The sequence below is a fragment of the Paenibacillus sp. FSL L8-0470 genome (assembly GCF_038008625.1).
Lineage (GTDB): Bacteria > Bacillota > Bacilli > Paenibacillales > Paenibacillaceae > Paenibacillus_AQ.
This window is the reverse complement of sequence record NZ_JBBOZM010000001.1, coordinates 3,443,418-3,501,088: the sequence shown is the minus strand read 5'-3', so window position 1 is coordinate 3,501,088 and position 57,671 is coordinate 3,443,418. Positions and strand designations below refer to the sequence as shown.

At 48.8% G+C, this 57,671-nt stretch carries 55 protein-coding genes (2 of these 55 cut by a window edge); 8 read left to right on the top strand and 47 right to left on the bottom strand.

What is annotated here, in order from left to right; all coding sequences use genetic code 11:
• The 13 genes from NST99_RS15950 to NST99_RS15890 form a co-directional block, all read right to left on the bottom strand.
• A protein-coding gene (locus tag NST99_RS15950; protein WP_341092989.1) for a translation factor GTPase family protein crosses the window boundary here: on the bottom strand, nt 1-858 show its 5' end (the start). The gene continues 1,107 nt to the left of window position 1, outside the view; the window shows 858 of its 1,965 coding nt (coding positions 1-858); it begins with the start codon at nt 856-858; its stop codon lies beyond the left edge, outside the window.
• A 9-nt stretch (nt 859-867) separates the two neighbouring features.
• The gene (locus NST99_RS15945; RefSeq protein WP_341092988.1) at nt 868-1,851 is read right to left on the bottom strand and encodes an aldo/keto reductase; all 984 of its coding nucleotides are present in this window, start codon (nt 1,849-1,851) and stop codon (nt 868-870) included.
• Nucleotides 1,852-1,950: 99 nt separating this feature from the next.
• Nucleotides 1,951-2,769 (bottom strand): GNAT family N-acetyltransferase, encoded by an 819-nt coding sequence (locus NST99_RS15940; RefSeq protein WP_341092987.1) that lies wholly within the window; start codon nt 2,767-2,769, stop codon nt 1,951-1,953.
• A gap of 24 nt (nt 2,770-2,793) precedes the next feature.
• Nucleotides 2,794-4,083, bottom strand: a complete 1,290-nt coding sequence (locus NST99_RS15935) for a sensor histidine kinase (RefSeq protein WP_341092986.1) — start codon at nt 4,081-4,083, stop codon at nt 2,794-2,796.
• Complete coding sequence (locus NST99_RS15930) at nt 4,070-4,831, bottom strand: response regulator transcription factor (protein WP_341092984.1); 762 nt, start codon at nt 4,829-4,831, stop codon at nt 4,070-4,072. The genes NST99_RS15935 and NST99_RS15930 overlap by 14 nt, the downstream gene beginning before the upstream one ends.
• A complete protein-coding gene (locus NST99_RS15925; protein WP_341092983.1) occupies nt 4,803-5,579 on the bottom strand; it encodes an ABC transporter ATP-binding protein in 777 nt (258 codons plus the stop codon). Before NST99_RS15925 ends, NST99_RS15930 begins: the two co-directional genes overlap by 29 nt.
• A gap of 44 nt (nt 5,580-5,623) precedes the next feature.
• Nucleotides 5,624-7,975: an ABC transporter permease gene (locus tag NST99_RS15920; protein ID WP_341092981.1), complete on the bottom strand. Its 2,352-nt coding sequence runs from the start codon at nt 7,973-7,975 to the stop codon at nt 5,624-5,626.
• Between the two features lie 235 nt (nt 7,976-8,210).
• Nucleotides 8,211-9,386 carry an alanyl-tRNA editing protein gene (locus NST99_RS15915; RefSeq protein WP_341092980.1) on the bottom strand — a complete coding sequence of 392 codons (1,176 nt, stop codon included), beginning with the start codon at nt 9,384-9,386 and terminating at the stop codon, nt 8,211-8,213.
• Between the two features lie 128 nt (nt 9,387-9,514).
• Nucleotides 9,515-10,279 (bottom strand): TSUP family transporter, encoded by a 765-nt coding sequence (locus tag NST99_RS15910; protein ID WP_341092978.1) that lies wholly within the window; start codon nt 10,277-10,279, stop codon nt 9,515-9,517.
• Between the two features lie 163 nt (nt 10,280-10,442).
• The gene (locus tag NST99_RS15905) at nt 10,443-11,195 is read right to left on the bottom strand and encodes a metallophosphoesterase family protein (protein WP_341092976.1); all 753 of its coding nucleotides are present in this window, start codon (nt 11,193-11,195) and stop codon (nt 10,443-10,445) included.
• Nucleotides 11,196-11,246: 51 nt separating this feature from the next.
• Nucleotides 11,247-11,609 (bottom strand): fibronectin type III domain-containing protein, encoded by a 363-nt coding sequence (locus NST99_RS15900; RefSeq protein ID WP_341092975.1) that lies wholly within the window; start codon nt 11,607-11,609, stop codon nt 11,247-11,249.
• A 16-nt stretch (nt 11,610-11,625) separates the two neighbouring features.
• Nucleotides 11,626-12,066 (bottom strand): NUDIX hydrolase, encoded by a 441-nt coding sequence (locus NST99_RS15895; protein WP_341092972.1) that lies wholly within the window; start codon nt 12,064-12,066, stop codon nt 11,626-11,628.
• Between the two features lie 250 nt (nt 12,067-12,316).
• A complete protein-coding gene (locus tag NST99_RS15890) occupies nt 12,317-12,868 on the bottom strand; it encodes an FMN-binding protein (protein WP_341092971.1) in 552 nt (183 codons plus the stop codon).
• Between the two features lie 237 nt (nt 12,869-13,105).
• Here NST99_RS15890 and NST99_RS15885 point away from each other — a divergent pair, with 237 nt between their 5' ends.
• Nucleotides 13,106-13,345, top strand: a complete 240-nt coding sequence (locus tag NST99_RS15885) for a YdeI/OmpD-associated family protein (RefSeq protein WP_445745032.1) — start codon at nt 13,106-13,108, stop codon at nt 13,343-13,345.
• An 88-nt stretch (nt 13,346-13,433) separates the two neighbouring features.
• Here NST99_RS15885 and NST99_RS15880 read toward each other — a convergent pair whose 3' ends face one another.
• Both NST99_RS15880 and NST99_RS15875 read right to left on the bottom strand, forming a co-directional pair.
• The gene (locus NST99_RS15880) at nt 13,434-13,613 is read right to left on the bottom strand and encodes a hypothetical protein (RefSeq protein ID WP_038591548.1); all 180 of its coding nucleotides are present in this window, start codon (nt 13,611-13,613) and stop codon (nt 13,434-13,436) included.
• 174 nt (nt 13,614-13,787) lie between these two features.
• On the bottom strand, nt 13,788-14,507 hold the full coding sequence (locus NST99_RS15875) for a YebC/PmpR family DNA-binding transcriptional regulator (protein WP_038591545.1): 720 nt from the start codon (nt 14,505-14,507) through the stop codon (nt 13,788-13,790).
• 407 nt (nt 14,508-14,914) lie between these two features.
• On the opposite strand from NST99_RS15875, the gene NST99_RS15870 reads away from it, so the two are divergent.
• A complete protein-coding gene (locus NST99_RS15870) occupies nt 14,915-15,895 on the top strand; it encodes a phosphotransferase family protein (protein ID WP_341092969.1) in 981 nt (326 codons plus the stop codon).
• Nucleotides 15,896-16,175: 280 nt separating this feature from the next.
• On the opposite strand, the gene NST99_RS15865 is transcribed toward NST99_RS15870, so the two are convergent.
• The 3 genes from NST99_RS15865 to NST99_RS15855 all read right to left on the bottom strand — a co-directional run bounded on the left by NST99_RS15865 (nt 16,176) and on the right by NST99_RS15855 (nt 19,466).
• A complete protein-coding gene (locus tag NST99_RS15865) occupies nt 16,176-17,291 on the bottom strand; it encodes a 5-methyltetrahydropteroyltriglutamate--homocysteine S-methyltransferase (protein ID WP_341092968.1) in 1,116 nt (371 codons plus the stop codon).
• Between the two features lie 15 nt (nt 17,292-17,306).
• Nucleotides 17,307-18,239 (bottom strand): LysR family transcriptional regulator, encoded by a 933-nt coding sequence (locus NST99_RS15860; protein WP_341092967.1) that lies wholly within the window; start codon nt 18,237-18,239, stop codon nt 17,307-17,309.
• Nucleotides 18,240-18,344: 105 nt separating this feature from the next.
• Nucleotides 18,345-19,466, bottom strand: coding sequence for a phosphodiester glycosidase family protein (locus NST99_RS15855; RefSeq protein ID WP_341092965.1), 1,122 nt, complete (start codon nt 19,464-19,466; stop codon nt 18,345-18,347).
• Between the two features lie 172 nt (nt 19,467-19,638).
• On the opposite strand from NST99_RS15855, the gene NST99_RS15850 reads away from it, so the two are divergent.
• Nucleotides 19,639-20,127: a GNAT family N-acetyltransferase gene (locus NST99_RS15850; RefSeq protein ID WP_341092963.1), complete on the top strand. Its 489-nt coding sequence runs from the start codon at nt 19,639-19,641 to the stop codon at nt 20,125-20,127.
• A gap of 91 nt (nt 20,128-20,218) precedes the next feature.
• On the opposite strand, the gene NST99_RS15845 is transcribed toward NST99_RS15850, so the two are convergent.
• The 7 genes from NST99_RS15845 to NST99_RS15815 form a co-directional block, all read right to left on the bottom strand.
• Nucleotides 20,219-21,523 carry a TPM domain-containing protein gene (locus NST99_RS15845; RefSeq protein ID WP_341092962.1) on the bottom strand — a complete coding sequence of 435 codons (1,305 nt, stop codon included), beginning with the start codon at nt 21,521-21,523 and terminating at the stop codon, nt 20,219-20,221.
• A 119-nt stretch (nt 21,524-21,642) separates the two neighbouring features.
• Nucleotides 21,643-26,127, bottom strand: coding sequence for a hypothetical protein (locus NST99_RS15840; protein WP_341092960.1), 4,485 nt, complete (start codon nt 26,125-26,127; stop codon nt 21,643-21,645).
• Nucleotides 26,114-26,872, bottom strand: coding sequence for a DUF6063 family protein (locus NST99_RS15835; protein ID WP_341092958.1), 759 nt, complete (start codon nt 26,870-26,872; stop codon nt 26,114-26,116). The genes NST99_RS15840 and NST99_RS15835 overlap by 14 nt, the downstream gene beginning before the upstream one ends.
• Before the next feature lie 11 nt (nt 26,873-26,883).
• On the bottom strand, nt 26,884-28,392 hold the full coding sequence (locus NST99_RS15830; RefSeq protein ID WP_341092956.1) for a hypothetical protein: 1,509 nt from the start codon (nt 28,390-28,392) through the stop codon (nt 26,884-26,886).
• A 176-nt stretch (nt 28,393-28,568) separates the two neighbouring features.
• On the bottom strand, nt 28,569-29,165 hold the full coding sequence (locus NST99_RS15825) for a GNAT family N-acetyltransferase (RefSeq protein WP_341092954.1): 597 nt from the start codon (nt 29,163-29,165) through the stop codon (nt 28,569-28,571).
• Nucleotides 29,166-29,312: 147 nt separating this feature from the next.
• Nucleotides 29,313-31,226 (bottom strand): threonine--tRNA ligase, encoded by a 1,914-nt coding sequence (gene thrS, locus NST99_RS15820; RefSeq protein WP_341092952.1) that lies wholly within the window; start codon nt 31,224-31,226, stop codon nt 29,313-29,315.
• Between the two features lie 508 nt (nt 31,227-31,734).
• Nucleotides 31,735-32,433, bottom strand: coding sequence for an HAD family hydrolase (locus NST99_RS15815; protein WP_341092951.1), 699 nt, complete (start codon nt 32,431-32,433; stop codon nt 31,735-31,737).
• A 111-nt stretch (nt 32,434-32,544) separates the two neighbouring features.
• On the opposite strand from NST99_RS15815, the gene NST99_RS15810 reads away from it, so the two are divergent.
• Nucleotides 32,545-33,030 (top strand): DUF6803 family protein, encoded by a 486-nt coding sequence (locus tag NST99_RS15810; protein ID WP_341092949.1) that lies wholly within the window; start codon nt 32,545-32,547, stop codon nt 33,028-33,030.
• Between the two features lie 39 nt (nt 33,031-33,069).
• Here the strand turns inward: NST99_RS15810 and NST99_RS15805 are convergent, their stop codons facing one another.
• The gene (locus NST99_RS15805; protein ID WP_341092948.1) at nt 33,070-33,666 is read right to left on the bottom strand and encodes a TetR/AcrR family transcriptional regulator; all 597 of its coding nucleotides are present in this window, start codon (nt 33,664-33,666) and stop codon (nt 33,070-33,072) included.
• Nucleotides 33,667-33,767: 101 nt separating this feature from the next.
• Here NST99_RS15805 and NST99_RS15800 point away from each other — a divergent pair, with 101 nt between their 5' ends.
• Entirely contained in the window at nt 33,768-34,805 is a 1,038-nt protein-coding gene (locus tag NST99_RS15800) for an alpha/beta fold hydrolase (RefSeq protein WP_341092947.1), read from the top strand.
• A gap of 90 nt (nt 34,806-34,895) precedes the next feature.
• Here the strand turns inward: NST99_RS15800 and NST99_RS15795 are convergent, their stop codons facing one another.
• From NST99_RS15795 to NST99_RS15760, 8 genes are all read right to left on the bottom strand, one after another.
• Nucleotides 34,896-36,278, bottom strand: a complete 1,383-nt coding sequence (locus NST99_RS15795) for a sensor histidine kinase (protein ID WP_341092946.1) — start codon at nt 36,276-36,278, stop codon at nt 34,896-34,898.
• Nucleotides 36,275-36,982 carry a response regulator transcription factor gene (locus NST99_RS15790; protein ID WP_341092944.1) on the bottom strand — a complete coding sequence of 236 codons (708 nt, stop codon included), beginning with the start codon at nt 36,980-36,982 and terminating at the stop codon, nt 36,275-36,277. The genes NST99_RS15795 and NST99_RS15790 overlap by 4 nt, the downstream gene beginning before the upstream one ends.
• Before the next feature lie 104 nt (nt 36,983-37,086).
• Nucleotides 37,087-38,277 (bottom strand): cell wall-binding repeat-containing protein, encoded by a 1,191-nt coding sequence (locus tag NST99_RS15785; protein WP_341092942.1) that lies wholly within the window; start codon nt 38,275-38,277, stop codon nt 37,087-37,089.
• A 287-nt stretch (nt 38,278-38,564) separates the two neighbouring features.
• Nucleotides 38,565-39,077 carry a peptide-methionine (S)-S-oxide reductase MsrA gene (gene msrA / locus NST99_RS15780; RefSeq protein WP_341092940.1) on the bottom strand — a complete coding sequence of 171 codons (513 nt, stop codon included), beginning with the start codon at nt 39,075-39,077 and terminating at the stop codon, nt 38,565-38,567.
• An 80-nt stretch (nt 39,078-39,157) separates the two neighbouring features.
• Nucleotides 39,158-40,192: a Gfo/Idh/MocA family protein gene (locus NST99_RS15775; RefSeq protein ID WP_341092938.1), complete on the bottom strand. Its 1,035-nt coding sequence runs from the start codon at nt 40,190-40,192 to the stop codon at nt 39,158-39,160.
• A gap of 33 nt (nt 40,193-40,225) precedes the next feature.
• Nucleotides 40,226-41,320 (bottom strand): Gfo/Idh/MocA family protein, encoded by a 1,095-nt coding sequence (locus tag NST99_RS15770; RefSeq protein WP_341092937.1) that lies wholly within the window; start codon nt 41,318-41,320, stop codon nt 40,226-40,228.
• 15 nt (nt 41,321-41,335) lie between these two features.
• The gene (locus NST99_RS15765; protein WP_341092935.1) at nt 41,336-42,100 is read right to left on the bottom strand and encodes a sugar phosphate isomerase/epimerase family protein; all 765 of its coding nucleotides are present in this window, start codon (nt 42,098-42,100) and stop codon (nt 41,336-41,338) included.
• Between the two features lie 45 nt (nt 42,101-42,145).
• Entirely contained in the window at nt 42,146-43,309 is a 1,164-nt protein-coding gene (locus NST99_RS15760) for a Gfo/Idh/MocA family protein (RefSeq protein WP_341092933.1), read from the bottom strand.
• 156 nt (nt 43,310-43,465) lie between these two features.
• On the opposite strand from NST99_RS15760, the gene NST99_RS15755 reads away from it, so the two are divergent.
• Nucleotides 43,466-44,293: a helix-turn-helix domain-containing protein gene (locus NST99_RS15755; RefSeq protein WP_341092931.1), complete on the top strand. Its 828-nt coding sequence runs from the start codon at nt 43,466-43,468 to the stop codon at nt 44,291-44,293.
• Nucleotides 44,294-44,307: 14 nt separating this feature from the next.
• On the opposite strand, the gene NST99_RS15750 is transcribed toward NST99_RS15755, so the two are convergent.
• Nucleotides 44,308-45,381, bottom strand: a complete 1,074-nt coding sequence (locus NST99_RS15750; RefSeq protein WP_341092929.1) for a YeiH family protein — start codon at nt 45,379-45,381, stop codon at nt 44,308-44,310.
• A gap of 197 nt (nt 45,382-45,578) precedes the next feature.
• On the opposite strand from NST99_RS15750, the gene NST99_RS15745 reads away from it, so the two are divergent.
• Nucleotides 45,579-46,484 carry a LysR family transcriptional regulator gene (locus NST99_RS15745; RefSeq protein ID WP_341092927.1) on the top strand — a complete coding sequence of 302 codons (906 nt, stop codon included), beginning with the start codon at nt 45,579-45,581 and terminating at the stop codon, nt 46,482-46,484.
• 13 nt (nt 46,485-46,497) lie between these two features.
• Here the strand turns inward: NST99_RS15745 and NST99_RS15740 are convergent, their stop codons facing one another.
• From NST99_RS15740 to NST99_RS15725, 4 genes are all read right to left on the bottom strand, one after another.
• Nucleotides 46,498-47,175, bottom strand: a complete 678-nt coding sequence (locus tag NST99_RS15740; RefSeq protein ID WP_341092925.1) for an ABC transporter ATP-binding protein — start codon at nt 47,173-47,175, stop codon at nt 46,498-46,500.
• The gene (locus NST99_RS15735) at nt 47,172-48,269 is read right to left on the bottom strand and encodes an ABC transporter permease (RefSeq protein ID WP_341092924.1); all 1,098 of its coding nucleotides are present in this window, start codon (nt 48,267-48,269) and stop codon (nt 47,172-47,174) included. The genes NST99_RS15740 and NST99_RS15735 overlap by 4 nt, the downstream gene beginning before the upstream one ends.
• A gap of 90 nt (nt 48,270-48,359) precedes the next feature.
• Nucleotides 48,360-49,673: a sensor histidine kinase gene (locus tag NST99_RS15730; protein WP_341092922.1), complete on the bottom strand. Its 1,314-nt coding sequence runs from the start codon at nt 49,671-49,673 to the stop codon at nt 48,360-48,362.
• A 59-nt stretch (nt 49,674-49,732) separates the two neighbouring features.
• Complete coding sequence (locus NST99_RS15725) at nt 49,733-50,410, bottom strand: response regulator transcription factor (protein WP_341092920.1); 678 nt, start codon at nt 50,408-50,410, stop codon at nt 49,733-49,735.
• Between the two features lie 202 nt (nt 50,411-50,612).
• On the opposite strand from NST99_RS15725, the gene NST99_RS15720 reads away from it, so the two are divergent.
• Complete coding sequence (locus NST99_RS15720) at nt 50,613-51,044, top strand: hypothetical protein (RefSeq protein ID WP_341092919.1); 432 nt, start codon at nt 50,613-50,615, stop codon at nt 51,042-51,044.
• A gap of 6 nt (nt 51,045-51,050) precedes the next feature.
• On the opposite strand, the gene NST99_RS15715 is transcribed toward NST99_RS15720, so the two are convergent.
• The 8 genes from NST99_RS15715 to NST99_RS15680 all read right to left on the bottom strand — a co-directional run.
• A complete protein-coding gene (locus NST99_RS15715) occupies nt 51,051-51,860 on the bottom strand; it encodes an NAD(P)H-binding protein (protein ID WP_341092918.1) in 810 nt (269 codons plus the stop codon).
• Nucleotides 51,861-51,995: 135 nt separating this feature from the next.
• Nucleotides 51,996-52,445 carry a MarR family winged helix-turn-helix transcriptional regulator gene (locus NST99_RS15710; protein WP_341092916.1) on the bottom strand — a complete coding sequence of 150 codons (450 nt, stop codon included), beginning with the start codon at nt 52,443-52,445 and terminating at the stop codon, nt 51,996-51,998.
• 84 nt (nt 52,446-52,529) lie between these two features.
• Complete coding sequence (locus NST99_RS15705; RefSeq protein WP_341092915.1) at nt 52,530-52,766, bottom strand: DUF3977 family protein; 237 nt, start codon at nt 52,764-52,766, stop codon at nt 52,530-52,532.
• Between the two features lie 115 nt (nt 52,767-52,881).
• The gene (locus tag NST99_RS15700; RefSeq protein ID WP_341092913.1) at nt 52,882-54,075 is read right to left on the bottom strand and encodes a metallophosphoesterase; all 1,194 of its coding nucleotides are present in this window, start codon (nt 54,073-54,075) and stop codon (nt 52,882-52,884) included.
• A 316-nt stretch (nt 54,076-54,391) separates the two neighbouring features.
• On the bottom strand, nt 54,392-54,874 hold the full coding sequence (locus NST99_RS15695) for an NADAR family protein (RefSeq protein ID WP_341092911.1): 483 nt from the start codon (nt 54,872-54,874) through the stop codon (nt 54,392-54,394).
• 17 nt (nt 54,875-54,891) lie between these two features.
• Nucleotides 54,892-55,800 carry an NUDIX hydrolase gene (locus NST99_RS15690; protein WP_341092910.1) on the bottom strand — a complete coding sequence of 303 codons (909 nt, stop codon included), beginning with the start codon at nt 55,798-55,800 and terminating at the stop codon, nt 54,892-54,894.
• Nucleotides 55,801-56,021: 221 nt separating this feature from the next.
• A complete protein-coding gene (locus NST99_RS15685; RefSeq protein ID WP_038591441.1) occupies nt 56,022-56,885 on the bottom strand; it encodes a cation diffusion facilitator family transporter in 864 nt (287 codons plus the stop codon).
• Nucleotides 56,886-57,211: 326 nt separating this feature from the next.
• Nucleotides 57,212-57,671: the 3' portion of a ferritin gene (locus tag NST99_RS15680; protein WP_038591439.1), read on the bottom strand. The gene runs 44 nt beyond the window's last position; 460 of the gene's 504 nt are visible here — the last part of the coding sequence; the start codon falls outside the window, past its right edge; the stop codon is at nt 57,212-57,214.

Sequence of the window (57,671 nt, the reverse complement as noted above, 5' to 3'; positions counted from 1 at the left end):
AATCCGTTCCTCTATCCGTTCCTGGGCAGGACCGTAAGCCAGTTCCTCTCTTGATTTAAGCACGCCTTGCAGTGCTTTAATGTAGGTGATCCGTGTTCCCTTTTCATCATGGCGGATCTTATATACTCTTCCTGAAAAAGGCTGCTGGTAATCATATTCAGTATGTACCAAAGCATCCAGGTTGCGGAGAAAGCTGTCGATGCCCTCATCCAGCAAGGCAGAACCAGACATACACGGAAAGATATTGCCGCGCTTGACTAAAGCGATGAGCGCTTCGTGCCAGTCAGAATCGTTTAGACTTCCGTCCAGATAAGCCTCAAACAGCCGATCATCGCGTTCGGCCATAAATGACTTGAGTTCTTCGTCTACTCCGGTTTCCTGAAGTTCCGGCAGCATGAAAGCATCCCTGCTGAGCTGTAGGCGGATTTCTTTCAATACACGCTGCGGGTCAGCGCCCGCACGGTCGGTTTTATTGATGAAGAAAAAGGCCGGAATTCCATGCCGGCGCAGCAGCTGCCATACGGTCTCTGTGTGGCCTTCCACACCTTCAACAGCACTTACAATGACTACCGCGTAGTCGAGAATCTGCAGCGCTCGCTCCATCTCCGGCGAGAAATCGACATGCCCGGGCGTGTCCAGCAGAAAGTAGCACGAATCTCCGATGTTAAATTTAGCCTGGTCGGCAAACACCGTAATTCCACGCGCTTTTTCAATCTTATGCGTATCTAAAAACGTATCTTTATGATCCACTCTGCCCCGGCTGCGGATGGCCTCCGTATGATAAAGCAGCTGCTCGGCGAAGGTCGTTTTCCCGGCATCAACATGGGCAAGCAGACCGATGGTTGTGTTCCTTGTCATAGAGTCGGCTTATACACCCCCACGGATGTGCGGAACGACATCGTTGCTGTAAAACTGGCTTAACCGCTGCATCTCTTCTGCCGTAAAGGAAGGGACTTCGCGTGACGCGAGGTTATCGGCTACCTGCGCTTCATTTTTAAATCCTGGAATGATGCAGCTGACGGCAGGATGATCCAGAATCCAGCGCATCGCTGCTCTTGCCATGTTCCCCCGGCCTTCGCTAATCCAATCCAGCTTACGGGCCAGCTCTACACCTTTGACAAAAGGCAGACCGGCAAAGGTCTCCCCCACATTAAACTGCTCGCCGTTGGCATTGAAGCTGCGGTGATCGTCAGGCTGGAAGATGCTGTCCTCCTTGAACTTCCCTGTGAGCAGGCCGCTGGCAAGCGGCAGCCGCACCAGGATTCCCGCACCTTGCGCTTCGGCACGCGGCAGCAGTTCCAGTGCGGGCTGCTGGCGGAACAGATTGAAGATAACCTGAAGCGCTTGCACGCCAGGATACTCGAGACATAGAAGTCCCTCTTCAATCGTTTCCACGCTGACTCCGTAATGGCAGATTTTACCCTCGGCTTTTAATTGATCCAAAACAGCAAATACACTACCGTCACGCAAAATCTCAATTGGCGGACAATGAATCTGATACAGGTCAATGGCTTCACGCTGTAGGCGGCGCAGGCTTTGTTCCGCGTATTCGCTTACTCTCCGTGCTGAATAATTCTCAGGATCATGAATGTCACCGGCACGGCAAAATTTCGTGGCAATATGTATTTGATCTTCTTTGCCTTTGGTGGCTTTGGCAAGCAGCTCTTCGGCATGACCGGAACCGTATACATCAGCGGTGTCGAAGAAATTCACACCTTGCTCAATAGCCAGCGCCAGTCCCTTCAACCCGTCCTCATCCCGGCTTGTTCCCCAGTCGCCGCCAATGGCCCAAGTGCCAAAGCTGACTTCGCTGATCGATAGCCCTGTATTTCCAAGCTTACGGTAATTCATATGATATCCTCCCGGAATATTAGATTGTTAACGTCACTTGCACAGCAAACCATCCATTTCTATTATGAACGGTTCGCTGTGCAAGACACAAGTAGCACCTTACTCCCTCACAAAAGAAAAAACCGGGTAGTGCTCAACAGGGGCAAATCCCAGTTTGGACGCTAGTCTGTGAGAAGGGTGGTTGTCATGCGTGGTTTCCCAAAGCGGAGCCATCCCTCTTGTCAGATAAAAGTCGATTAAAGCAGTTGCAGCTTGTTCTGCATAGCCATTGTTCCGCTCAGCTGCTTCGAAAGTATCCACGTCAATAAAATATTCACGTCCGGCTGTGAACCCGTTATTTTTGCAGATCGAAAGGGTACGTTCTCCAAACTTTACCGCCGCACCGCAGGTTGTCTGCTGAGCAAACTTTGTATGTACATAAGGCAAGTGATGATAAGCATCAGGCAAAACAGGATACTCAGAGAGTTCGATCCGCAGGTTACTGGTTATATCCGGTTTCGTGTATTGTTGTCTCCGATTAAATTGCTCAGGATGGAACACATACACTGACTCGAGATGTTTATCCACGTTCCATTTGTTCAATTTGTCCATTCCGCCCAGAAACAACTTCTCCCACTCCCTGGAATCATCCGTATAAATTTCAAACCAGCTGCGGTTCTGAGCTTTGCAATCGGGAAGTACCACATCCTGCAAAAACAGCTTCATTGCCTCTTTATTCTGCTCCGGGTTGATGTCACCTGCGGCATACATCCATCTGCCGGTCGCCCACACTATTGCAAGGGTCGGTCTCTCCGTTACATCTGCAAATACCCGCCCCGGATAATTCCCCCGCAGCACAGATAACGCCGGAATATGCTGCTTTTTCTGGTTAAACAAAGATTCGAGTATTTCATACTCTTTATAGTTCAGCTCTTTCATCCCAGTTCTCCTGAAGTCCGACATTTAGTATCTAAGTACCAGTACGAAGCACATACCCCGTCCGCTTGCCTCAACGAAAATATCGCCACCCATTTTTTGCAATAGCTGCTTGCAGATAAATAAGCCTAGGCCGTTTCCTTGCTTATCCCCGGCATTCGAGCCGCGCCAGAAGCTTGTGAATATGTAGGGTAGCTCGTTAGCCATTATGGGAACACCTGAATTCTCAATCCGGATAAGCTGGCGGAAATCCTCTTCCTCAAACGTGATCCCTATACGGGTACCATCGCCATATTTAATCGCATTCTCTATAATGTTGTCCAGCACTTCCAGCAATTTATCCGGGTCGCCCAACAGAAGCTTATTCTGATAGCCCCCTATTTCCAGGCGAATCTTCAATAAATCAAGCCGTTCTTTATGGTTATGTACTGCCCTCTGGAGCCAATCACGGATGTAAAACTCAGAGCTCTGAATCTCTACTTCCTGCAGTGATGATACTGAGGTCGTAATAATGCTGGCTATTAAATGTTCAATCTGCTCCGCTTTCTGCCCGATCAACCGGGCGCAATCCCGCTGTTTAGCTTCGCTCTCATACAGTCCATCGCTAAGGGCGCTGGAATACAGTTTGATCGCAGCTACTGGTGTTTTGAGCTCATGCGAAAGCGAAGCAACAAGCGTTTGCCTGTCTTTTTCAAGGCGATGATTGGTTTGTCTCTGGGTATCCAGCGTTTGTCTAAGCAGATCGAGTCCCCAGATGAACTTTCCAAAGAAGCGGCTCTTACTCTCCTTCATTCCAGGATTCAGATGCCCCTTGGCCAGCTCATAGGGCAGTTTCTCGATCTTGTGAAACGGCCGGATAATCTGGGCTCTCACATAGAGGAGCAGACCGGTAACCGCAGCCAATATCAGGAGCAGTATGACAATGAGTACAACATTCCCCCGGATGTAGCTGCTGCCATCTTCATAAGAGAAACGCAGGAATCCGGACAATCTCTCATCAAGATAGATAGGCTTCACAATATATTCTTCACTGTCCTTAACCCCCGATCCGTCAAAAAAACGCTGAATCGCAAGCGGCTCCGCATCCTTGTCCATCCAGCTCATACTGCGGATATAGGAATAGTCCGAAGCGTTGAACATAAGCGGAAACGCTGGCCCTTCCTGCTGACTTGCCTGATGCAAGATACGGTTCACTTCAATCCGGTATGCCTTGCTGTGTTCCGTACGGAGAGGAGACAGCGCATAGCCTGCGAAGGCGGCAATTCCCGCGAGTCCGGACAGAACGACCCATAGAATCAAACGGTTAAACCGCTTCATACTTATAGCCTACCCCCCAAACGGTAATAATCCGTTTCGGCTCTTTGGGTTTCTGCTCAATTTTGTCGCGCAATTTATTGATATGTACGGTCAGGGTCGACGGCTCACTGAAGCTGTCCGCTCCCCATACCTGTTGAAACAGCCAGTCTTTCCGCAAGGCTTTCCCTTTATTGTTCATCAGAAGCACTAGCAATTCGTATTCTTTAGAGGTCATCGGCAGAGGTTGTTCGCCCCTGAAGACTGTCATGGATGTCCGGTTGATCACAATTTCACCATCGGCCAGCAACTGCTTGTCGTCCTTCATATCATAACTGCGGCGCAGGTGCGCTCTTACCTTGGCAATTAATAACTGGACGGTGAAGGGTTTCTCCAGATAATCATCCGCCCCGAGGTCCAGTCCAATAATCTTATTGTCGTCACCATGCCGGGCGCTCATAATCAGGATGGGCAGATTATGCTGCTCTCTGACCATTCTGCATATGGCAAACCCGTCAAGCTCCGGCAGCATTACATCGAGCAGCAGCAGCTTCACCGTATGCCCAGCAAGATAAGCCAGCCCTTCCTCGCCGCTTGCTGTCACTATTACCGAATACCCTTCACCCTGCAAAAAATCCTTAATAATGTCCGCCAGTTCTTTATTATCCTCGATGATCAGAATCTCCGCCACCGGCATCGCCTCCCTGCTGTTCTTCCGCTTGGCCAGCTCAATCGAGAGCGATTTACCAGCCCATGCCCATAAGCCATTCATTCAGCTTGCGTTCCCGTTCTCTTAATCTCTGGTCTTCGGAATAAGAGCCCAGACGAAGCTCCCCCTGTATATTACCATCTACCATGTACAATACTTTATCGGTCTGTGCCGCCACCTTCACATCATGCGTGACGATCATGATTGTGGTTCCCTCCCGGTTGATCCTGCACAGCTCCTCCATCACTTCCTTGGCTGCCTTCGAATTCAAAGCCCCGGTAGGCTCATCGGCGAACAGCATCTTCGGCTCGTTAATCAGCGCCCGGCAGATGCAGGCCCGCTGCAGCTGGCCACCTGATACTTCAGTAATATCATGGCTGGCAGTTTCTATAATGCCCAGTTGCTTCATCAGCTTATCGGCATAAAGATTCACATCACTCCGGCTTCGTGTTTCCTGTCTGTTCTTAAGCGCCTGATAGCCTGATAGAATGATATTATCATAAATAGACAAGTTGCTCAGCATATGCATTTGTTGAAAGATAAATCCCATTTTATGCAGCCTCAGCTCAGCCATTCTCTTCTCGCTCAACTGTGAAAGACTCTGCCCGTCGAATAGAACCTCCCCTGCGGTCAAACGGTCCATCCCGCTCGCTGTATAGAGCAGCGTTGATTTTCCAGAGCCGGACGGGCCCATCACCGAAACAAAATCACCTTCGTGCAGCGTTAAGTCAATATTTCTCAGTACGTTATTCTGTCCTTTGTTCACGATATAGGTTTTGCATAAATTTTTAACTTCCAATACAGCAGCCATATGATTTTCCTCCAGTTATAGATTTCGTATGAATCTGTTATTGTTTATTCCTGGTTCATGTTCCAAACCTGTATTTTCCTAATCTGTCCACAGCTGCTATACACGGCAAGCACCACTACAACCAGAATCAGCAGAGGATATAACCCATAGACCTGCAAGGGCACAATGTTGAAGTTTATTTCAGTCAGCCCAAACATACTAAAGATGAGGCCAATCAGCACTTCACCCAAATGATTAGCCAGCAGAACACCCAGAATAACAGAACCTAACATCAGGATAAGAATGCGCAGCACCTGCCATACACGAATCTCTCCGTTCGTGAACCCAAGGCTTTTCATCAACGCAATTCCTTGCACTTCCTTAGTAATCAGCAGCCTCACAAAGAGACTGGTAATAAAGAATGTAATAAGACACACAACGACAGTAAGCAACGTATTAATATTTTTCAGCTGTCCCATGAAACCGCCCGTAGTTACGCTAAGCAAATCTGAAGCGCTCATGATTTCAAGTCCGCTGAACTGCTGCTTCACCTCATGGATCACCGCTGCTTTTTGATCTTCCGGAAGCTTTATATTACCTGCATACTGATAGGCTGCCACTTGCAAAGGTGTGAAATCATCCGCCAGCCGCACCATATATCCTTCATTTGTAATTGTCTGAAATATGCCGGTAATCAGAAACGTATTTCGGATGCCGTCAATCTCCATCTCTATGTTCTCACCGAGACCCTTCTGGAAGTTCTTGGACATAATACTGGTTATGGCAATTTCATTTTTCAGCTTCGGTGCAACGCCTTTTAGGTACGGACTATCTGTGGATGGCTCCGTTTTAGTTCCGCTGATCCGCCGGTTGCTCAGACCATCATCAGAAATATACTTGGTGTTTATCGTATAATCAGCGCTCAGCGATACGGGAATCCCTTTGTCACGGAAGTCCGCGGTTAGCTGAGCCAGCTCTGATTGAACCTCTGTTACGGGTTTCTCTATGATTTCACTTTTCGTATAAAAGTCTGCTACGGTAGTACCGAAATAACCAATAAACTTTGGCGTTACGATGGTATTCGTGAGGTTAATCGGGATGATGATGATTGCTGTACTTAATATGAAGGTAAGAATCAAGGCAGTGTAGCTCTTCAACCGGTTCAGTACGTCACTGAGGGCAAGGAACATGGCTGTAGGCAAGGCTTTGCTTTTGTGCAGATATATCTTCCGGGAAGCATTGAACCGTTCTCCAGTATGGCCCTGCCGGATCGCATCAATCGGTGACGCCTTATTGATCTTGCGCATGCACATGGAGCAGAACAGAAGTGTTACGGCAACAATAACAACTGCACTAGCTATAGAAACCAGCATTCCGGCGATGCCGCCAGGCACGATGATATATTGCGATATTTTTCGGGACATCAGTTCTGTCAGCGGAAGGCTGATGCAGAACCCTGCAGTACCACCGGCAACAGCCAGCCCTGAATACTTCGCCAGATAAAGTCCCCTGATTCCCGAGCTTTTGAAGCCGATCGCCTTCATCACCCCGATCTCCTTATAATCATCCTGCAAGGTGGAGATAATCGTAAACCGCAAAGTCAAAAAGGCAATGAAGATTAAAAACACACTGATTACAAATAACATGGCGGAAATAATCTGATCTGTCAGAAAAGAGGTTTTCACCAGCGCTTTTTCAATTTCGAAATTTATCGGCAAATCCTCCTTCGAAAAATCCGCTGACAGCATGGCGGAGTTCGTTCCAGGTACAGCTGTAAAGCTCCACTGTCTGGACAATGATTCTCCCGGAAGCACTTTTTGGATATCTGCGAAATCTTCAGCCGCTATCATCATGCGCTTGAGACTTAGCAGATCCGAACCCATAAATGCATCCTTGAAGAACACGGTAACTGTAAAGGTCTTGGTTATGCCCTTTAGCTCAATAGCAACCTTATCCCCCAGTTTTAAACCGGTTGCATTCTGTATACTCATGGGCAAGGCAATTTCCCCTTTCTGCAGGGTAAATCGCTCATCATCAGCTCCGAACACCAGGTTTACCTCAGCGGGTACCTTGGACAGCACCAGACCAATATTCCCGGCTATGCTTTTTCGGCCTTCCGGCATTCTGATTTCCTTGGACAACAGTCCAATCTGCAGATCAGAGTAAGATTTGCTGATGTTCTTGTCGCTTTTGGCCCAAACCTCAATGTCATGATTGTATTCCGGACTGTTGGCCAGCGTAATGTTGAAATCCGCTACCTTGCTGTGTTCGATAAAACTGTTAATCGCCGTTGATGTGGAATACATCAGGCTGCTGCTGCTTGCCACCAGAGTGGAGGCTAAGGTGATAAGCACGAAGAGTACGATATTCATTGCTTTTTTGCGCTTCAGGTCCTTCTTGAGTATGGTTAGAAACACGATTTGAACCCCTTTCTTACAAGCTCTATTGCGATTATAAAGGAGCAGTTATTAAATAATCCTTAAGTGGCTGGGAAAATATTAATTGCAAAACAAGCAACCCCCAACGCCAATAAACCGTATTCGCTTTTTAGCGATACGGCCATTTTTTATTAAGAAGTTTATTTTTGAGAAATACTTCTGTCAGTGATTCAAAGTACGGCTTCGTGAATTCTATGGCATCAGGGGATCTCGTCTAGACAAATTCTTTTTTGGCAAATTCATAAAAGGCAAGTGCATTCTCCCATCCCGGAAAACCGGCCTGCGCCATCTTATCACTGCCCCCGCCTTTACCCTGGAATTCTCCCAGGCTGGCTTTGAAGAAGGCTCCACAGGAATTTTCAGAGCTGCCGCTGTGGGCCAGCACCACCTTGTTCTCCGCAGCCGACAGCAGCAAGACCGGAAGCTCCGTCTGTGCAGTCAGCTTAAGGGCCAGGCTTTGCAAATCCTTGAAAGATCTTTGCTCGAAGATCTCTGAGATCACATGACTGTCCGGTTCCAGGGCTGACAACAGCTCCCGGGCGGTGAAGCTGTCATTCTGGTCCTTCAATGCCGTGAGTTCCAGCTGCAGATCCTTATGCTCCTGCTCCCACTTCTCAATACGGTCAATGATTTCATCCTTGCCCGTATTGTATTTGGCGGACAGTACGCTGAGAATTTGCAGACTCTCATTAAATTCCTCCAGTGCGCGGGTTCCGCATTTGAAAGTAATTCGGATATTGCCCTTCTGCTTCTCTGCTTTCAACAGCTTGATCATACCGATGGCTCCTGTAGAAGAGACATGCGTCCCTCCGCAGGCGTTATATTCTACACCATCGATTTCGACTATCCGGATGTTCTCTATCACTTTGGGCTGCTTCACAAGAGGCAGACGCGCCAATTCTGCTTCATTTACGAAATAGCTTGTAATGCTGTGATTCAGGTATATGTGCCGGTTGACCTCCCGTTCCACAAGCGCCAGCTGAGCGGGAGCCAGCTCCGGCAGTTCAATGTCGATCGAGGCATATTCACTGCCAAGGTGAAAGCTTAATGTCATGGCCTGGCAGAGATCGAGGAATACGGCTGAGAGCAGGTGCTGGCCACTGTGCTGCTGCATATGGTCGAACCGCTTGTCCCAATCAATCCGGCAGCTGAGCTGGTTGTTTGCAGGCAAACGTTCTACCTTGTGCAGTACTTCATCGTCCTCCAGAATAACATCAAGGACTGGAAGTTCATCGATAAACCCCGTATCACAGGGCTGCCCTCCACCGTTAGGATAAAAGGCCGTCTCTTCCAAAATTAAATACAAGCCCTCTTCTTTCTCAACCACACGGCTGATTTTGGTTTGCCATTCCTTTAAAAAGGCAGATTCGTAGTAAAGCTTATTAGTCATAACTGTGTACCACTCCATTTCCGTTTGTATCGAAGAACCGTTCCATTACGATGTATTCTTTGACCGAACTTGCGGTGAAAATCAGCTAAATTTGCGGAATTGCCCCTCTTCTCCGCCATTTCTTCTTGTTAATGCATCGTATCCCAGATTTGCTTGCTGATCAAGATGACCGTCACCGCAATAAATAACGGACGGATATATGCGGCACCCTTGCGGATGGCAATTCTGGACCCGACAATGGCCCCGATCACCATCGGGATTCCCATAATCAGTCCGTAGGAATAACTGACCGACCCTAACGCAACAAAGGTTAATAAGCTTGAAATATTGCTGGCGAAATTGAGCACTTTAGCATTTCCTGCGGCTGTCACGAACTCGAACCCCATCATCAGGAAGGCAAAGATCAGAAAGGAACCGGTTCCCGGACCAAAAAATCCGTCATAGAAACCGATAAGCAGAGCGACTGCAATACCGATTAGACGTGATTTTTTGCTGCTGCCGGCAAATGTGGATACATCTCCCCAAGCTTTTTTGAACAAAGTATAAATTGTGATCACGACCAGCATGACAATAACCAGCGGCTTCAGAAACTCCGAGGGCACCTGCCTGACTGTAAGTGAACCTGCCACTGCACCAATAATGGAAAAAGGAATAAGTACTTTGACCAGTTGAAAATTGATCTTCCCCGAACGCATAAAGGAGGCGGTACTTGTGAAGGAGCACAACGTCCCGGCTAATTTGTTGCTCCCGAGCAGTAAGGGTAATGAGATACCCGCAGACAGCAGTGCCGGAATTGCAATCAGCCCGCCGCCTCCAACTACAGAATCAATCAGTCCGGCCAGAAATCCGCAAATGACCAGAATAGCTATCATACTTATGCTTGCATGCTCCATACTGCGCAAATCCTCCTGCTATGTATTTCAGAGACTGCCCTCCAAACAAACTCCAGCATACACAATTTTGGATGAGTGCACCATAGATTTATTTCCCTGTTTAAGTCTGCTACCTACTGAGACAACCGGCTTATTTTCTTATCTCCGCATCCCTTACCAGAACTCAGATGAACTTCTTCGACCCATCCGTTTCCTTGAAAATACTAAATTTATCGAATAGTGCTCCTTGATGATCGATCGCGCGAATTTCCAATTGTTGCGGTGTTACGGCTACTTGCAGAAAATGCGGCACTGCCAGCGATTGTGATGTGAACCATTCCCGCTTGGGCAGCAGCCATTCTGGCATTGCACCGGCTCCCCCAGCTACGACATATACGATCCCGTCCTTGAAATCCAGCTTGCCGGAGCGCAGCGGATAGCTTCGTTCATACACAATCGTATGGGAACTGAGTACAAGATCCACACTATGCTGCTCCAGCAATGGACAAAGCGCCCGCAGTGCTTCAACCTGATACCCGCCGGACACATAAGGAGAATAGTGAAAGTAGACAATTTTCCATTTGGCAGAAGTATCTTGCAGATCTTGAACCAGAAAGTCATATTGCGCATTTCCTGCCTGAAATTTGCCCGAGCTGTCAGGATAAGTATCATTATTTATGAAATCCGTGCTGTCCAGTGCAATAAAATGAGCGTCTCCATAATCGAAGGAATAATAATTCTTTGGGGCGGCAAAAGCAAAAAAGTCATAATACCATGAGCCTCCGTTCTCATGATTGCCTAAGCAGCTAAAGCTGGGAGTGTCTTGCAGCAGCTCTTTTCCGGGACTAAAAAAATACTGATTCCAATCGGCATAATTTGTTCCATCGTTAACGATATCACCGATAAACAGGCTGAAGTCCGGACGATATCTTTTCATCTGGGCAAAAATGCTGTTGTTGATCTCTCCGCCTGTGATATCAAAACCGCTCTAACCGCCAGTTTCACTGGTTACCGTAAATGAAAAAGGCTCACCCGGCAACATAGCTGTCTTAAAGGGAAATGGCCCTGCTTCTGCCGCCTCCTGCTCATTCTGAGAATACACCTTGTAGAAATAAATCGTTCCAGGCTCCAGTCCGCTGACCGTAAGCTTATGGATTTGGGTAAATCCTGAATTTTCAGCGCTGGTAAGGATCTGTTCCGGCTGCTTGTAGTTTCCTTGATAACCGCTATGTATACGTTCTGCCCTCATCACTTCCACTCTGGATGTAGATAGCTTAGAGGTCTCCCACATAAAGGTCATCGACTCTTCGGTCGGCCACTGCAAATAAGGCCCTTTAATCATAGTCAGCATAATTTTTACTCCTCTCTCATTGCTGGTTCCACCCATGCTCCGAGAACCATACTCCCTGCCTGTATTGGTCCAGCGCCTGACCGGCAACAGGCAGAAGATTAGCTGGCAGGCGGTCTAATGGAAACCAGCGAAGATCATCACATTTGTGGGGTTCAGCGTTGCTTATTTCACCTGACCACTGCTTGGCGATAAAGAAAAAATCAACCCGTTCGTCATGGGAAGTTTTAATATGCATTACTCCTGTCATTTCTAAATCCCCGGGAGCAATTAGAGCGCCGCATTCTTCCTGAACCTCACGAATTGCGGCGGCCATTACCCCTTCACCACGTTCCAGACGTCCCGCCGGGAGCGCGTAATATCCATCATCATGTCCCGTATTAAAGCGCCTGAGGAGCAGCAGCTGCTGGTTTCTAATCATAAAGACATGCACAACACTTAAGAGGCGGAATTCAGACATTCTGAGGTGCACCTTCTCTCTTTAGTTATATTATAGGAACGTACGTTTGTTAAAAGCCATGTGAAAAATATAGCATAAAAAATCCCACTTATCTACTTCATCTATAACTTAGATACGGCTTGCCCGTTGATAAGGGCAGTGTTCTTAGCCTCTAGGTAGTTCTTTAGTTCAACTTTATTTAGAATTAAAAACTCCTTCACAGCAGCAGCCGTGAAGGAGTCTAAGCATTACATCTATACAAGCGAGTGAGTTATTTAGCAGCTTTGGCTGCGTTCAGAATAGCCGTTAAGTAGCCCTTGGTATCCACCAGCGTAGCCCCGCTGACAGCATCCACCATTTCTTCTTTGCTCTTCTTAGCGAGCGTAGCTTCAAGCGATTTAATCGTCTTGCCGGTCGCAAATTTCTCAACAGCAGCTAAGTTTTTGTCATAAGCAACTGTGGATTTGGCTTCTTCTTTCATATGATCACTGTAATATTTGTTATTGGCCTTCTTGGAGGCCAGAACCATTGCAGGATCTTTATAATTTTGTCCGAAATCGGCATCGGAGTTAGGGACTCCCTTGGCCACCTCTGTGCTAAGGAATTGATAATCATCCAGCGAGGCAGCCACGATTACACCGTTTTGAACAACGGCAACAGCTACTGTGAAGCATTTCGTGCCATGTGCTGCCGCTTCTACCCGGCCTACCTTGAGCGGTGCACTGGCGGCTGAAGATACATCATTCAGCAGGTTGCTGTTGCCTACTCCTACAACTGCCAATGAAATACCGGCTACGAGCAATAACTTTGTTACCTTTTTCACAACCATTCCCCCAGTCATGTTATAAAAACGCTTACAATCTATATTTATCAATTTTTGTCCAGCAAGTCAGTTACAAATGTTACTAATATAATGTAAATAGATGGAATGGTGTGCGTCTTTTACCGAAGCCCGGAAGGCAGTAAGATTATGTATCATGGTCGTAAACTTATACTAAAAATAAGCCGCCTTTGCTATGATGGAGGTATGAATACCAGGAAAGGAGAATATTTTTCATCTATGCAAATTGAAAATCTAATTACAGCAATATCGAGAGAAGCGTTGAGGGGTTGGCTGCAAGTGTATGAGAATTTTATGGCATTTCCAGCTCTTTATCAACGAGTACGGATCGACACGATACAAAGCAATATTAAGCAGCCTGATTTATTTGAGAGTAGATTAGACAAATTTATAATAAACACTAAAGAAAATAAAATGTACGGTCAATGGCATGATAATGGACGCCTTCTGGATTATTAAGATGTGCTAGATCAAATGGTGTATAAATGACAAAAAAAGCGGCAGGATATCTTCTGCCACTTTTCTTGGTGCTACTCAAGTGGAAGGATCACTTATACGTGTTTTGTTCATTTTTCTTATAAGTCGTCCTATCATCCCGGAGCGACTCTTTGCGGTTGTCGAGTTTTTTCTGTTCCCTTTGCTGGGCTTCCTGGCTGTTGACGGGTGCATTCTCCAGTTCTTCCACCGTATTGATCAGGTTTTTATCCGGCGTTGTTTCATGCGGCACATTGTTGCCTCCTTTAAGTTGGATACTTATTAGTGTTCCAGCTTATTTTGGCATTTCCACAGCCAGATTATTCTTTCCAGCATTGAGTCCCTAAAGGCATAATTGCTGTCTCATAAAAAAACGGCCAATGCAGATAAAACATCTGCTGGCCGTCTTCGGATGAAATCAGTGCTGCTATTCTTCGGAATCTACATTATGATATACCTGCTGTACATCATCCAGTTCTTCCAGAGCATCAATCAGCTTCTCAAATTGAGCCTCGGCATCTTCGGCAAGCGCGACATAATTCTGTGGAAGCATGGTTAGTTCTGCCACGGTGAAATCGGTTATACCTGCATTGCGGAACACTTCCTGTACCGCATGGAACTGGTCAGGCGCGGCATAGACAATGACAGCCTCGTCCTCTTCCAATACATCGCGAACGTCCAGGTCCGCTTCGATCAGCATTTCCATCACTTCATCGGCAGATTTGCCTTCCAGACCGATAACGGCTGTTTGATCGAACATATACGTTACCGAACCACTTACACCCATGTTGCCGCCATTCTTACTGAACGCGGAACGCACCAGGGGAGCTGTACGGTTAACGTTATTCGTGAGCGCATCAATAATGATCATTGAGCCGCTTGGTCCGAAGCCTTCATAACGAAGTTCAACATAATTCTCATCACCGCTACCTTTAGCTTTTTCCAAAGCACGGTCGATAATGGCTTTCGGCACATTGTACGTTTTGGCTCGTTCCAGAACAACCTTCAACGCCCGGTTTGATTCCGGATCAGGTTCGCCCTTCTTCGCGGCTACATAAATTTCTACCCCAAACTTGGCGTAGACCTTACTTGTATTGGCATCCTTCGATGCTTTCTTTTCTTTAATATTATTCCATTTACGACCCATATAGTTTCCGCTCACTTTCCAACATTAATTATAAACAGTCGACTTCTATTATACCTCTGATCGAACGATCACGTAAAGGGCAGCCCATTTGCTAGAAAAAGTCTAACAAAGCCAGTATTTGTTCCGCTCCCAGCCCTTGAATTAACACGGGAATCCGCGGTCCCTCCTGTTGATTGAGAGTGAATTGATAGAGATTTTAAACAAACGTTTTTGATTGTATTTCATTATTTTTTTGTCCTTATCGTGACAAATTGCGTAAATTTCCGTCATCAGCTCTTGTTCATTCTCCCCTCTGCGGCGCAGCGCTTGAAGGATGGCCGGATTGTAGCGGCTCGACTGATACTACGACTCAATACTGTATGAAGCTCGGATACGTATGTTACGATAGCATTAAGGAGGCTGATGAGATGAAAGAGAGCTGGGAACGGACAGAGCGACCTGTTTCACTGGAGCTTAAGCACATTAAGGAGATTGTCGGGCCTGTATTCTCCGGGAAACGAGTAACTTATGCTGAAGCAATGTCTACTGGATTTCGAAATTCCAACTATAAGATCACTGTGGAGGGAATGGCTGACCCCTTTGTGCTTCGCCTGTACAGAGAGGATGGGAGGATCGCTTACAAAGAACTGGCCATTGCCGGACTTATAAGTCCGACTGTCCCTGTAGCGAATTTCATTCATGTTGATACGAGCTGCACCATTTTTAATCAGCCGTGGGCTGTGCAGGAATGGAAACAAGGAATTCACTTACGTGATGTATTAAAAACCGGAACAGCTGTTGCATCAGCTGCTGCTTCAACCGGCAGAGTTCTAAACGGCATACATAACTACACATTCCCGGAGTTTGGTTTCTTCGGCAAAGACCTGCGGATCTCCGAGCCGTTCAATACTGATGCCGAAGGTTTTCTCGCCTTCGTTGAGGACAGCCTCTTCCATAAACCTTGCGGGAGCTGGCTTGGTAATGAGCTGACACAAGCAGTTTGGTCCTTCTGCCAGTCAAATCTTACAGCCTTGAAGGAAAGCCGGAGCCATGCCAGCCCCGTCCTCGTCCATTCTGATTTTAACGGATTGAACATTCTGATGCAGCGGGATGCTGCAGACTGCTCAGTGTCAGCTGTACTGGATTGGGAGTTCGCTTTTTCCTGGAACAGATACGTTGATATTGGCAACATCCTGCGTTATGAAGCGGCTGATTCTGTCTTTGAGAAGCATTTTATTGCAGCCTATCAGGAGCACGGTACGGTTCTGGATAAGAACTGGCGGCTTCTCTCCAAGCTGGAGGATCTCATTGCCCTATGTGAACTATTGAATCATTCTTCAAGAGAAACTCCCAACCGGATAAAGGATCTTCAGCAGTTGGTTGCGAACACTGTCCTACTCTTCCGCTGATGTATTTTATCCTGAACAACCTTCCTACAGCATGATTGCGGCACCAATGTAAACAGAAGCAACGCCACAAGTGTTTCTACGATCTTGAAACTGAACGCGGCGATCGGGTTGTAATCTTTGCCACCACCACAACTCCAGGCTTTATAGATCAATTTTCATTTGTTGTCACCACTTCTTTCGAAGCTGCCAGATTCCCGTCTCCTTGCTAACTAACGAATCAGTAATGAGAGACCGCTCCTAATTTCAGGAGCGGTCTCTCAGGGGGTAACTTGTATTCTATTCAGATCCAGACTTCATTAGCGGTTTCAATAACCAGTCGCAGCTTATCCCACTGCTCTTCCTCGGTCAGCATATTGCCTTCCTCCGTGGAAGCAAATCCGCATTGCGGACTCAGACACAGCTGCTCCATATTTACATATTGGGCGGCTTCTTCAATTCGGAGCTTAAGCTGCTCTTTACTCTCAAGGCCTCCATGTTTGGTAGTCACCAACCCCAGTACTACAAATTGTTCACGGATAAACCGTAGCGGAGCGAAATCACCGGACCGTTCATTATCGTATTCAAGGAAAAAGGCATCGACCTCTGCCTGAGCGAACAACACTTCGGCAATCGGCTCATATCCCCCAGCGGCGAACCAGGTGGAGCGGAAGTTGCCCCGGCATACATGCAGGGCAATCGTCATATCCGCCGGACGTAGAGAAATGCTCTCGTTAATCAGCCGCACATAGTCCTGCGCCAGCTGGTCCGGGTCAATTCCCCGGCTGCGCAGATGCGCCCGGTGTTTGCCGCTACATAGAGTTCCCCAAGTCGTATCGTCCAGCTGCAGATAGCGGCAGCCTGCATCATAGAAAGCCTGAATCGCTGCCCGGTACACTGCAATAATATCTGCGTACAGCATTTCACGCTCCGGATAAATTTCATTCCCGTTATAATCCTGCACGAAATGAAACAAGGCAGGCGAAGGAATCGTCATTTTTACCGGCGTATCTCCGGCTAACTGCTGCGTCTTGATAAATTGCCCGATCATAGGATGATCCGTAAAGGCGATTTTACCGGCAATCTTGAAGCTCTCCGCCCGCTGGGCAGTTTCTTTCGAGCTGCCGCCTTGGTTCAGGCTGATTTTCTGTGTGCCGTGGATCCCGAAGAAGAAATCAAGATGCCACCAGGAACGCCGGAATTCACCATCTGTGACCGCCTTAAGTCCCAGCACCTTTTGCTGTTCCAGCAGCTTGGAAATCTCTTGGTTCTCTATCTCATAAAGCTGCTCTGCCGTGATTTCACCCTGTTCAAACAGATTACGGCCGGTCTTAATCTCATCTGTTCGCAGGAAGCTGCCGACGATGTCGTAACGAAAGGGAGGAGCATTTCTTTTGGAGCCGATAACTGGACTGATCATACGTCCCTCCTGCTGTTATAGTAAGGATTGATTGAAGTCGAAATATTGTTCAGACACCAGATCATTCAGAATTTCAATGAACCCGGACATGATTTCGCTTGGCTTGCGGTCCTTGTGGGCAATCCAGCCAACCGTGAACACCTCATTGCTGTCAAAAGGAACCGTTACGAGCCCTTCGCCGTTCAGCTCAGAGGCCATAATGCCCGTGCCTATCGTATAGGAGTCACTCCCCAGCAACAAGTGGGTCAACGTGGCCCGGTCGGTCACTTTAACATTTTTCTGAATCTGCGTGAAGCTCAGCATCTCTTCGGAAAAATGCAGCGAATTGTTATCCCCTTGCTCAAAGGTAATATAGGGGAACGGAAGAATCTCGTCCTGTGTAACCCGTTCCTTGGCGGTAAGTGCGTGGCCCGTTCTGACATAAACATGCGGGTTCGTATTAAACAGCGGGGTGAATTTCAGGTTCCCGTCACTGAACAGCTTGTTCATCACTTTATAGTTGCTCTCGTTGATATACAGAATACCGAGATCGCTGCGCAATGTGCGGACATCTTCGATAATTTCATAGGTCTGCGTTTCTCTCAGGCTGAAATTATATTCCGCCACATTGCGCTCGTTCATCAACCTGACAAACGCATCGACGACAAAAGCATAATGCTGGGTCGATACGGAAAAATAAATCGGGCTGCGTTTCTTGCCGGTATACCGGTTCTCCATAAACTCGGTTTGTTCAATGATCTGCCGGGCATAGCCCAGAAATTCCATCCCTTCAGCAGAGATGCTGATCCCTCTGTTGTTTCGTTCAAATATAGTAATTCCCAGTTCGCTCTCCAGTTCCTTAATGGCGTTGGAGAGACTGGGCTGCGACACAAAAAGCCTTTTGGCCGCTTCATTCATCGAGCCGCTGTTGGCAATTTCAATTGCGTAGCGGAGCTGCTGCAATGTCAACCCTGTTCCCCCTCCGGTCCTTAAGCGATAATTCAGCATCACAGAAGATATCGTAGCATAGAACCTTCTAACGTTCCACGTCTGTTCTGTCTTGCGTACCGGCAGTTAATGTGTCCGCTTCTTTCCAGCATCAATTTTGGCAGGGTCCAGGCCTTCCCAGATGTTCGTAATATCCGCCTGCTCCGGGTGTTCAAACACCAGAAAAGCCGTAGGCAAATAACGTTCTCCGTGTTGCGAAGAAGGTTTGTTAACGATCTCGTTGTCCTTAACAAGTACAGTGGATGAACCTCCGTCCAGATTGGCAGCGATCACCGCTCCGTGCTTCAGCATGATTTGCTGCACATCATATAGATTGGCGCCGATGCTGTATCCGGGCTGTCGTCCGTCGATCACCACAAATAGAAGGGCACCGTCATCACGTTGACCCATCGCCGTTCTTGGGGCAATCCCCCAGCCTTCGGCCGCATTCTTAATAAGGCCCTTGCCATTGACGATCAATCTCGGTTGAAAGGACACTGCCTCCTGTACACCAAGATCACTGAGCTCATTCAGCGAATAATTGCCGGCGATCATTTTGCCATGCTTATCGAGGCCGACGATTTGTGTTGATTTTTTTCCGCCCAAGCCATTGTAAAACAATTTCCCTTGCGAAATCACGAGACCTATCGGCTTAAATCCGTTGCCTTTCCAGTTCGGGTCAGCGAAGCCGCCACCGTTCACACCGGCAATCGCTCCGGTTCGTGACACCATACTGGACACTTTCTCGCCCGACCCAATTTTGCCGGGAACACCCAGCCGTACCTTGGTCGGATCATTAACGGTCATGACATAACCGGAATACCCCGTGCCGGACACTTCCTCAATCTCGACCAGAGGTTTCTCTACCTCTACCGGCGGCTGAACAATGGTATGGGTGTCCTTCTCATCTCCCATATGCACAAAGCGTTCATTGTACTCCTTAACCCGGTCTTTCAGTTCTTCTTCACCAATGATATATTTCGCCATATAGCGGTGCTGAGTCGTAATTAGCGTATCTGCGATCAAGTAGCGAAGATTATGCGCGGAAGGCGCAAAATACAGCCAGCTCCCGCCGGCGATTAGTAATAGGATCAAGATTAAAAAAAGTCTGGAGAGTGTGCGTAAAAAGCTTTTTTTCTTGCGCTTGCGGACCGGTTTTTTCTTCTTCTTGCTTACAGCATTGCGCTGTGGTAATGATGATACGCTCACTTCGTAAAGCCTCCCTAATACTTCTATTAATGGTAATAAGCATGAAACCACATATTTTCATCATAGACGATAATGAAAGATTAAAAGTTTCATTTTTTTCAATTATGCTGCTGAAGGTTAGGAAACAGATGTACTATAATGAGGATAATTGTCGTTTGGAGGGGGAGTTTCAATGATTTTTAAAAATTTTGAGATTAGAAAGTTTCGGCTTTCAGATATTGAACAAATTGTTACATTGTTCTACGAGACGGTTCATTCTGTAAATAAAAAGGATTATTCTCAGCTGCAGCTTGATGCCTGGGCAGATAGCGCTGACCGGGAAACCCGGCAGAATGCCTGGAAAGAATCGTTGAGCAGCCACATATCTTATATAGTCCAGTTCAATGACAGCATCATCGGTTTTGCGGATATGTCACCTGAGGGATATCTGGACAGAGTATTTACGCATAAAGACTTTCAGGGAAAAGGCATTGCTTCGGAATTGTTAAAAGCACTTGAATCCGAGGCCAGAAGCTTGAGACTGCTCCAGGTAACTGTCGATGCAAGCCTCACGGCAAAGCCTTTTTTCGAACATCACGGCTACAGGTCCGTTCAGATGCAGGCGGTGGAGCGGAAAGGTGTTATCCTGCATAATTTCAAGATGATCAAAGAGTTAGACTAACAAAGTAATATTAAATTTCACATAAAAAAACAATGCCCGTTGACCTTATAGGGTCAATCAGGCATTGGATATGGCCTCTTCCGCCATCATTTCATCCGTGTCTTTCCTTGCGGCTGCCGCTGCTTGAACTGCCGTCTCCGTGATTCGTCAACGCGGAACTTAAATAGCCCGGTTGCCACAAGCTGCTCTGCAACTGATTTGTAGTTCTGCGACGCCGACGATGACTGCGGTTATACCAGCGGCTGCCATAACCGTATAGTGCGATATTTCTGTTCCGCCATACTATCGCAAGGCTAAACAACAGGATAAACACAAGAAACAGACCGCTGACTATTATACCTTTGGATAGAGAACCAGACTGGTTTTCCACCACCATTGCTTTGTCAGCCGGTAATGCAGCCGTACTGGAAACGGCAATAGTCTCTGAACTTGATACTATGGAACTCTGGGGAATATCTGCTCTGGCCAACAAGAATTTGTGCAAAGCATTGACTGTTGCTACCGAACCACCTGCGTAATTTTTTCGGGCAAATTCCGGTTCAAGCACCGTATCCAGAATATTTTGCATCGCCTCATTGGTCAGCATACCGTCGATGTCCTTACCTTGCAGTATATGGTAATTGTCCCCGCCGATGTCCAGCACCAGCATTACATCCTTGGATCCCGCACCAATGGAGGCGAATTTCGAATACGTATATTCCTGCAGGTTTTTGTCTGCGGAATTTTTAACCGTAACCACATAAATGCCGCTTCCGGTCGTTGTCTTGAAACGGTTGCTGGATTGGTTGAGATAAAGCTTGCTGACCTTTTTGAGAACTCCGGCATTATCGGACACATAGGTTTTGGAACCGACCTGCTCCTTCCAGACTCCGCCCAGCTTTTGGATCAGTGACCCGTAAGTTTTGCGTGCCCCGAAGCTGTACTCCTTCCTGGCAAAGTCCGGCGCAAGCGACTGGGAAAGAATTTGCGATAAAACAGCGTCATTAAGCTCGTCCTCCATGCCTCTGCCCCTAACCGCCCAGTACTCGTTATCTTTGATCGAGAAGAGCAGCAGCACACCCTTGTTGTTGTCAGCTGAGCCTACTTCCCAGGCGTTGAACAGCGAGGTTGCATACTCCTCTATCGCAGCTCCATTTGTAGAGTCCACTGTCACCAGCACAACCTGTGATCCGCTCTGCTGATGCAAACGAATTCCATAGTTGACGATGTAATTTTCGGTTTTCACATCAATCACACCAGCGAAATCATTTACGTAAAAAGAGTCCGTGTGCTCAGGCACGGCAGTTTGGGCCAAGCTAAAAGCGGGCAGCAGCATACTCAGCAGCAGTACAATTAAAGCTATAATAAACGTCTTTTGTCTCATCCGAATTTCCATAACCTTCATCTCTCCTTCCATACGAGAATAGTATATTCAAAACATAGCCTGATAGAACAAAAAGAGACTCAGCGTGATGCCGGGTCTCTTACTTTATTTCTATAGTTGCCGTTAGATAGCGCGATTGACTTATGATAGGGTCAGAACAAGGAAGCAGGGATCAGCTTTCGGCCACCCTTAATGAGCGTGGATTCCAGCATTTCTCCTTTATCTCCCCCAAAATACAGCTGCCAGTACACGCCGAAACGGATGCTGACATCATTCTTCACCAGCTCGGGCGGCGTAACGATCAGCCACTGGAATTTGAGTGCTTTGGATATTTCAAATACCGGATCAAGTACGTTGTTCGAAACCATCTCACCAAATGGATTATCGTACAGGAAAACCGTCCAGCCCTTGTTCTCACGGTTGACCCGCTTATGGGTCATGATCATCATAGCAACCAGCAGCTGCACAGACTGGCGTTGCCCGCCGCTGCCAACAGCCTCATCCAGTGCTCCGCGGTTAATAACTTCCCAGTCGGAGTAGTGGTACTCTTCGGGAGCCGCATACAGGAAATAGTTCTCGGTCACCGGCTTGTAGACCTGAAGCACCGGGAAACGGTTCTGCATCGCGGCATATACGATCTTTCCGTCATTGATCATCTCTTTGACAGCGGCTGCCGGCACCTGCTCAATCTTGGCATATTTCTCCAACAGCCCGCTAATGCAGCGGTTGAAATAATCACTGACCAGCGGCTCGATATCATCGCTCGTCTTCGGCACCGTAATGTTCTTGTAATTCAGGCGGACCAATGGAAAAGCATGGCCATTCTCATTAAGAATGATCATCCGGCGTTCCATACGCTTCAGGATATCGACAATCTGCACGACACGTTTGGCGGCGCGGCCAACCCACAGCTTGCGGGACAGCTCCATCCCTTCCTTGTCGCTGCGGATGCTCTCAATCTGATCGCGCGAGCTTTGGAGCATGGAATCAAGCACCTGACGGGCTATCGAGAAGTCATCCCAATGTACGGTGTTGAGCCGTTCCTGGATTTTGGTCTCCAGCTCAGCATTCCAGCCGCTTTTCGCCAATTTGCTGCTTAAAGACGCCTTCTCTTCCTTCACCTTACGGGAGATTTCCGACCGCTCGCTGCGGCTTTCCTTGCTGCGCAGCAGCCAGTCAGATACCAGCGGCTCACAATTATCTTTTACCTGCTGCTGCAGCTCTTCAGGAACATCCCGCAGTTGGACCCGACCCTCAACATGGGTATCCATGATTTTGCTTTGGCTTACCAATGTTTGAATCCATTGATCCATAACGCTCAAGGCTTGTTTGCAGCTGTTCAGCAGCTGTTCATTCTCCCGGAAACGCCTGCTGATTTCTTCTTCCTTCTGATCCAGCGGATCATGCCATATTTCTACAGCACGTTCATGTTTTTCCTTAATCGCTTTTTCGGATTTCCGGAGATCCTTCTGCAGATTCTCAAGAATGGTCTGGGCGCGGATAAACGAATCGTGGACAAGCTGGTAGTCCTCATCCAGATATACGGTCTCGTTCTTCTGTCTCGCTCTGGCCGTCAAAATCACCTCGGCTGTATCCGTTGGAAGAGGAGCATTCCGCCAATCCTGATCCACCTGGACCACTGCAGCTTCGATCTCCGCCAGCTGTTCACCGGCCCGTTTGATATTCCCCGCTCTCGTACGGATCTCCAGTTCATTCTGGGTTAAGGACTGCTGGAGGCTTTCCACCGTGCTGAGCAGCTGCATTAGCGTATCTTGAGCAGCAGGATCAAGTACGGGCTCTTCTTCCAGAGCAGGAGCAGCCGGATATTCGCCGGGGAAGGCAATTTCGGGAAACCAGTTCTGCAGCCTTGGAAAAAGCGCATAGCGGGTATCTCCAATCCACTTCTCCCGCTCCTGCGCGGTACTGCCCAGCTCGGCCTTTACCTGAACCAGCCCCTGATCCTTGCTGGCGATTTCTTTGCTCAATTCTTTTTTGCGTTCTACCGCTTTTTGCTTATCCTTATAATCCTGTTCCTGCTTCTTTGTCCGTTCATCCCACTGGCGCAGCGCCTGTGCTCTTTCTTCATGCTCGGTCCGATCGGCTTCAGATTGTACCAGCTCTCTCTGAATAACCGCAAGGCTGTCTTCATTCCTGCTGATCTCCGTGTTTAAATCTCCGAGCTTTAGATTCAGCTCATTCTGCAGTAATTCAAGTGTATTCAGTTTGGCTTTCAGGGCCAAGGTATGTTCACTCTGGAACAAGCGCTCGAATTCCTGCCGCGCCGATTTCAGCTTGGACAGATAGGCTTCCGCATCCTTAAGCTCCTCCTCCTGTTGCTTAAGACTGGAGGATATTCCGCGTTTCCATTCCTGGAAATGATCCGGCTGCAGAACCATCTGCGGGCCTTGATTGGCTAGCAGCAGGAAAGGACCGGATGCGGCTTCCGCCATCTCTTCCCGGATGAAAACCGGCACCGCTGACTTGAGCAGGACTTCTTTCAGCGTATCCGGCTGGAGCTTGGCAGCTTCGCGCTGCGTCACAATAATTCCGTAAGGAAGAAGCGGATGCCGTTCCATTTCCTCTTCACGGCTCAGGTAAGGCAGGTCATTCAGGTAGGAGCTGCCGATCATGGAACTGATTTTGAGTGAATCCAGTGTGTCCTTCACTCTCAGGATATCCGCATTCGGCAGCCAGAAGGACTCCTGCTGCAGCTCTACATCGATCAGCTGGTTGTAATAATCCCTTCTCAGCCGTTTCGCCTGCTGCTCAGCTTCATCCAGCCTGCGGATGAACCGCTCCTGAATGGCCGGTTTTGCTTCAAATAGCGCCGTAACTCCCAGTTGGTGATGCTCTTCATACATTTCCAGCAGCACGACCAGGTGTGACCAGAGCTGAGACTCCCTGTTCATCTGTGACTCCAGCAGATTCTGAAGCTCTTCGCTTTGGCTCTGCCCGGCATTCAGCTTCACCTTCAGCTCAGTCTGCGTTTGGTGCAGATTGAGCTTACGCTCTTCAGCAGTTTTGCGCTGCTCGTTAAAGCCGCTGATATTGTCTGCGATAGTCTTAGCTGCTATTAACGTGCGCTGCAGCGCAGCTCCTGGCGCCCCGGCTGCTTCATGCCCATGGCGTGAGGCAAAAACGCCCAATTCCTCGGTGTATTGGCGGATAGCCCCTGTAAGTTCATTGATCCGGTTATCCAGACCGCCCAGTTCCAGCAGCAAGCTTTCTCTTTCTTTGCGTAAGCCATTTTCTTCAGCTGTCAGAGAATGCTGGCGGGTTACGAACGACGAGAGCTGTCCCTGCCAGAGCTGAAAAACTTTGTCCCACTGCAGCCGCAGCTCCTCCTTCGCTCCCTGAATAACCTCTTGGCGTTCCTTCATTTCCAGCGAGCCTTCGATAGCTTCAATTTCCTTCTGCCATTGCTCGATCTGGCGGAGCTGCGCGCTGCGTTTGGCCAGATAATAAGCTACTTCAAGCTTTTTCTCTTTCAGCTTCGACTCATCCAGCCGCAACTTGGCCCGTGTCTGGTTGTCTGAAATCCTCGTGAATTCATCCTGCTTAAGATCCTGTTCTTCTTTGCTGCGCAGATATTTCAGATTATCGCCCTCAAAACGCAGCTGGCGCGCCTCCTGGTGATGCTGAACCAATGCATCGGCAGTTTTGCTGCGTTCCGCCTCTGCGTTCTTAAGCTCCTCGTGAATGACCGTGGACATCTGCCGGCCCAGCAGTTCAGTCTCTCTGAAGCTCCGCTCGGCTTCCGTTCCCTGTTCGACCAGCTCATACAGCGGTGCAGCCAGCGTAGTGAATTCGGCAAAAGCCTTTTCCCTCTGCTCCAGCATCGGAAGTCTCTGGGCAATGGTTGCGGTATCGATAAACATCCGCTGAAGCGACCCATCCTCTTCTTTGACACCCTCGTTCAGACTGGAGCCAATCTCCGGAATAATCAGCTTCTCGAACAGATTGTGGTTGGTAAAGGCCTCATTTTTTTGAAAATAGCCCTTGATCCCGCCCTCTTCACCATTGATCCGTTTCATGTTACGCCATTCACCGATATGAATATCGCGTTCAGCAAGGAAGCTGTAGTACTTCTTCAGATCGGAGCTGTGGCTGCCGAAGGCAACAATTTCATTCCGCCGTTCCCGTACAAATTGCTGAATCGTCTCAAAACTTACAGGACCGCCTTCCGCATGATCATACAGCGGCAGCGTTGAAAGGGTCAGCTCAGCCTGCTCTTCATAATCCATCAGCGCGTAGAGCAGATAGTCAACCTTAATCTCCAGCTGATCTATCGAGCTGTGGGCAGTCATGGCAATTCCGGTCGTCATATATTCGTTACGCTCACTGTTGTCCAGCCGCCACTCAATCGCTACGTGGAAGGTATAGGGCTTGAGCTGTTTTTTATGATTATGGAAAAAAGCCTCGACCTGGTTCTCGTTGTCTTTCCCCCAAGCCGCCTTAGGCAGGAGCAGTTGGAAGATGGACTGCAGCAGCACTCCTTTCCCGCCGCCGTTCATTAGGGTAATCAGGGTATTGGCCGGGCCTTCCTCATTGCAAAGATCAAGAATCATATCATCATACTTCTTAAGCATCTTCTCGTATTTCAGTCCGGCGATACGGATTCGTTCAATGCGCGGCATAACCTTCCCCCTCCTTCTCCGTCAAGGTCCGGCCGATCAGAGCTTTCAAGTCCTTGTAACGGTCTACATCGTGGTACAGATACCGCATTCTTTCATATAACTCTTCCCGGGGGAAAATCCGCTTCTCGTTCTCGGAAATAAACACCAGATGTTCCTCCTCCAGCAGCTTCATCCCTTCATGAATCAGTCCAATCCGTGAACCGGAGCCTCTCGACAGAGAATCGCCTTCCTCCTGGCTTTTGGTCTGCATATAAAGGCTTGCCCATACTTTATGCATTGCCTGAATATCCAGACGCCACTGCTTGCTGAAGCTGCCTTCCTCATCCAGCTCGATCCATGCTTGTAGAAGCGAGGACACCTGATCGGAGATTTGGATATAGGACATGCTGTCCTGACCGGGCTTAAAGTGCTGCTCATCCTGATCCATTTCCGCCAGAAAAACCAGGATAATGACGTTGATAATATGTAAATGGGTTTTACGTTCAATCCGTGAGTATTTATTCCGCAGCTGTGTGAAGTTAGACGCAAACCCCGATCCCAGCGGATTGACCAGCAGGTGAAGGCGGTGACCGGAATTCATAATCCGGCAGCCTCCCTCTTTGGCCATATACTGCAAGGCGTCATAGGCCCCCGTATCCTGCAGGCATTCCACTGCGGCCGGATCATCCAGGGATATGACCTTCCGCCGAAGCAGATCAAAAAACAGCCGCGAAGCCTGCTGCAATTGTTCCAATGAATAGCTCATGCTGTATTCTCTCACCTCTCTACTATAGTAATGGTATAAGGGCTCATTTCCAGACCGGGCCAACTCACGCTTGTCCCCTGATCCGGTTCAAGTATGGTTGTCCGCAGCACTTTACCCCGCAGCATTTCCAGCTCGGGACAATCCGTAAGCAGCCGCTGAATCAGCTTCTGGCACTCGTCACTTCCGCCCGGGTTGTCTTCGTTATACTCCTGTATGATGACCTCTGTATGAAAGAATTGTACCCACAGGTCAATGGCATCCGGGAGCCGCGCCCATCGGGACTGTTCCTCAGGAGAGAAAGCATCCGCTTTGAACGTAAAACGTCCTTTGCCGGCAAGCTCGGTAAAAATCGGTTTCCACAGCTCCGCAACCTCAGTCCAAGGTATAGACTTAGGCGTATAAGCTGCAAGCTGCTCCTCCCCTTCTTCATCGGGCTCATCCAGATATTCTTCGGGCAGAAAACCGACATCCTGTTCTTCCCAAGCCCAGGCGAGGGGGTAGATAAAGTCCTGGCTCGGTGTGAACAGTCCGCTAATCAAGGTTTCCAGACTGTCCCCGCTCGGCAGGCCTTCGGCTTTCACCCATTCCTCCCATACATTCGTGCGGAAATTAAAACCGGCTGCTCCCCAGAACAGCTCTGGAAAGTTCAGTCTTAAATTGGTTTCGGCTTCAAAAATGCTAAGCACAACCTCCGCGAGCTCGTCATGTACTTTTCTTGACAGCTCCACCCGTTCGGATAACAGGCGCAGCTCGTTAAAGTCGATAACATCCTTCTCGTCATTCGCCAACCGGGCCAGGGAACGGTGGATATTATCAAAATGCTTGCGTTCTTCATCAAACTGCTGGTGAATTTCCTCCAGCCGCTGATGCCGCATAACCCCGTATTCGCTGAACATATGCTTCGGGTTGCGCCGCAGCGCATTGCGGTATTCCTGCTGTTGCTGGGTCATCTTCCGAACCCGCGAGATCAGTTCACCCACATCCTGCATCGCCCGGGTGACGCGTCCATGCTTAATATGCATTTGGATCTCCAGCAGTTTAATGCTAATCTGGAACTCTTCTATAATCTCATGGCTCATGAAGATAAGCTCCATCGCATATTCGGAAAGGCGGTAAACTGTCTTGCCGCTCTCTTCCCAACTGGTGCGGGTCGCATCCTCGTCTACCGTAAAGTATTTGTACTTTTGCAGAGTCATCTGCCGGGTTGAATCTTCATAATAATAGGCTTCGAAATCCCCGCCGCCCCCGCTCCACAACAGCCCGTCTACCAGCCGTTCCACAGATTCGATGGTGCCAAACCTGGCAATATTAAACCGCTCCAATGAGCTCCAGGCCAGCTCAATAATATCCTCTTTGGCTCTTCTTTCATTGGATTCCAGCTCGAGATAATAGACCTGCAGCAACACACTCAGCGCAATCATTTCCTTATAAGGCTGCAGCTCTCCAAGATTCATGCCCGCCCCCAGCGTCCACAGGGGGTTAAGGCGTTTGTTCCGTTCACCAAAATCAGACCAGTTCATCCTTGCGCCAACCTCGCCATCACTTCGTAGTTTAGGAGCATTTTTGCATAGCCCTCACAAAATAACATAAACCCATATCTGCCCCATGAAGGGAGAAATATGGGCTGGGTACCACTGATAACTTACGTTTATTGGGGAATATATGTTTCTATTATACCAATGAATTGAGGATAGTTCTACGAATATTTAACATTCAGCAGGTAATGCAGATTCTCTTTGACCGCAGGCCATTCCTCGTCAATAATGCTATAGAGTACGTTATCAAGAACGGTGCCCTCCGACGTAATTCTGTGCTTGCGCAGAACGCCTTCTTTTACAGCGCCAATACGTTCAATGGCTTTCTGTGATCTCAGATTGTATCCGACTATCGTAAAATTGACCCGGATCAGCCCCAGTTCTTCGAAGCAGTAATGCAGCAAAAGTGACTTGGATTCGGTATTGACTGGCGTTCTCCAATACTCCGGTGAAATCCACGTACAGCCAATCTCCGCATTACGGTGAATCCGGTCCAAATACATAATCCGCGAGGTGCCGACGACTTTTCCAGAAGCTTGTTCAATCATGACATAAGGAAGGTCGGCCCCATTCTCCTTATTGCGCAGCGCAGTTTCTATTAGTTGTCGCACTTGTTCGATTGTTGTTATTTTCCGCCAGGTGTATTCCCAGATTTGCGGATTGTGCAGGAGCTTGAGCAGCTCCGCCCTATGATCGGCTTCCATAGGAATAAGCTTGATAAACTTGCCGTTTAGTTGTTTGATGTTGTTTGTAATCACAAAGGACGCCTCCAGTATTGTCTATTCATCAAGCCCGAGATTATTATAAAATACCCGAAACATCCTTGTCTGCCTATTTACGTAAAATGACTGCCCCGTCTATGAAAACGGAGCAGTCACTGGAGTTACATTATAATGTAGAAACACCTATTGCCGGGCGGCAATCTCGCTAAGGATACGCTGAATAATCTCCTGAACACTTACAGTGCCGAGATCGCCTACTGCGCGTTGTCTTACGGAGACAGTAGCGGAATTCTGCTCATTTTCTCCAAGGACGAGCATGTATGGCACCTTTTCCAGCTGAGCTTCGCGGATCTTCAGGCCCAGCTTTTCCTTGCGTTGATCAAGCTCGACCCGGATTCCTGCCGCTTCCAGCGCTTGCTTCACCTCATAAGCGTAATCGGCAAAATGCTCGGAGACGGGCAGCAGTTTGGCCTGCACAGGGGCCAGCCATACCGGAAATGCCCCGCTGTAATGCTCAATGAGAATACCCATGAACCGGTCAATGGAGCCGTAGACCGCACGGTGAATAACGACAGGCCGGTGCTTCTGGCCATCTTCTCCGATATAAGACAGGTCGAACTTCTCCGGCATCTGGAAATCCAGCTGGATAGTTCCGCATTGCCAGCTTCTCTTGAGCGCGTCCAGAATGTGAAAGTCGATCTTCGGCCCGTAAAAAGCTCCGTCTCCCGCATTCACCCGATAAGGGATGCCGCGTTTCTCCAGCACCTTTTGCAGCGCCGACTCGGCCTGATCCCACAGTGACTCGGCTCCCATATAATCTGCCGGCCGTGTGGACAGCTCTACCTTGTACTCAAAGCCGAATACTTTATAGATATGGTCAATCAAGGCGAGTACCCGGCCGATCTCTTCCTCAATTTGTTCTGGCAGAACGAACAAGTGGGCATCATCCTGACAAAAGGTACGGACCCTCATCATTCCGTTCAGCGCGCCGGAGAATTCATGGCGGTGAACCTGGCCGTATTCCGCAATGCGGATCGGCAGCTCCCGGTAGGAATGCAGGCTGTTTTTATAAATCAGCATATGACCCGGGCAGTTCATCGGCTTAAGCGCGAACTTGTTCTCATCTACATCTGTAAAGTACATTTCATCTTTGAAATGATCATAATGTCCGGATTGCTCCCACAGCCGGTTGTTCATCATCAGCGGTGTACGGACTTCACTGTACTCCCTTTCCCGCTGAAGCCCCCGGGAGAATTCCTCCAATGTAGTACGGACGATCATGCCCTTCGGCAGATAGAATGGCATTCCCGGCGCTTCCTCGGAGAACATAAACAGCTCCAGTTCCTTGCCCAGCTTGCGGTGATCGCGTTTCTTCGCTTCCTCCAGCATATACAGATGCTCTTCCAGCTGCGCTTTCTTCGGGAAAGAAGTCCCGTAAATCCGCTGCAGCATCTTATTACTGGAATCTCCCCGCCAATATGCACCTGCTACACTCAGCAGCTTGAAGGCTTTGATCGCACCTGTCGAGGCCAGATGCGGCCCCCGGCACAGATCCGAAAATTCGCCTTGATCATAAATGCTGATTACTGCCTCCTCCGGCAGATCCCGGATCAGTTCCAGCTTCAGCGGCTCTTCAAACGCCTCAAAAGTCTTCAGCGCCTCGCTGCGGCTGATCTCCCGGCGGACTATGGGCAGGTTCTCTTTGATAATGTTGCCCATTTCCGCCTCTATCGCAGCCAGATCGTCTATAGACAAAGGCTTCTCGATGTCCACATCATAATAGAATCCGTCTTCGATGACCGGGCCAATGCCCAGCTTGACGTTCTTATCACCGTATATACGTTTAATGGCTTGAGCCAACAGATGCGCTGTGCTATGTCTGTGGATCATCAGGCCATCTTCACTGTCCAGCACTACGATTTCAACGAGGCTGTCCTGTATAATCGGTTGATGAAAGTCAACAAGTCTGCCGTCAAGTTTACCGGCTACTGCATTTTTCTTCAGTGTAGGACTTATGGATTCTGCGACTTGTGCAATCGTGGTGTTACGCGAATACCTCCTAATTGTTCCATCCGGCAGTGTTGCTTTGATCTCCATGATTCAGCCTCCATTTCTTCAAGTTTTTTTGTATGTTTGAACGCAAAAAAACGCATCTCATCCCAGAAAGGGACGAGTGCGTTTAGCTCGTGGTTCCACCCTAATTTGATCTGCGCGATAGCAACCCCCTGCTGTTCGGCGGAAGTAAAGCGGCAAGATCCTTATTGGTATCCGATATCGGGGATAAGACGGTGACATTTACAGCCTTCCTAACAGCAGGAGGGGTTCAGTGCCACGGCTGCAAAGGGGTAAATTCCGGCCGGTTCTGTAAGAAGCTCTCACCTTGCACTTCTCTCTCTGGTCAGTCCGTGAAGGAACTCATGTCTTTGGTCATTGCCTTGGTTATGGTGTTTATGGTGTTTATGGTGTTGCTGGTTACATATTACTCAATCAAACACGGAAAAGTCAATACACAGGTGAAAAATAGTTTTTTTGTCCTTGTAAGCTAACCAAACGGGTAAAAGACGCTTTGAGCGACAGATTAACGTCTGCTGCCCCTTGTATTGAGCTAGAGACGTGAGATAATCTCACCAACCTCTTTTACTTGATGTGCGATATAATCGGCCCCTGCGTTCACAAGCTCCTCCTCCGAACCATAGCCAAAGGTTACCCCAAGCGAGGCCACACCGCAGCCTTTTGCCCCAATAATATCATGCTCCCGGTCTCCAATCATCAGTGCCTGGTCCGCGGCAATCTCGCTTTGATCCAGCACATACCGGATTACCTCCTGCTTCTTGGAACGTGTGCCATCCAAATTGCTGCCAACAGTGTGCATAAAGTAGCCATCCAAGCCGTAATGCCGGAGGATTTCCTCAGCAAATACTGTTGGTTTGGAGGTGGCTACATAAAGCTTGTATCCTTTCAGCCGGAGCTCTTCCAGCAATTGCGGAATACCGGAAATCACACTGTTTTCAAACATCCCCAATGTACGGTAACGCTCCCGGTAAAATTCAACAGCCTTTAAGGCATTATCCGCGGTAAAACCCTGGATCTGGATAAAAGAATCATATAACGGCGGCCCTATATAAGGAATAAGCAAATCGAGATGCTCTACCTCTATTTCGAACTTGTTCAGCGCGTACTCCACGCTTTTGGTAATCCCCTCTTTGGGGTCGGTTAACGTACCGTCCAAATCAAATAAAATACTCTTCAGTTCTCCCATTGACGTACGCCTTGCTCCCTCCAAATTCAATTTCTGCAGACTCATTCCCCTCATCCGTTGCAGCTTTTTCAATCATACCTGCCTTTCCCCATACTTTCCACATACTTATCTTTTAACATTACAGGTGAAGTGATTTTAATTCCTGGAGGACTTAACATGAATATGACGCATTACATGTCCCTGCTTGCGGACAACCAGCCTTGGAACTTAATTCTTTTCATGGCGATTCCGGTCATTTTTGCAGAGACGATCACCGTTACAGAATTTATCATCCTGTTTACCAAGAAGCTGAACGGACCGCTCAGAGCGTTTAACCGGATCTGCAGCATTCTTGCCGGACTTTATTTTACCGGCGTTTTTCTCTATTTATTCCCTACCGCGTTTGTCCCGCTCACCGTAAATGGCGAGTGGCATACTTGGGTGGACGTAGTAGCGGTAGGCTTCTATCTGAGCGGCGTGTTCTTCCTGCTGCCGCTGGCCTTGCTTGACCTCGGCCTGATAGGACGCAAATATCCGGAAGAGAGCAAGCTGAAGCTGCATTTCATGCTGATCAGCGGCTTCCTGGTGGTGGCGCATATCGCCATGATCTTTGGCATGATCAACCCGGAAATTATGGGCAGCATGGCCGGGATGAATCATTAATCAATCTTCGAAGGGGCCTCTCCGATATTGGATTGGCCCCTATTTAAGATCACACAGTATAAGTAAGTGCTGCTCAAGCATTTGCTCAAGGCGCTCATCGGACAACCGCCCGGGCTGCATCAGCTGATGCATGGCCAACCCGTCAATCAGCGCATACAATTTCTCCGCTTCCAGATCAATATCGAGCTCCGGCTTCGCCGCCTTCTGTTCCACTAATGTTGTAATGACAAACCTGGAAACCTTGTACACCTCTTCCTGCATCCGGTCGTTCAGTTTCGATAACTCCGGATAGATCAACACCTTGGCATTAAAAGAAAACCAAACCTCGCTTTCCATAATTCTCTCTTCATCCAGCGGAATCAGTTGCAGCAGCAGACGTTTCATATCCTGCAGCAAGTTGCCCTCCGGCTGGAATCCCTCCACCCGCTGTTCAATTCTCGCAAGAAAAAGATTCATGCAAAATGCGAACAATTCCGCTTGGGTAGAGAAATAATGACGCATCGACCCTACCGATAAACCGGATTCCTTTGCGATATTACGGACAGTGGCTTGTTCAAGACCCGAGTTATGTATAATTCTCAGAGCGGCGTCGGCAAGCCGTTTTCTTTGTTTCTCATGATCAACTTTTTTTGGCATATCTCTATTATACCTGCTTATCTTTTTATAATACAATGTGCTATAATGTTTTATATAATACGTTTGTATTAAATAAAACATCGAAAGAGGAGCATTATTTTATGACTATTCAACCACAACAACCGGAGAAACGATCCAAAAAAAAGATCTGGAGAAAAGTAACTTTCACCCTGCTCACCTGCATAATTTTACTGCTCGGGTCGGGATTTGCTTATGAATGGCTGGCATCCAAAAATGCAGAACAGAAATACCAGCCTCCCGGCAAGCTGGTTGATGCAGGCGGATACAAGCTGCACATTAACAAATTAGGACAGGGCTCCCCAACCATTATTCTTGAATCCGGAAGCGGTGAAACCAGTTTGTCCTGGAGGGATATTCCTGAGAAGCTGTCCGAATTCGCAACTGTTGTGAGCTACGACCGAGCCGGATATGCTTGGAGTGAGAAGGCACCTACAGCACGCACGGGAGAAAATATCGTTCGTGAGCTGCATACGGCATTAGAACGGGAGGGAATCGACGGGCCTTACCTGCTAGTTGGGCATTCTTTGGGTGGGATGTATGCCCGGCTATTTGCTGATACTTACCGGGATGAGGTTGCTGGAATGGTACTGATTGATGCCAGACCGGAAGATGACGAGCGCGAGACCAAACCTATTCTGACTGCGGAAAAATTCGCAGGCAATCCCCCGGCATCAGTCTTGCAAGTCTTGAAATTATCAGGCGCTATGCGTATATTCCAGGATGTGTTACTGGATGGCCTGGTTGCAAAAGAAGATAGAGGGCAGTTCATAAATGTCATTTCAAAGCCTAGTTACTTCAAAGCTAAAGAACAAGAAGGAAATCTGGCACATACCACAGAGGACGCTATTCGGGGCCAGAACCTCGGGTCTCTTCCGGTAAGAATCCTGTCACGAGGAATTCCTCAGGATTATGCAGGCTTTGGCTTCTCCGAAGCTGCCGGTAAAAAGCTGGAAGATATCTGGCAAAAAGGTCAGCGCAAAATGTTGGACCTTTCCACAGACAGCAAGCAGACTGTCGCAACCCATAGCGGACATATGATTATTCACGACGAACCTGATCTCGTCATTCAGACGATCCGCAGCTTGCTGACACAACTACAGTCACCATCCCCTCAATAATTCACATTATGCTCACGTGCCCGGACCCGGTCTTGTTTATGGACCGGGTTCGGGTCCGTGACCATATAATGAGACGGCCATGAAATCCGGCTATTTATAAAAAACAACCCTACACCGTGTTCCGGCTTCGGCCCTGCTGGTAATCTCAATCTCGCCCCCGAGCAATTCCACCAATTTGTTCACAATGGACAACCCCAGACCGGTGCCTCCGTACTGCCGTGAACGTGATTTCTCTACTCTGTAGAACCGGTCAAAGATATACGGAAGCTCCTCCTCAGGAATGCCAATCCCAGTGTCCTCGACGATAAATATAGCTGAGTCTACGCGAAAATCCAGCTGGACGCTGACCTCTCCTGCATCGGTATAACGGATAGCGTTTTCCAGCAGATTCATTACGATTTGCTCCATCCGTTTGCCATCCCCTTGCAAACCGAACGATTCACCGGTACAGCTGGAATTTAGCTGCAACCCTTTTTCTTTAGCAGTCAATTCGACTTTGCGGACCGCCTGATCGACGAGCAGCGCCAAATCGACCTCCTCCAGATTCAGCGGTATTTTCCCTTCTTCCATTTTGGCCAATTCGAACAAATCGTCTACCAGATGTTGAATCCGGTGCGCCTCTTGGTCGATGATGTCCAAGTAGAGTGTTTTTTCTTCTTCCGTCTCATACAGCCCTCCCTTGACCACCTTGGCATACCCCTGCAGATAGGTGATCGGCGTCCGCAGCTCATGGGAAATATTAGCGAGAAACTCCTGACGTGTATCCCTGTAGTGCTGCAGATCCATAGCCAAATCGTTGATGGCAACAGCAAGAAAGCCAATCTCATCGTTGCTGCTGATCGTGAGCCGCGTTTCCAGTTCACCAGCCGCAATCTTGCGCGTAGCCTTCTGCATTTGGACAAGCGGTCGCGATAATATGCGGGCGATAAACCAAGTGATGGCTAAAGCAAGCACAAAGGCGCCCAGACCAGACAGCAGCAGTATATCTCTCACCGTAGACAGGGAATGTTCCATATTCTCCGTGGAAGACATCACATAAAGTGCCGAGGTAATAATGTCAACGCTTGAGATGGGTTGTCCAGTAACAAAATAACGGTAGCCGGACGGGTCTTTGTACAAGAAACTTACCCTTTGTCCGGTGAAAATAGCTTGCATATCCTGAGCCCGGATAAAGGAGCGATCTGTAGAATCGTGAAAACCGGAGTGCAGCATTACGTTGCCATCCAAAGAGATGTTAAAGATACTGACATTGGAAAACTCTGCAAAGGACATCATCATTTGACCGTTCGTGGTATCTTTGGATTCGGCCATCGCTGTGAAATGGGAGGCCAGTTCCTCAGCTTCCGTCTGCATTTCCTGGTAATAAAAGCTTGTAAACATCCGGTCTATCACTATCCCGAGTGAGAGCAGAACAATCAGAAACACCGACATAATCACGACACCCAGCTTAAAGCCGATGATGTTGTTTTTCATTCGACATTACCGGGAATCTGGAATTTATAGCCGAGCCCCCAGACGGTTTGCACCGGAACATAGGAAAGACCTGCCTTCAGCAGCTTCTCGCGGATATTCTTAACATGCGTATCAATAACCCGCGTCTCGCCGCCGTAGTCATTGCCCCAGAGCTGTTCCACCAATTCTTCCCGGGTAAACACGCGTTGCCCGCTGCGCGCCAGCAAATACAGCAGATCAAATTCCTTCTGGGTAAAGAGGATTCTCTCACCTTGAACCTGTACTTCTCGTGCCTGCGGATAAATCCTTAACTCCGGGTGCTCCAGCGCCTGCTCCTGTGACGCGGAAACCCGGAACATATTCGAACGCCGCAGGAGAGAATGGATTCGCGCAAGCAATTCTTCCGGTTCAAACGGTTTGGTTAAATAGTCATCCGCACCGATGCCCAGGCCATGTACTTTATCTTTCGTTTCAGACCGTGCGGTAAGCATCAGAATGGGCGTCTGACTGCTCTCCCTTACCGCCTGGCAGACCTGCCAGCCATCCATGTCAGGCATCATTACATCCAGCAGGATCAGGTCGAAGTTATGTTTCTCTATCATGGTCAGGGCTTCGTGCCCGGTGGAGGCTTCCTTAGTAGAAAAACCCTCCTGCAGCAAATAAATGCGCAGCAAATTACGCATGTTCCATTCATCGTCAACGATGAGAACCTGTGCTTTGGACAAGCTGTTCACCCTTTTCGTGGCCAAGTTTCTTTATTCTTTTTTCAATTATACCTAAAAACAAAGAACAAGCCGACCACGGATGTCCCGCAGCCAGCCAGCTTGCTTTAATGCCCCGAATGGGGATTGTCTCCAGAGGCGGAGGTTATTTCGAGCATGTCATCTATTTCGCTCTGTGTACTGCTGGTTATTGTGCCGGTATCGCCGGTTAGCCAGGCATGATTATAGGGACCTTCTGCCGGTGAATCCTTGAACTTGGGCTGAAGCTCCATCATATAATTCATGACCGAATCCGGTAGTCCGTCTTGTTCCGTAAAGATTAACGGTGCATGTTTTCCCAAATGGGAGAATGGCGCAGCGGAGATGGCCAGCATGGTGGAATCCTTCGTCAATAAGGATAGGTTATGGCCCGGAGTCGTGATACCCCAGCCGAAGCCGCTTACCTCATCCTTGAATTTGGCAAAAGCAATCGCATTCGCATAAGGATCATCACCAGAGATGCGGGTTACCGTACCATATGCTCCCAGCTGCTCCTCTACTTTTCCCGAGACAACAGAAGCTGGGCCTAGAAGGTAAATGGCAGCATTGCCTCCGCGCTTTTTGAGCGCCTCTGCCGTGGAGGCCGGGATATCATCCTTCGCTACGTATAACAAAGGCTCAGGCATATGCGCAATCCAGTTGACTGCAGGCAGCGTATATTCGGGGCTGTTCATTGAGCCGATAATTACACTCTGCGGCAGTTCGCCGGATACTTTGGCATAATAAGCATCAATCGCCTGAGCTACAGCAGCAGGATCTTCGCCTTCTATCTTGTCCACCTTTAAATCCAGTGCCTTAAGCTGCTCTTCCACACCGTCCGCGACGGATCCTACCAGAACGACCTGGATGCCCGCATTGCTCTCGGCACCCAGCGGATTCAGCCTCTTAAGCTCTTCTAAGGTAACCTCCGGAATGCCGTCTTTACTCAAGAACAAGACCGGTCCGTTGCTCGGATGGTGGATTAAGTCAGTACTCACTGCAGCAATTTGCCAGTTATCCGCATTGGTTAGGACTACGCTTGCAGGACGGTTGGCCTTGGTTTCTGCCGTCCATAAAGACCGGGACACCAGTACTGCTGCCTGAACCGGGTCCGAGGTATTGATCCGGGTCGTGTTTTTGGTCGCAATCCAGGGCATAGAAATTGCAGCAGAAGAATTCTGTTCACTTTGCGGAGCTGCTGATTCCTTATCCGATTGACAGGCGGTCAGCACCGTACCAAGCAGCAAGGTCACAGCGCTTAATTGTATGATTTTCTTCATGTGTATCCCTCCATTCATAGCTATCACGGATACTTAGAAGTTTACCCATCAAATGTGTAGAAAGAATGTGGAATTCCAACAATTTAAGAATGAGTATTAAGTAGGAATTGGAGCAGCCTGAAAGTGAATGCAAGTGGAAACGGATTCGCCGTCCTCAAAAGGACGGTATCCGTTTCAGCGAGAATTAGAAGGATAATTTATAGCGTGAAGCATATAAGTTCTTATAATTAAAAAAGCTGAACGGAAAGTGCTCCGTCCAGCTGATCCTGATCAGTCTTCTTCTGTACTTACCAGTGCTTCGCGATAAAAGTATCCCGGCCGGACTGTTCCCGGTCTTCCTTATAATGCTTCGGGTTCTTCTTGTGATAATCCTGATGATAGTCTTCTGCCGGGTAAAAGACCGGTGCGGGCAGGATCTCCGTAACGACAGGTCCCTCGAAACGCCCGCTGGCCGCTACCTGCTCTTTGGAAGCCAAAGCTGCCAGTCTTTGCTCTTCATTATAATAAAATACCGCAGTCCGGTACTGCGTTCCCCGGTCCTGGAATTGTCCTCCGTCATCAGTCGGGTCAATCTGCGGCCAGAACAACTCAAGCAGCTTCTCGTACGGGAAAAGTGCCGGATCAAAACTGATCTGCACTACCTCATAGTGTCCTGTAGTGCCTGTCTTGACCTGTTCATAGCTTGGATTCTCGACTGAACCCCCGGCGTAGCCTGATACAATTCCGTGTATACCGGGCAATTCCTCAAAGGGTGTAACCATGCACCAGAAGCAGCCTCCAGCAAACATTGCCTGTTCCATACCTGTAATCCCTCTCCCTATCTATAAATCTCTACATACTATAACGTATGTTAAGAAGATAAGGCTAAATCTGTCTAAAGTCAATTTGAGGGAGCGGTCTGCCAAGGATGAGTCTTTTTTTCATTCCCGGAGGAGCTGTATATGCCTGCGATCAGTTCCAGTGTTTTGAGTCCTTCTGATCCGTCAATCCAGAATTGTCTCCCTTCGCGGACATGGTCATAAAAGTCATGAATCAGTCTTTGATGCCCCGTTCCCCAATACGACTTGCCTTGAATACCTGACACCCCCGGCTCACTGAGCAGCGTTTCCCGGCCGTCCTTCCACAGATACAGGCAATCCCTCCGCAGCAGCATCGTCCCTTGTTCGAACACTATTTCCAGCTCGACAGGTGAGTTAACCAGGTAGGCATTGCTGCCGTAAAAAAGTCCTCTGACCTTATTCCTGAAGGTTATGCATGCATGTGCCGTATCCTCCACTTCAATAACTCCGTCCAAGACATCTGTGCTTACACTTCCCTGCACGGATGTGATCTCACCGCCGAACCATTGCAGCAGATCCAGCGTGTGGATCGTCTGATTGATCAGCACCCCACCGCCCTCTGAGGTCCATTTCCCCCTCCAGTTGCTCTCCTTGTAGTACTCAGGTGACCTATGCCAGGTGACAATCCCCTTCAGACATACAAGCGGCCCAAGCACACCGGATTCAATGGTCTCTTTAATTTTGATAGAGGGTTCATTGTAGCGGTTCTGAAATACGATGCCGAGTTGGCCTTTGCTGTGCTCCGCAGCTTTCAGCATGCGCTGGGCAGAAGGCAGGTCAACCGCCATCGGTTTTTCCGTTAAGACATGTTTGCCTGCCTGCAGCAGATCGACCGCCATCTGCGCATGCAGATCATGCGGTGTACACAGGTGGACGATATCAATATCAGATCTGTTCAAAAGCTCATTATAATCCGTTAGCGCACCGCAGCCATATTCTTCTCCAAATGCTGCCGCTTTGGCCCCATCAATATCTACGGCCGCCAGCAGTTGTCCCCCTGATTGTGCCGCGATCGCCTTGGCGTGCAAGGGAGCTATTGCCCCGCAGCCGATTATGGCTGCTCCAAGTATTGTCATCTTGTGCACCTTCCAATTTTATTTCCGTTCCTATCAAGCCTTTATGAGTGTCTCGGGCGTAAGATTTACCGCTTGGGCCTGAGCTTCCAGGCATAGCTCCGCCGCTTTGAAGACATGCTGCTGGGTCATAGCGAATTCCGTCCGTTGCAAGCAATCCAGTATCAGCTCACCAAAGAACGGAAAGCCGATTTTGCCGGCAACATGCTCATAATGCTCTCCTTGACGGTCTGCCCAATAGACATGATCCGTTGTGTTGGAGCGGGCAATATCGCTGTATTTGCGCAGCTCGATATACCCTTCCGTTCCCATAATGATCGTTCGGCCGTCACCCCAGGTGCCCAGTCCGTCCGGTGTGAACCAGTCGACACGGAAATATTGCGTCGCTCCGTTGTCGCCGACAAGTGTTGCATCGCCGAAATCCTCCAGCTCAGGGTAAGCAGAATTGTTGTAGTTGGCAACCTTGCTGTGCAGTACCTTGGCATCGCGGCAATCCGCATAATACAGGAATTGTTCAATCTGGTGACTGCCGATGTCGCAGAGGATACCGCCATATTTGTCCCGCTGGAAGAACCAATCCGGACGGCTTGATGCGCTCAAGCGGTGAGGGCCCATTCCGATGATCTGAAGCACACGGCCGATCACTCCCTGCCGAATCAGCTGTCCGGCATACACCGCACTCTCCACATGCAATCTTTCGCTGAAATAAGTCATATACTTCTGCCGCGTGAATGCAGTCTGAGTCCGTGCTGCTTCCAGCTGTTCCATTGCGGTAAATGGCGTTTTGTCAGTGAAATAATCCTTCCCGTGTGCCATCACCTTGAGTCCGAGCGCCCCTCTCTCGGAAGGAACCGCGGCCGCTGCAATGAGCCGGACCTCGGGATCCTCAAGAATTTCTTCGGCGGTGCGTGCGGCTTGAACACCAGGATAAGTGCTGACAAAGGTTTTTACCTTCTCCGGATCGGGATCAAAGACCCATTTCAACCGGGCGCCTGCTTCGACCAGACCATTACACATCCCATAGATATGACCGTGATCCAGCGCCATCGCAGCGATCATAAATTCACCCGGTATTACAACCGGTCTAGCTTCATGAGTAGGTGCATACATCATTCCATCTTTTCTGCTCATCTTCAACCCTCCCGGTCACAGCTTCGAAATCAGGTATTTGAGGCTGATTTCCAGACTCTCGAAAGGATCGCGGCGGCAGACATCCTGCTCAACAACAAACCATTCCACACCTGTTTCACGGCCGGCCTCAATAATAGCTTCATAATTCATGTTTCCTTCACCGATCTCAGCAAAAACCTGTCCCCTGGAGATGATAGCCATATCCTTTAGATGCATGACCTGCATCCGGCCCTTTACCTTGTGAACCCAGTCCACAGGATTGGCTCCCCCGGCCTGAACCCAATACATATCCAGTTCAAAGCCGAACACCTCGGGATCGGATTCCTGCAGCAGCACTTCCATACCCGTAACCCCGTCAACCCGTTCGAACTCAAAATCATGATTATGATAAACGAATTGCAGGCCATGCTCCTCCTTCAGGGTCCGCGCAATCCCGGAGGCAAGTTTGGCAAATGTCCGATAGCCCTCCTGGCTGCTCTGATATTCTCCCGGCAGTCCGCCAAGGCCGATGTATTTGCAATTCCACAGCTTATGTTCTGCAGCCAATGCGTCCAGGTCATTCACCAGCCGGTTCCACGGCACATGGGTCGCGCAGATGGTCAGCCCAGCTTCATCCGCGTATTGTTTGACCAGCTGCGGATCAATCGGACCAATTCCGGAAATCTGCACAGCTTGATAACCCATCACTTTCAGCTTCTGGAAAGCTGCCCTTAAATCCTCTGCGGTCTTGGTAAAATCACGTAGCGTGTACATTTGTGCGGCTATTGTTGAACGTTGCATGTGAGCAATTCACCCCTTATTAAGTTTGTCTATCCTATAATTACATTAATGAGTGCCTTTTACGTCAAACGCCCGCTGCTCTGCGGCTTCCTTCCGGAAGGTAGAGCTCTCCACCCGTTCCATGAGCTTCTCATGAAACAAATCACTATCAATTGGAAGATCGACCCAATTGTCAGTCCAAGCGGACAAGTACATTGCATTCGAAAGTGTCAGGCCGTGAATCCCCTCTTCCCCGGGAGCAAGCAGCGGTTCGTCATGCAGAATGGCATTGGTGAAGTTGCGCAAGATTCCCTTGTGCTGTTCTCCTCCGCCCTCTGGAACCGGAATCTCACATTTCCAGCATTCGGGTCTTCCGAAGCCTTCGGCAAATTCGGCATTAAACTTCGGTTCTGGGATGCGCAGACGCCAGAAGGTCAACTTGCCGTTCTCCACGACGATTTTTCCGTTATCCCCATTGATTTCAAAGCGGTTGGTTCCCGGCGCCTCCCCGGTAGTGGTGATGAACAGGCCTGTTGCTCCGTTCTCATACTCGACATAAGCGGTTACATCATCTTCTACCTCAATATTGCGGTACTTGCCAAACTGGCAGAATGCACGCACACGCTTCGGCATCATTCCGGTTGTCCATTGCCAAAGATCCAGCTGATGCGGGTCCTGGTTCAGCAGCACACCGCCGCCTTCTCCAGCCCATGTAGCCCGCCAGCCCCCGGAGTTGTAATAGCTCTGCGAACGATACCAGTCAGTAATGATCCAGTTGGTGCGGCGAATCTCACCCAGCTCACCGGACTGAATCAGCTCTCTCAGCTTTTGATAGAGCGGGTTGGTCCGCTGGTTGTACATAATGCCGAATTTGCGGTCACTTTGCACAGCGGCTTCGTTCATCTCCTGCACGGCTTTCGTATATACACCGGCGGGTTTTTCAATTAATACATGATAGCCGTGCTTCAGCGCCTCGATCGCAAGCGGCGGATGATCATAATGCGGAGTGGAGATTAATATGGCATCAATACTTTTGGAGGCAAATAATTGAGCAGGTGTGCTGAACCTGAGCACCGTATCAGGCAAGTGCTCTGCTGCCCACTCCAGGCGTTCGGGGCTTGTATCACAGACAGCCGCCAGCTCAGCTCCTTTTACTTGATGAATCAGATCGAGCGCATGGGCCCGGCCCATATTTCCAACTCCAATAATTCCATAACGAACCTTCTTCATCCTATGAATCACTCCTATGTGAGTTATGATATGAGAATAACCCTATTTCCAGACAGTGAACATGACCGGAATTAAGGTTTTTTTGTACATAATTAAGATGTTTTAGTTAAATGAAAGCGGTATACTGGATTTATTACACATTAAAGGAGTTATATGATGAATCAATCCGGCAACCTTACAGGAGCGTTACTGCAGAATCTGACCGTCACCGTTACCCATGCCCACTTAAGCAGCAGATACCCCGGATGGAACCGCTTGAATGAGACGCCATCCTTTAACAGGCTTTATTTCATTGATGGCGGCGAGGGTAAGGTGATCCTGAACGGGCAAGCCCATTATCCGCGCCCCGGCCAATTGATGATCATGCCGGCAGGCTCGACGCAAACTACAGAAACCTCCCCTGACAATCCCTATAAGCGGTATTTTTGTCATTTTGATGCCCATATCGGAGAATGGCCCTTGTTTCATACAGGCAACAAGCTGTACATATGCGATGTTGCGGAGCCGGATGCCATTCGAGAGATTTTCACAGAGATGATAACACGGTTTCCGGAAGAGAACCTGCTCTCCACCATGCGGAATCAAGCCGCACTACTTCATCTGCTGGCACTCTGCCTGGAGGACGGCGGATATTCCGATTTCATGGGTGAGCTGGCTCATACCAATGGTCAAAGACAGCTAGCGAACGTCCTGCAATACATTGAACAGCGCCTAACGCAGCCTATGGAGGTAGAGGAGCTGGCCGAGCTGGTTCATCTGCATCCGAACTATTTCATCCCCTATTTCAAGAAATACATGGGGGTTCCGCCCATGCATTATGTGCAGCTCAAGCGGATGGAGCTGGCCAAACGACAGCTTTCTTACTCCACTTCCAGCATTTCCGATATCGCTGCGCAGGTGGGTATGGAGCTGGCCCATTTCTCGAAATATTTCAAGAAATCTACCGGAGTATCTCCCTCTGCTTACCGGAACAGCACTAGGTAGAGGGGAGAACCGGACTATGCGAGTCCAAGGACATGAACCAGCAGAAATCCAAGTCCCGAGAGCAGTAACGAGCCGATTAAGCCAGCCAGCAGCGGCTTTTGACCCATTAGGGCAAAGGTCTTGATATCCACACCAAGCCCGAGTCCCGCCATCGCCATGGCCAACAGCATATAAGCCAGGATAATCAGATCAGCCGCCCATTGCTCAGGGATGATTCCCAGCGTATTTACGCCGCTCATCAGCAAAAAACCGCCGATAAACCAGGGAACCGGAAGTTTCCTCCACTGAATTTTGGAATGTGCAGGCTGTACAGCCGCCATTTGCCCCCTAAATTCCCTCTCTGTTTTACGCTGTCTATAGGCTTCCCAGACTCCGATAGCCAGTGCAACCGGAACAAGCATCGCTACCCGGGTCAGCTTCACGATCACCGCAAGGTCTGCTGCCTTTTCACCGATGGGAGCGGCAGCGGCGATCACATGCGCTACTTCATGAAGAGTGGCTCCGGCAAATATCCCATATCCTTCTGGACTAAGGGACAACACCGGGTAAATCAACGTATACACCAGCGTAAATATCGTCCCCAGCACAGCTACAATTGCCGCACTTATTGCGGTCTCATTGTCCGAGGCCTTAAGCTCAGGAGAGATTGCCGCAACGGCTGCCGCTCCGCATATGGCAGTTCCGCAAGCGGTCAGCAGTCCAAGTGTCCTATCAATTTTCATCCATTTGCAGAGTCCATAAACGGTGAATAAAGTAAATACAATGTTAATCACGGCAATCGCCAACACCTTGGGACCGGCCTGCACAAGTTGAAACAGGTTCAATCTCATCCCGAGCAGGATGATCCCTGCTCTGAGCAATCTCTTGCTGGAAAAGCTGATGCCCGGCACCGCCTGCTGCGGTACCCATCCTGCTGTACGAAGCAGAACTCCTAACAGAATGGCAATTACCAGCTGGCCCATGATGCCCAGGTAAGGCAGCAGCGCCAAATATCTGGCCGCTATGGCCAGTAGTCCTGTAAGCAGGATTCCTAGAAAAAATCCGCTGTATTTATCGTTCAAGCGCTGAAGCTGATGTGCATGATTCATCTCAAACCACTCCCTGTTTGTGTTCAATTACGTTGCTAACTTGTAATCTCACTATAAGGGCAGCCAGCAGGGAAGTGAAATACGTCTTTGCTATTTCTATCATTACAAAAACTTATGATTGATGATAATAAATATGTTAAAATGGATAACAAACGGCCATACGCAAAGAATTCCAAGGCTAATAATGAGGTATAATTATGATCGTAGATGCATTGCGTGTATTTGCAACCGTAGCTGAGCAGCGCCATTTCTCCCGTGCAGGGGAGCTGTTGAACCTCTCCCAGCCCGGTGTGAGTCTGCATATCCGCAACCTGGAAAATGAACTGGGAACCAAGCTGCTTCACCGTTCCCCGAAGGAAGTCCGGCTGACAGAAGCAGGAGCTATTCTCTATAAACATGTGAAGCAGATCCTCTCGCATTATGAAGAAGCAGGCAGGGAAATCCAACTGCTGCGCGATGAAGTCACGGGGAGTATTCATATCGGGGCCAGCTTTACGATTGGAGAGTACATCCTGCCTGGCAGAATTGCCGGGTTCGCCAATCAATACCCGCAGGTGAATCTGCAGGTCACGATTCACAATACCGAGGAGATTATTGCCGCCATTAAATCGAACATCCTTGATATCGGGTTCATTGAAGGCGAAACGTCGGACCATGAGCTGTCCGTGATTCCCTATATGAAGGATGAAATGATCATTGTAGCTCCATGTAGCCATCCCCTCTCGGCCGCAAATGCCGTAGATAAAGACATGCTCCAGAATCAGGTATGGGTGCTGCGGGAGCCTGGCTCCGGCACCCGTGCCTTCAGCGATCATTTTCTGCAGCATGCCCAAATCTCCCATAAGCGGTCTTATATATTCAACAGCAGCCAGGGGATTAAGGAAGCCGTTTCTGCTGGATTAGGAATCGCCATGCTCTCGAGATGGATTGTGCGCAAAGAGCTCGCCCGGGGCGAAATCAGCGAGCTGCGGATCAGGCATCAGCTGCTGGAGAGAAATTTCTCAATCATCAGCCGCAAAGAAAACGCTGCTACCATGGCCATAACCGTCTTTATCGAGAAGCTGCTTGCACCGGTTAATCCAGACCGTAAACCGCCAGTCTAATTCTCATAGAAACTTAAGACTCAACCAGTACTCCATCCTCCAGATGCAGCACGCGGTCACACCATTCCAGCATCCGTTCATCGTGGGTTACCATGACTGCCGCTTTCCCCTCACTCTTCACTTCATCAGCAATCATCCGCACCACTTCCTTGCCGCGCTCATAATCAAGGCTTGCAGTAGGCTCATCTGCGAACAGAATCGCCGGCTTGTTCATCCAGGCCCTGGCAATCGCCACCCGCTGCTTCTCTCCGCCGGACAGCTGCTCGGGATAGTGGTTGCGGCGCTCCCAAATGCCTAACCGTTTGAGTAAATACGCAGCCCGCACTTTGGCCTCTTTGGTGCTGAGCTTTGCCAACTTGGCTACATAGAGCAGCTGTTCCTCAACCTTTAAATAAGGCAACAGCTGTGCGCTTTGAAACATAAAGCCGATTTTTTGCAGCCGCAGCTCGGTTAGTTCGCTCTTGCCCTTATTGCCCAGGGGCTCCCCGTCGATAAGGATTTCCCCGCTTGTTGGTGTCAGCAATGCACCGGCCGCCGAGAGAAAGGTGCTTTTTCCGGAGCCCGAAGGACCCAGAACCGCTACAAATTCACCATCATTGACCGTCAGATCAAGATTCTTCAAGACCGACATCGTGCTGTCTCCGTCCCCATACGTTTTGGTCACTTGCTTCATGATTAATTTGGCACTCATGCTCCAGCCCTCCCTATCGCTTCCAATGCATCTACCTTAGCAACTCTTGCTACAGAAATAAGTGATCCCAGCAGAGACATGCCGATAAACAACACGCTGGTTAAAATAATCGTCGAGCTCTCCAACTGAAACGGCATCGAGTCCGGCAGCCCCTTATTTATACCAAAGGTCAGCAGCAGGCTTATTACCAGACTGGCCACGGACAGTATCATTACCTGCCCTACCACACTCCAGGCAAGATAGGACATTTTGGTGCCCATGGCCTTCAGGATACCGAACTGGCTAGTCTTCTGAATCGTGATCACATAGAAGAACACGGCAAGTACAACGCCTGCGATGACAAACAGGAATACAATCATCATCATGAGAGAATTCTGCTCTGCCGAATATCCGGGTACGCTAGAGATCGCCTGTTTTTGCGTGATGACCTCCACATTGTCCAGTTTGGCAGTAATTTCATCAGCTTGTGCAGAAGATGCGCTGAGTGCTACCACATTGTAAGGCATAGACTGTGAATCAGCCTTCTCCTGCCGTGCCCCTTGCTTCATTTCCTGCCAGTCCAGATTATTGATATAGACAACCGGGGTATGACTGTACGAACTATCGTCCACAATTCCGGATACTTTCCAGGACATCCCTGAAGCCTGATCAACGATGGTGCTTCCTAGGGTAATTCCCGACTGTGCAAGCTGGGAGTCCACAACTGCGCTGCCCCCGGCTTCATTCGATATCCCGGTTCCCTGCACCACCTTAGGAGCAAGCATACCATTCATATCTACGGCAAAAAAAGTAATGTCCGCCTTCGCTTCCCCATTGTCCGATGTAACCGTGCTCGTCTGGACCGCAAGCGGTGTTGCTTTATCTTCGCCCACAACTGAACGTGCCGCAATTAGCTCGGCATCACTTAATTGAGAACGTCTGAAGGCATGATCGGCGTCGCCCTGGACGACAAAATAGTTAGCCGGCATATTCTCCACTGCTGAAATATTGGCATAGGCAAGTCCTCTGGCCAGCCCGGTAACGAACAGGACAAGAAAGGAGACCAGCAGCATGATGACCATGATAAGGCTGTAACGTGCTTTGGAATGCCTCATTTCCCTTAAAGCTAAAAACATAAAACCACTCCCTCTGCTCTGTATAAACACAGTGTAGAGGATGAAAATGAACGGAGTATGAATAAACAATTACAGAAGCGGCAGTTTCACGGTGAAGGCAGTGCCTGTACCGACCGTGCTTGATGCTTCAATCGTGCCGCCGTGCGTTTCGATGATTTTCTTCGCGATAGACAGTCCAAGCCCGCTGCTGTTGCTGTCACGGGTACGCGCCTTGTCCACTTTGTAGAAACGGTCGAAGATCATCGGCAGCTCTGCGGCTGATATTCCTTCCCCGGTATCCGCCACTGTAACTTTACAGCTGCCCCCGGTGGCTTCCGCGGATAGGGTGATGGTTCCACCTGAGGGTGTATATTTGATCGCGTTGGACAGCAGGTTCATCCACACCTGATAGAGCAGATTCGTATCCCCCTGAAGTGTTATATCCTCCAAATGCAGACGAACCGCCAGCTCCTTCTCCGTAAGTCTCCACTCCATAATCTGCACGACCTGGCGCAGCTGCGCACGAAGATCGAAGCTCTTCTTCTGCAGTGCATTCTCGTCATAATCCAGAGAAGACAGGGTGAGCAGCTGTTTGCTGAGCATCGAGAGGCGGCGGCTCTCCCCGTCAATAATGGAGAGGTACTCCAGTCGCTGGTTCTCCGGCAATGCAGAATCTTTAAGCGCATGGGCAAAGCCCTGAATGGAGGTCAGCGGCGATTCGATCTCATGCGAGACATTGGCGACAAACTCCTGACGCGCCCGGTTCGTCCGCTCCAGCTCCTGGCTCATGATCATAAAATGGGAGGCCAGCTGGCCGATTTCATCCCGCCGCCGGGTATTGAGCCGGATGTCGTACCTCCCTTTGGAAATCCTTTTCGTTGCGGCAGTCAGCCTCGTAATCGGTTTAACCACATGCAGCACGGTAACGAGGACAAACCACAGGCTGAACAGAATACTAACCCCAAGCAACACGGCAAAAAAGATCCGCAGCTCCCCAAACTGCACCTCGGCATCCGGACGCATAAACAGGGCATAGGTCTGGCCGTTGATATGCACCGGCAATCCTATCGAGTTGCTGAGCTGATTATCAAAAAAACCGGTTACAAACGCCTGGCTCGGAAACTCCGCCACTCCATGGTAGACCTCTCCGGCAAGCACGTTTTGCAGCACATCCTCGCCTAGATCATTTTTGCGGAAAGGCAAGCCATAAAACCTCTCGTCGCCCTGACCATTGGACAAGTATAATTTATACCCCAGGGATGCCGTACTTAGCAGATATTCTCCGACCGCATCGGGATGGTCCTGGACAAACTGCTGCAAACCTATCGCCATTTTCGTGAGTTTGGCATCGTTCTGTGGTTTGATCTTGACCTGATAATAGAAGTTGGATGCGAAAAACCCCATAAAACTGCTTATCAATATAATTGAGCAAAACAGCACACTCATCCGTACATAAAGCGACTTCATGCGTTCACCATCTCCACTTTATAACCGATTCCGCGCACCGTGCGGATCACAAAATCCTCTTGATAGTCAGCAAACCGCTGGCGCAGACGTTTGATATGCACATCCACTGTCCGTTCGTCGCCCTCGTAATCCGCTCCCCATACCAGCTCAATCAGCTCGCTGCGCGAGAACAGACGCCCCGGATACTGCGCTAGCTGCGCCAGCAGCTCAAATTCCTTCACTGGCAGCAGCAGCACATCGTTCCCGCTACTGATTTCATAATTTTTGCGGTCGATCACGAGCGAGTTGAGGCGGATCTTGTCATCGGAGGCTATCGAATAGCGGCGGAACAGCGCTTTGATGCGGAATAGCAGCTCCTCTGGCTCAAACGGCTTGGTCACATAATCATCTGTCCCCCGCAAATAGCCCTGCTCCTTATCGCTGAGCTGCTGCCGCGCCGTCAGGAGAATAATCGGAATGTCGTACGTTTCGCGTATGTATTGGCACAGCTCCAGCCCGTCCATCTGCGGCATCATTACATCCACGACGGCAAGATCCACCGTGCTCTCCTTCATCAGCCCTACTGCTTCCCGGCCATCGCCTGCTTCAACGACCAGATACCCTTCCCGGGTCAATACATGCCGCAGCAGTGTACGGATATTTAGATCATCATCGGCAACCAATATTTTTTTCATCTGAACACCTCTCCCATATCCCTTCTTAGCTGTCACCATAGTAGCAACATTGCTCCGTTAAGACAACCGGGAGTCCGGCAAGCTGGCTTTCATTATGTTCTAAATTACTGAAAATCGTCACACCGCATGTTAATATTAAGGCACTATTAAAACTTTAGGGGCTACATGAATATTTAGCTTGATCATAAGAGGAGGGCTTTTCTTGCATCCAATAACAGCAATGGAAATCACAGCCTCAATTATTTTTGTCATTGTTATATTTGTTATAGCATTGCTTTTACCAGATAAGATTAGGAAGATCAGTTTAATTACTGCAGGTTCGATAACTGTACTATTGCTTGTGTTTTTTGCAGTTCGTCCCTATTGGCTTGATTATCAGGTATCAAAAAAAACAGAACAACTTAACCAATATTTAGAGGTGAAATACCCTAGTGAAGTGTGGGAAATTAGCCGGCAAGCAGGAAGACAATACAACCCTTATCACCTGGAGGTTCGCTTCAGCAACGAAAAAGACTGGATATATATCTATTCCGTAGTAGATGCAGACAATATCCACCAGAGTGTATGGGGAGTTCCAGGAGCCATGGCTCCCAGTGACGGGAAGCATTATGAGATATATCCATTGGAAAAATAATATAGACTAAACAAAAGGCACTAGACTGTCCTCCAGCGAAGTGATGCTCCGCCCCATTAATTGCTCCAGGTCATTCGAGGTCGAGACAGTATCAATCTTCTTCAGAAAAGAATAAATCCAGTGCTGAACGCTGGCATCCTCCCGATGTGTTACCGGCTTGCCTGCCAGCGATGTCAGCGTTGCTGCGAGATCATTGAAGCTCCACGTATGTGGTGCAGCCAGCTCATAAATCCGATTGCTGTGCCCGGAGCCGGCAAGAACAGCGGCTGTAGCCAGGGCCAAATCATCGCGTGAAACGGAGTTGAACCGAAAGTCCCCCGGATGTGTAATCAGCTCACCGCTGCGGATAGCTTCTTTTAAACCAAGCACATTCACGAAATCAATATATAATGCATTGCGGAGAAAGGTGTACTCTAGCCCGGAATCCAGAATCACCCGCTCTGTAAGCGTATGGACATTGCCGGAAGCAACATTACCCCGTTGCTGCGGGAAGGCAAAGCCGGTATAGAGGATATGCGAAACTCCTGCTTTGACTGCTGCTTCAATAACCCGTTTGTGCTGGGCAAGGCGAATGCCGTCATCCGTGTGTGAGCTTGAAATTAGCAGCAGTTGGGATATATCATGGAATGCAGCTTCCAGCCCTTCAGGGACATCATAATCGGCATAACGTATTTCTATTCCTTGACGTTGTATTTCTATAACTTTGTCCGGATGGCGGCCACCTGCAACAATCAGCTCCCGTGGCATTCGTTGCAGCAGATTTTCAATAATCAGGCGTCCTAATTGGCCAGTTGCTCCCGTTATCATAGTCTTCATCGGTTTGCACCCTCTCTATGGTTCATGGAATTTGGTTAAGCTATTAACTATATAAGCAAAAAAAGCTGTTACTTACTTCTCCTATCGGATTGAATGTTAAGATGAGAGTTTCACCGGTGCTTTATACCTCCAAATTTATATAGAGCGGTTCAGTTTGTGCAGCAATGACATCAACTCCAGCAGTTCCTCTTCATCCAGCCGCTTCATGACTTCGGCAACCGCCTGACGGTTCTCCGGAAGATGCTCCTTCAGCAGTGCACGTCCGCTACCTGTGATAGAAATGACCGATTTCCGGCCGTCCGTAGCATGGCTTGCCCGGCTGATCAATCCGTCCTTCTCCAGCGGCAAAAGCAGCAGGCTGATATTGGCTTTGGTCACGCCGATTTTCTCGGCAAGCACCGAAGGCAGTATAATTCCGCCATGCTTGGCGATTTCCACCAGAACACGGATACGCGCTCCGTTCAAACCCTGATTCTGCCAGTATTTCTCGGATACCGCTACGACATTTGAAGTTACTTCAACCAATGTGAAGAATGCCTCCGTATATAGCGGCTGCTCTATTACATATCTTTGTAGATCGTCCATAAATTCCGCTCAGCTCCATATAGTTAATAACTTAACTACTTCAATCTACGTGAATTTACCGCATCTGTCAATCCTATAACAGTTCTAATAGCTGCTGATTCCGATAACTATTTTGATTTTGCTTCTGCTCTTCCTTGCTTTTTTGCAGCCTTCTTTAAGATCGGCAACGAATACAGTCTTCCCTATCCATATCCTCAGGTACAGCGAATGGAAATGGATCGGCCGGATAATCCCCTGCTGCTCCGTCTCCGTTCCATCCTCAAATTCTGTTTCCGTTCTGACTATCCACCGGTTGCCGATTCCAAATTCTATGTATTTCAAGACTAACACTCCTTGGATATGATTAACCCCCGCAGCTAATCCATTGAAGCCACAGGGGTTATTCTATATATGTTGAGCTTTAGCTTTACCGTCCCGCATTAAAATCATGTACAGCTTAAATGAGCACTGTCTGTGAAGACAGCGGTTCCTCACTGTACTGTTTGCTGCCCTCCAGTAAAACTTCCAGCTTGATCAGCTCGGAGCGGCTGGCCAGACGGATCGGCGGCCCCCAGGTGCCATAGCCGGAGGAGACGATTACATGCATTTTCTCCTTAAGCAGATAGCCCCAATCCAGCTCAAAGAGGCGTTTGGTAATCCAGTGATTAGGCGCAATCTGTCCGCGGTGTGTATGTCCGGATAAGAGGATATCCACCCCTGCCTTTGCAGCAAGATCAAAACCGGTAGGCTGATGGTCCATCATGATTACAGGACGGGAGAGATCCAGACCTTCCAGCAACGAAGAGACACTAAGTCTGCCGCCAGCCTCCATAGCTTCCGCGGTTTTATCTTTCCGGCCGACAATATAGACGCCCGCAGTTTCCACGACTTCGTCCTGCAGAACTTTGATACCTATGCTATCCATCAGCTCAGTATACTCTTTGATCGAGCCGCCGTAATATTCATGATTTCCCAATACGGCATATACGCCATGACGGGCTTTAAGCAGCTTTAACTGTTCACTCATTCCATTGCGGATAAACGGCTCGATACTGTCATCCAGCACATCTCCAGCCAGCAGAATGATATCCGGCTTCATGTTGTTGATCTCGGAGACCATTTTGCGCAAATGACGGTTGCCTACAATATTCCCCAGATGCAAATCCGAAGCAACGGCTACCGTAAGGGGTGTACTTGTTCCAATGGATTTTTCAATTTTGATCGGATGAGTGCGTACAATAGTGCTCCAGGCATTCCGTGAACCCCAGATGAGGAAGATGGCCAGCAACAGAACCAGCGTCGCTCCTGCTTCATAAGTAAATGCCGAACGGTTAACCCCCATCAGTCCCAGCACCCAGTAGAGCAGATCTGTCAACGGCAGCACAATTACTGCAAACTCCATGCAGGCCAAATAATAGGACCCGATCACTTTGAAGAATCTGGCTGCCGGTTTCACAGCCTTTGGCCATGGCACCATTCCGATCATATAGGCAAAAGCAATAACCATAAACACCGTCCAGTAGGCACCTGCTGGAATACCCGGCAGCCAATTCTCCAGCAGAACCCAGAGATGAAGACCGATGTAGAAATTAACCAATCCCAATACTAGCAGCACTCCAGCTCCGGAAAACAGCATGCGCAGTATTTTCATTCAACCACTCCTTTAGCGTACAGCTCATATCTATACGTTCTAACTCAAATCATATCATAAAGTATTAGCCGAGTATAAACTGTGCCGGAGCATTGTAATAAATGAGAGGGTCTGCCTCCTGACATCAACTGCTCTCATTGCCAAAATGCCGCACAGAAGTTATTGCAATTTCTCAACATATGATCAATACTTATCTCAGCATTTACAGGTAAATTTGTTCCGAAATCATCAGGGCTCGGCTGGGGGTTAAATCCCAATCACCCGCTGTCCTGGATGGCAACTTTTGGTCTGCTTGTACTGGTAATCTATTTAACGATTACATAGTAGAACGGGTAAACTCCTCGCGAAGATTCGTCAGGATTTCCCCCAGCCAGTTGGTGCCGCGCCAGGTAGTTCTTCTTCGTATCCTCGGATCCTCTTCCGTTAAACCCACACCCCAGATCCGGTCCGTCGGACTGGCCTCTACCAGCGTGGTTCCTTTAGTATCCAGCAGCGCTTGCAGCAGGTCCTCGTTCTGAATAAACTTCTCCCAGTTTCCTTGATAGACAATCTCTTTGCAGTGTTGTTCCCAAATGGTTTTGTCGAAACCTCTCACCTGACGCCCCAATGCCTTCTGCTCTCGGGGAGTTGTGGCCCGCAAGATTCTCAATCCCAGCTCTTCATCCTTAAATAATTGTGCCTTACTGTACATCATGTACTGCTCAGTGCTATTAAAGTGAAGCTCTCCCACCGTGAAACGGCAGGGATACCATTGTGAGAATGGTGAGCCGCTGCGGTAAAAATAGGTGAATTTCTCCATCTTGCTCTCTCCTCATCTCATTGATTGGAACCCCGGTTCATGTTATATCGGTACAGCTTAGAGGGCCGGTGTCCGGCATCTCTGGTGAAATCCTCAGTTTCCATCACACGGTCAGCAATCTTCCGGCGGAAGGCGGCGGCCAGCAGCTCTTTGCCCAGAATGATCTCATAGACACGCTGAAGCTCCGACAAAGTGAACAGGGGCGGCATCAGATTAAAAATAATATCCGTATATTCAACCTTGCCGCGCAGGCGTTCGATCGCATATTGAACCATCATCAAATGGTCAAAAGCTAAGCCTTCACTCTCCACGATCTCACGTTGGATTTTGCTGACATGGCCTTGAACGGATTCGGTAATTTTGACCACTCCTGATAAAGTCGCCTTATCACTTTGCAGAGTGATCTTGATAAATTGGTCCAGCTCATATCCTTGTTCCAGCTCTCTCCGGCTGACTTGGAGGATCTCATGTGCTAGCTCGAACCAGGCAGCATCCGCCGCATCATCCCCCGCCTGCACATTCAGCGCAGTCCGATCAACCAAAGCCATATAGGAACAGCTGATGACCCGCATCCGCGGATCGCGCTGCACCTCGCCCCAGGTATACAGCTGTTCCATATAGATATTGTCTATATTCGTTTCTGTGAACAATTCCCGGCGTGCTGCTTCATCCAGGCTTTCATCTATACCGACAAAACCGCCAGGCAACGCCCATTTTCCCAAATAAGGATGTTCGCCCCGTTGAATCAGCAGCAGCTGCAGTGATTTCTCAGAAAGCTTCCGGTAATTATCCTGTTCCCGTTCCATCACGGTAAAAATCAGCATGTCGACCGTCACGGATGGACGTTCATACATTCCGGCATCATATGTTTTTAGGAATTGTTCCTCGGTTATACCGTTGCGGTCAGTGACCGGTTGTTTTGACATCGCCAAACTCCTTTGCAGCTGCGGATTTAATTATTATCTTTTTGTTAATATCATAATGTTATTATATACATATACAAGACGTATTAGTCAAGCATTAGAGAGTTGATGCAGAAAATTGCAATACGCTAGAATGAGGATCCTGCCCGTAGGCTATATTGCAAAAAAAGCCTGACTGCACAGGCTTTCGCCGGGCATATCAGACTTTGGTATCCATTCTATATTTACAGCGGCTCTATATGTACAAGCACATTGGAAACCTGGTGGCGGTCCTTCAATTGGTCTTCAATTTCTTCCGTAATATCATGACTCTGCACCACGTTCAGCTTCGAGTTCACCAACACTGTTGTATCCACCAGCACATTGTTGCCATGAATACGTGCTTTAATATCTTTTATAGACTCTACGCCATCGATTTGGGCAACGGTTTGCTTCATCAGCTCCAGTTCGCTTGCGTCAAAGCCGTCCGTTAAATCATGGCTAGCCTTGCGGAAAATATCCCAGGCTGTCTTGCAGATCAGAAGCCCGACAATCGTCGCAGTCAGCGGATCCAGCCAGGGAATTCCAAACTGAGAACCGATAATCCCTATAAAAGCGCCTATGCTTACGAGCGCATCCGAACGGTTATCCTGAGCTACCGCTTGCATGGCATTGCTTTTGAGTTCACGGGCAAGCTTGATATTGTACGCGTAAACGGCCAGCATCACCAACGCACAACCCGCAGCCGTCCAGGCAGCGATAAGATCTGGCGTTTCCAGCACCGGTTGGACAAATTTGTTAACACCCTGATACAGAACCTGCAACCCTACAGCAATCATAATGAATGAAGCAATCAATGCGGCTACCGTCTCCGCTCTGAAATGCCCGTAGCTGTGATTGGAATCAGGAGGTCTCCGGGAAATCTTAAGACCTGTCAGGATGGCGAGTGACGCAATGATGTCCGTACTATTGTTCAATCCGTCTGCAAGCAGAGCTTGGGAACCCGAGACACTTGCGATGAACAATTTGACGGCGGATAAAAGAATGTAGGCAAATAAACTGAGCCAGGCCCCTTTTTCACTTTGTTTAATGTCGCTGTAGTTTTCCAAAAAAAAGAACCTCCAAACAATAGTATTGTTCTATACTACACGCTGACATCCGGGTGGGTCTAGAGAAACAGTGTTGCCGGGCGGCGCATTAGTTAACCCTGCCAAATATAGTTGGGAAGCAGGAAGTGTTTTGCAATGCGCAACATTGTTTGCCCTAGTTCAACATCTGACAGTGATTGGTGTCGGGAAGCGGATTTATTCTCTTATACAGAAAGGCTTTGCGGGCTCTCACACCTCACAGGGTAAACACAAAAAAGGACCTGTCCTATAAGACAGATCCCTTTTCTGCTAAACTATGGTAGAGCTGCTACTCTTACAATAAGCATTTATTCTGCCGGCGGAGTAAATGAACGCGCCGCAAACTCGGCGTCCAGCATGTAGAAAGCGTTACTATCGGATTCAATCCGTTTTAGCTTGGCGATAATATTGCTGAACAACGCCTCTTCCTCCACCTGCTCATCAATGAACCACTTGAGGAAGTAGATGGTCGCGTGCTCACGTGCATCCAGTGCCAGGTCGGCCAGATGGTAGAATTTCCGTGTATTCTGCTGTTCATGGGCATAGGCATGCTCAAAGGCATCCAGCATGGATGTATATTCGTTCTTCGGCTCCGGTAAGGCAGCTAGCGTAGCGCGATAGTCGCGGTCATTAAGGAATTTGTAAATTTTCATGGCATGAAACCGCTCTTCTTCGGCCTGTACCAGAAAAAAGTTGGCGAAACCGTCCAGACTTTCACCTGAACAATAAGCAGCCATCGCCAGGTAAACGTGAGCAGAATAAAATTCA

Coding starts and splice junctions, on each gene's coding strand:
- NST99_RS15945 (WP_341092988.1), bottom strand. CDS start 1,851: ATGAATTACCGTAAGCTTGGAAATACAGGGCTATCGATCAGCGAAGTC.
- NST99_RS15940 (WP_341092987.1), bottom strand. CDS start 2,769: ATGAAAGAGCTGAACTATAAAGAGTATGAAATACTCGAATCTTTGTTT.
- NST99_RS15935 (WP_341092986.1), bottom strand. CDS start 4,083: ATGAAGCGGTTTAACCGTTTGATTCTATGGGTCGTTCTGTCCGGACTC.
- NST99_RS15930 (WP_341092984.1), bottom strand. CDS start 4,831: ATGAATGGCTTATGGGCATGGGCTGGTAAATCGCTCTCGATTGAGCTG.
- NST99_RS15925 (WP_341092983.1), bottom strand. CDS start 5,579: ATGGCTGCTGTATTGGAAGTTAAAAATTTATGCAAAACCTATATCGTG.
- NST99_RS15915 (WP_341092980.1), bottom strand. CDS start 9,386: ATGACTAATAAGCTTTACTACGAATCTGCCTTTTTAAAGGAATGGCAA.
- NST99_RS15910 (WP_341092978.1), bottom strand. CDS start 10,279: ATGGAGCATGCAAGCATAAGTATGATAGCTATTCTGGTCATTTGCGGA.
- NST99_RS15905 (WP_341092976.1), bottom strand. CDS start 11,195: ATGAAAAGATATCGTCCGGACTTCAGCCTGTTTATCGGTGATATCGTT.
- NST99_RS15900 (WP_341092975.1), bottom strand. CDS start 11,609: ATGCTGACTATGATTAAAGGGCCTTATTTGCAGTGGCCGACCGAAGAG.
- NST99_RS15895 (WP_341092972.1), bottom strand. CDS start 12,066: ATGTCTGAATTCCGCCTCTTAAGTGTTGTGCATGTCTTTATGATTAGA.
- NST99_RS15885 (WP_445745032.1), top strand. CDS start 13,106: ATGCAAATTGAAAATCTAATTACAGCAATATCGAGAGAAGCGTTGAGG.
- NST99_RS15875 (WP_038591545.1), bottom strand. CDS start 14,507: ATGGGTCGTAAATGGAATAATATTAAAGAAAAGAAAGCATCGAAGGAT.
- NST99_RS15870 (WP_341092969.1), top strand. CDS start 14,915: ATGAAAGAGAGCTGGGAACGGACAGAGCGACCTGTTTCACTGGAGCTT.
- NST99_RS15865 (WP_341092968.1), bottom strand. CDS start 17,291: ATGATCAGTCCAGTTATCGGCTCCAAAAGAAATGCTCCTCCCTTTCGT.
- NST99_RS15850 (WP_341092963.1), top strand. CDS start 19,639: ATGATTTTTAAAAATTTTGAGATTAGAAAGTTTCGGCTTTCAGATATT.
- NST99_RS15845 (WP_341092962.1), bottom strand. CDS start 21,523: ATGGAAGGAGAGATGAAGGTTATGGAAATTCGGATGAGACAAAAGACG.
- NST99_RS15840 (WP_341092960.1), bottom strand. CDS start 26,127: ATGCCGCGCATTGAACGAATCCGTATCGCCGGACTGAAATACGAGAAG.
- NST99_RS15835 (WP_341092958.1), bottom strand. CDS start 26,872: ATGAGCTATTCATTGGAACAATTGCAGCAGGCTTCGCGGCTGTTTTTT.
- NST99_RS15830 (WP_341092956.1), bottom strand. CDS start 28,392: ATGAACTGGTCTGATTTTGGTGAACGGAACAAACGCCTTAACCCCCTG.
- thrS (WP_341092952.1), bottom strand. CDS start 31,226: ATGGAGATCAAAGCAACACTGCCGGATGGAACAATTAGGAGGTATTCG.
- NST99_RS15815 (WP_341092951.1), bottom strand. CDS start 32,433: ATGAGTCTGCAGAAATTGAATTTGGAGGGAGCAAGGCGTACGTCAATG.
- NST99_RS15810 (WP_341092949.1), top strand. CDS start 32,545: ATGAATATGACGCATTACATGTCCCTGCTTGCGGACAACCAGCCTTGG.
- NST99_RS15805 (WP_341092948.1), bottom strand. CDS start 33,666: ATGCCAAAAAAAGTTGATCATGAGAAACAAAGAAAACGGCTTGCCGAC.
- NST99_RS15800 (WP_341092947.1), top strand. CDS start 33,768: ATGACTATTCAACCACAACAACCGGAGAAACGATCCAAAAAAAAGATC.
- NST99_RS15795 (WP_341092946.1), bottom strand. CDS start 36,278: ATGAAAAACAACATCATCGGCTTTAAGCTGGGTGTCGTGATTATGTCG.
- NST99_RS15785 (WP_341092942.1), bottom strand. CDS start 38,277: ATGAAGAAAATCATACAATTAAGCGCTGTGACCTTGCTGCTTGGTACG.
- msrA (WP_341092940.1), bottom strand. CDS start 39,077: ATGGAACAGGCAATGTTTGCTGGAGGCTGCTTCTGGTGCATGGTTACA.
- NST99_RS15775 (WP_341092938.1), bottom strand. CDS start 40,192: ATGACAATACTTGGAGCAGCCATAATCGGCTGCGGGGCAATAGCTCCC.
- NST99_RS15770 (WP_341092937.1), bottom strand. CDS start 41,320: ATGAGCAGAAAAGATGGAATGATGTATGCACCTACTCATGAAGCTAGA.
- NST99_RS15765 (WP_341092935.1), bottom strand. CDS start 42,100: ATGCAACGTTCAACAATAGCCGCACAAATGTACACGCTACGTGATTTT.
- NST99_RS15760 (WP_341092933.1), bottom strand. CDS start 43,309: ATGAAGAAGGTTCGTTATGGAATTATTGGAGTTGGAAATATGGGCCGG.
- NST99_RS15755 (WP_341092931.1), top strand. CDS start 43,466: ATGAATCAATCCGGCAACCTTACAGGAGCGTTACTGCAGAATCTGACC.
- NST99_RS15750 (WP_341092929.1), bottom strand. CDS start 45,381: ATGAATCATGCACATCAGCTTCAGCGCTTGAACGATAAATACAGCGGA.
- NST99_RS15745 (WP_341092927.1), top strand. CDS start 45,579: ATGATCGTAGATGCATTGCGTGTATTTGCAACCGTAGCTGAGCAGCGC.
- NST99_RS15740 (WP_341092925.1), bottom strand. CDS start 47,175: ATGAGTGCCAAATTAATCATGAAGCAAGTGACCAAAACGTATGGGGAC.
- NST99_RS15735 (WP_341092924.1), bottom strand. CDS start 48,269: ATGAGGCATTCCAAAGCACGTTACAGCCTTATCATGGTCATCATGCTG.
- NST99_RS15730 (WP_341092922.1), bottom strand. CDS start 49,673: ATGGGGTTTTTCGCATCCAACTTCTATTATCAGGTCAAGATCAAACCA.
- NST99_RS15725 (WP_341092920.1), bottom strand. CDS start 50,410: ATGAAAAAAATATTGGTTGCCGATGATGATCTAAATATCCGTACACTG.
- NST99_RS15715 (WP_341092918.1), bottom strand. CDS start 51,860: ATGAAGACTATGATAACGGGAGCAACTGGCCAATTAGGACGCCTGATT.
- NST99_RS15710 (WP_341092916.1), bottom strand. CDS start 52,445: ATGGACGATCTACAAAGATATGTAATAGAGCAGCCGCTATATACGGAG.
- NST99_RS15700 (WP_341092913.1), bottom strand. CDS start 54,075: ATGAAAATACTGCGCATGCTGTTTTCCGGAGCTGGAGTGCTGCTAGTA.
- NST99_RS15695 (WP_341092911.1), bottom strand. CDS start 54,874: ATGGAGAAATTCACCTATTTTTACCGCAGCGGCTCACCATTCTCACAA.
- NST99_RS15690 (WP_341092910.1), bottom strand. CDS start 55,800: ATGTCAAAACAACCGGTCACTGACCGCAACGGTATAACCGAGGAACAA.